This window comes from Aminipila butyrica (assembly GCF_010669305.1).
In the GTDB taxonomy this organism is placed as follows: Bacteria; Bacillota; Clostridia; order Peptostreptococcales; family Anaerovoracaceae; genus Aminipila; species Aminipila butyrica.
Genome location: NZ_CP048649.1, coordinates 2072900 through 2130570 on the forward strand (window position 1 = coordinate 2072900; position 57671 = coordinate 2130570).

At 46.6% G+C, this 57671-nt stretch carries 51 protein-coding genes, 1 tRNA gene, 2 rRNA genes and 4 riboswitches (2 of these 58 running past the window's edge); of the genes, 16 read left to right on the plus strand and 38 right to left on the minus strand.

Annotated elements, in window-relative coordinates; genetic code table 11:
- The 3 genes from Ami103574_RS09835 to Ami103574_RS09845 all read right to left on the minus strand — a co-directional run.
- Positions 1–1304, minus strand: a 23S ribosomal RNA gene (locus Ami103574_RS09835) (it extends 1591 nt beyond the left edge of the window).
- A 272-nt stretch (positions 1305–1576) separates the two neighbouring features.
- Positions 1577–1653 (minus strand) — tRNA-Ile (locus Ami103574_RS09840).
- Positions 1654–1691: 38 nt separating this feature from the next.
- A 16S ribosomal RNA gene (locus Ami103574_RS09845) occupies positions 1692–3210 on the minus strand.
- The 16S and 23S rRNA genes sit together here with 1 tRNA gene alongside, the layout of an rRNA operon.
- Positions 3211–3739: 529 nt before the next feature.
- On the opposite strand from Ami103574_RS09845, the gene Ami103574_RS09850 reads away from it, so the two are divergent.
- The 3 genes from Ami103574_RS09850 to Ami103574_RS09860 all read left to right on the plus strand — a co-directional run bounded on the left by Ami103574_RS09850 (position 3740) and on the right by Ami103574_RS09860 (position 5620).
- Positions 3740–4444, plus strand: a complete 705-nt coding sequence (locus tag Ami103574_RS09850; protein ID WP_163066854.1) for a DUF421 domain-containing protein — start codon at positions 3740–3742, stop codon at positions 4442–4444.
- Positions 4441–4824, plus strand: a complete 384-nt coding sequence (locus Ami103574_RS09855) for a DUF4363 family protein (RefSeq protein WP_163066855.1) — start codon at positions 4441–4443, stop codon at positions 4822–4824. Before Ami103574_RS09850 ends, Ami103574_RS09855 begins: the two co-directional genes overlap by 4 nt.
- A gap of 107 nt (positions 4825–4931) precedes the next feature.
- Positions 4932–5042: riboswitch (THF riboswitch) on the plus strand.
- A 74-nt stretch (positions 5043–5116) separates the two neighbouring features.
- Positions 5117–5620: a folate family ECF transporter S component gene (locus tag Ami103574_RS09860; protein WP_163066856.1), complete on the plus strand. Its 504-nt coding sequence runs from the start codon at positions 5117–5119 to the stop codon at positions 5618–5620.
- Here the strand turns inward: Ami103574_RS09860 and Ami103574_RS09865 are convergent.
- The 6 genes from Ami103574_RS09865 to Ami103574_RS09890 all read right to left on the minus strand — a co-directional run bounded on the left by Ami103574_RS09865 (position 5614) and on the right by Ami103574_RS09890 (position 11118).
- On the minus strand, positions 5614–5856 hold the full coding sequence (locus tag Ami103574_RS09865; RefSeq protein ID WP_163066857.1) for an RNA-binding S4 domain-containing protein: 243 nt from the start codon (positions 5854–5856) through the stop codon (positions 5614–5616). The two genes, Ami103574_RS09860 and Ami103574_RS09865, sit on opposite strands and share 7 nt — an antisense overlap.
- A gap of 120 nt (positions 5857–5976) precedes the next feature.
- A complete protein-coding gene (locus tag Ami103574_RS09870; RefSeq protein WP_163066858.1) occupies positions 5977–6789 on the minus strand; it encodes an alpha/beta fold hydrolase in 813 nt (270 codons plus the stop codon).
- A 229-nt stretch (positions 6790–7018) separates the two neighbouring features.
- On the minus strand, positions 7019–7297 hold the full coding sequence (locus tag Ami103574_RS09875; protein ID WP_128745175.1) for an HU family DNA-binding protein: 279 nt from the start codon (positions 7295–7297) through the stop codon (positions 7019–7021).
- A gap of 57 nt (positions 7298–7354) precedes the next feature.
- Complete coding sequence (gene mazG, locus Ami103574_RS09880) at positions 7355–8194, minus strand: nucleoside triphosphate pyrophosphohydrolase (RefSeq protein ID WP_163066859.1); 840 nt, start codon at positions 8192–8194, stop codon at positions 7355–7357.
- A gap of 18 nt (positions 8195–8212) precedes the next feature.
- Complete coding sequence (locus Ami103574_RS09885) at positions 8213–9811, minus strand: putative polysaccharide biosynthesis protein (protein ID WP_163066860.1); 1599 nt, start codon at positions 9809–9811, stop codon at positions 8213–8215.
- Between the two features lie 14 nt (positions 9812–9825).
- Positions 9826–11118 (minus strand): amidohydrolase family protein, encoded by a 1293-nt coding sequence (locus tag Ami103574_RS09890; RefSeq protein ID WP_163066861.1) that lies wholly within the window; start codon positions 11116–11118, stop codon positions 9826–9828.
- A gap of 279 nt (positions 11119–11397) precedes the next feature.
- Here Ami103574_RS09890 and Ami103574_RS09895 point away from each other — a divergent pair, with 279 nt between their 5' ends.
- Positions 11398–11889, plus strand: a complete 492-nt coding sequence (locus tag Ami103574_RS09895; RefSeq protein WP_163066862.1) for a stage V sporulation T C-terminal domain-containing protein — start codon at positions 11398–11400, stop codon at positions 11887–11889.
- A gap of 145 nt (positions 11890–12034) precedes the next feature.
- Here Ami103574_RS09895 and mfd read toward each other — a convergent pair whose 3' ends face one another.
- From mfd to murC, 5 genes are read right to left on the minus strand one after another with little or no spacing between them, the layout of a single operon-like run.
- Positions 12035–15454, minus strand: a complete 3420-nt coding sequence (mfd, locus tag Ami103574_RS09900; protein ID WP_163066863.1) for a transcription-repair coupling factor — start codon at positions 15452–15454, stop codon at positions 12035–12037.
- Complete coding sequence (gene pth / locus Ami103574_RS09905) at positions 15447–16037, minus strand: aminoacyl-tRNA hydrolase (RefSeq protein ID WP_163066864.1); 591 nt, start codon at positions 16035–16037, stop codon at positions 15447–15449. The genes mfd and pth overlap by 8 nt, the downstream gene beginning before the upstream one ends.
- Before the next feature lie 29 nt (positions 16038–16066).
- Positions 16067–17017: a ribose-phosphate diphosphokinase gene (locus Ami103574_RS09910; protein ID WP_163066865.1), complete on the minus strand. Its 951-nt coding sequence runs from the start codon at positions 17015–17017 to the stop codon at positions 16067–16069.
- A gap of 55 nt (positions 17018–17072) precedes the next feature.
- Positions 17073–17765 carry a DapH/DapD/GlmU-related protein gene (locus tag Ami103574_RS09915; RefSeq protein WP_163066866.1) on the minus strand — a complete coding sequence of 231 codons (693 nt, stop codon included), beginning with the start codon at positions 17763–17765 and terminating at the stop codon, positions 17073–17075.
- Positions 17766–17775: 10 nt separating this feature from the next.
- Positions 17776–19164 carry a UDP-N-acetylmuramate--L-alanine ligase gene (murC, locus tag Ami103574_RS09920; protein WP_163066867.1) on the minus strand — a complete coding sequence of 463 codons (1389 nt, stop codon included), beginning with the start codon at positions 19162–19164 and terminating at the stop codon, positions 17776–17778.
- A 225-nt stretch (positions 19165–19389) separates the two neighbouring features.
- Here murC and purR point away from each other — a divergent pair, with 225 nt between their 5' ends.
- The 4 genes from purR (at position 19390) to trxA (ending at position 22120) form a co-directional block, all read left to right on the plus strand.
- Positions 19390–20199 (plus strand): pur operon repressor, encoded by an 810-nt coding sequence (gene purR / locus Ami103574_RS09925; RefSeq protein WP_163066868.1) that lies wholly within the window; start codon positions 19390–19392, stop codon positions 20197–20199.
- A 126-nt stretch (positions 20200–20325) separates the two neighbouring features.
- Entirely contained in the window at positions 20326–20610 is a 285-nt protein-coding gene (gene spoVG / locus Ami103574_RS09930) for a septation regulator SpoVG (protein WP_163066869.1), read from the plus strand.
- Between the two features lie 153 nt (positions 20611–20763).
- Positions 20764–21675, plus strand: coding sequence for an NAD(P)/FAD-dependent oxidoreductase (locus Ami103574_RS09935; RefSeq protein ID WP_163066870.1), 912 nt, complete (start codon positions 20764–20766; stop codon positions 21673–21675).
- A 133-nt stretch (positions 21676–21808) separates the two neighbouring features.
- The gene (gene trxA / locus Ami103574_RS09940) at positions 21809–22120 is read left to right on the plus strand and encodes a thioredoxin (protein WP_163066871.1); all 312 of its coding nucleotides are present in this window, start codon (positions 21809–21811) and stop codon (positions 22118–22120) included.
- Positions 22121–22249: 129 nt separating this feature from the next.
- On the opposite strand, the gene Ami103574_RS09945 is transcribed toward trxA, so the two are convergent.
- From Ami103574_RS09945 to Ami103574_RS09960, 4 genes are all read right to left on the minus strand, one after another.
- A complete protein-coding gene (locus tag Ami103574_RS09945; RefSeq protein WP_246213121.1) occupies positions 22250–23122 on the minus strand; it encodes a GNAT family N-acetyltransferase in 873 nt (290 codons plus the stop codon).
- Positions 23123–23308: 186 nt separating this feature from the next.
- A complete protein-coding gene (locus Ami103574_RS09950; protein WP_163066872.1) occupies positions 23309–24499 on the minus strand; it encodes a coenzyme F420-0:L-glutamate ligase in 1191 nt (396 codons plus the stop codon).
- A gap of 66 nt (positions 24500–24565) precedes the next feature.
- Complete coding sequence (locus Ami103574_RS09955; RefSeq protein ID WP_163066873.1) at positions 24566–25378, minus strand: lytic transglycosylase domain-containing protein; 813 nt, start codon at positions 25376–25378, stop codon at positions 24566–24568.
- Positions 25379–25499: 121 nt separating this feature from the next.
- Positions 25500–26858 (minus strand): NCS2 family permease, encoded by a 1359-nt coding sequence (locus Ami103574_RS09960; protein ID WP_163066874.1) that lies wholly within the window; start codon positions 26856–26858, stop codon positions 25500–25502.
- Positions 26859–27174: 316 nt separating this feature from the next.
- Between Ami103574_RS09960 and Ami103574_RS09965 the strand changes: the two genes are divergently transcribed.
- The 4 genes from Ami103574_RS09965 to Ami103574_RS09980 are packed head-to-tail and all read left to right on the plus strand — an operon-like array spanning position 27175 to position 32535.
- Positions 27175–29187, plus strand: a complete 2013-nt coding sequence (locus Ami103574_RS09965) for an FtsW/RodA/SpoVE family cell cycle protein (protein ID WP_246213122.1) — start codon at positions 27175–27177, stop codon at positions 29185–29187.
- Positions 29184–30557, plus strand: a complete 1374-nt coding sequence (locus Ami103574_RS09970) for a penicillin-binding transpeptidase domain-containing protein (RefSeq protein WP_163066875.1) — start codon at positions 29184–29186, stop codon at positions 30555–30557. Before Ami103574_RS09965 ends, Ami103574_RS09970 begins: the two co-directional genes overlap by 4 nt.
- 18 nt (positions 30558–30575) lie before the next feature.
- Positions 30576–31079, plus strand: a complete 504-nt coding sequence (locus Ami103574_RS09975) for a PH domain-containing protein (protein WP_163066876.1) — start codon at positions 30576–30578, stop codon at positions 31077–31079.
- The gene (locus Ami103574_RS09980) at positions 31072–32535 is read left to right on the plus strand and encodes a PH domain-containing protein (RefSeq protein WP_163066877.1); all 1464 of its coding nucleotides are present in this window, start codon (positions 31072–31074) and stop codon (positions 32533–32535) included. Before Ami103574_RS09975 ends, Ami103574_RS09980 begins: the two co-directional genes overlap by 8 nt.
- Positions 32536–32660: 125 nt before the next feature.
- Here Ami103574_RS09980 and pyrE read toward each other — a convergent pair whose 3' ends face one another.
- The 4 genes from pyrE to Ami103574_RS10000 form a co-directional block, all read right to left on the minus strand.
- A complete protein-coding gene (pyrE, locus tag Ami103574_RS09985) occupies positions 32661–33347 on the minus strand; it encodes an orotate phosphoribosyltransferase (RefSeq protein WP_163066878.1) in 687 nt (228 codons plus the stop codon).
- An 83-nt stretch (positions 33348–33430) separates the two neighbouring features.
- Complete coding sequence (locus tag Ami103574_RS09990; protein ID WP_163066879.1) at positions 33431–34336, minus strand: DUF3298 and DUF4163 domain-containing protein; 906 nt, start codon at positions 34334–34336, stop codon at positions 33431–33433.
- On the minus strand, positions 34326–34841 hold the full coding sequence (locus tag Ami103574_RS09995; protein ID WP_163066880.1) for an RNA polymerase sigma factor: 516 nt from the start codon (positions 34839–34841) through the stop codon (positions 34326–34328). Before Ami103574_RS09995 ends, Ami103574_RS09990 begins: the two co-directional genes overlap by 11 nt.
- A 144-nt stretch (positions 34842–34985) precedes the next feature.
- Positions 34986–35660 (minus strand): peroxiredoxin, encoded by a 675-nt coding sequence (locus Ami103574_RS10000; protein WP_246213123.1) that lies wholly within the window; start codon positions 35658–35660, stop codon positions 34986–34988.
- A gap of 148 nt (positions 35661–35808) precedes the next feature.
- Between Ami103574_RS10000 and Ami103574_RS10005 the strand changes: the two genes are divergently transcribed.
- Positions 35809–37284, plus strand: coding sequence for a spore germination protein (locus Ami103574_RS10005; RefSeq protein WP_163066881.1), 1476 nt, complete (start codon positions 35809–35811; stop codon positions 37282–37284).
- An 83-nt stretch (positions 37285–37367) separates the two neighbouring features.
- Here the strand turns inward: Ami103574_RS10005 and Ami103574_RS10010 are convergent, their stop codons facing one another.
- Positions 37368–37880, minus strand: a complete 513-nt coding sequence (locus Ami103574_RS10010) for a cysteine hydrolase family protein (RefSeq protein WP_330587007.1) — start codon at positions 37878–37880, stop codon at positions 37368–37370.
- Positions 37881–37996: 116 nt separating this feature from the next.
- Here Ami103574_RS10010 and Ami103574_RS10015 point away from each other — a divergent pair, with 116 nt between their 5' ends.
- Positions 37997–38929: a helix-turn-helix transcriptional regulator gene (locus Ami103574_RS10015; RefSeq protein ID WP_163066882.1), complete on the plus strand. Its 933-nt coding sequence runs from the start codon at positions 37997–37999 to the stop codon at positions 38927–38929.
- A 54-nt stretch (positions 38930–38983) separates the two neighbouring features.
- Here the strand turns inward: Ami103574_RS10015 and Ami103574_RS10020 are convergent, their stop codons facing one another.
- The 15 genes from Ami103574_RS10020 to Ami103574_RS10090 form a co-directional block, all read right to left on the minus strand.
- Positions 38984–39895 carry a dihydroorotate dehydrogenase gene (locus Ami103574_RS10020; RefSeq protein WP_163066883.1) on the minus strand — a complete coding sequence of 304 codons (912 nt, stop codon included), beginning with the start codon at positions 39893–39895 and terminating at the stop codon, positions 38984–38986.
- Positions 39888–40697, minus strand: a complete 810-nt coding sequence (locus tag Ami103574_RS10025; RefSeq protein ID WP_163066884.1) for a dihydroorotate dehydrogenase electron transfer subunit — start codon at positions 40695–40697, stop codon at positions 39888–39890. The genes Ami103574_RS10020 and Ami103574_RS10025 overlap by 8 nt, the downstream gene beginning before the upstream one ends.
- Before the next feature lie 22 nt (positions 40698–40719).
- Positions 40720–41619 carry an orotidine-5'-phosphate decarboxylase gene (pyrF, locus tag Ami103574_RS10030; RefSeq protein WP_163066885.1) on the minus strand — a complete coding sequence of 300 codons (900 nt, stop codon included), beginning with the start codon at positions 41617–41619 and terminating at the stop codon, positions 40720–40722.
- 56 nt (positions 41620–41675) lie between these two features.
- Positions 41676–42977, minus strand: a complete 1302-nt coding sequence (locus tag Ami103574_RS10035; RefSeq protein ID WP_163066886.1) for a dihydroorotase — start codon at positions 42975–42977, stop codon at positions 41676–41678.
- Between the two features lie 3 nt (positions 42978–42980).
- A complete protein-coding gene (locus Ami103574_RS10040; RefSeq protein WP_330587008.1) occupies positions 42981–43412 on the minus strand; it encodes an aspartate carbamoyltransferase regulatory subunit in 432 nt (143 codons plus the stop codon).
- 11 nt (positions 43413–43423) lie between these two features.
- Complete coding sequence (gene pyrB / locus Ami103574_RS10045; RefSeq protein ID WP_163067977.1) at positions 43424–44350, minus strand: aspartate carbamoyltransferase; 927 nt, start codon at positions 44348–44350, stop codon at positions 43424–43426.
- A gap of 455 nt (positions 44351–44805) precedes the next feature.
- Entirely contained in the window at positions 44806–46140 is a 1335-nt protein-coding gene (locus tag Ami103574_RS10050; RefSeq protein WP_163066887.1) for a diaminopimelate decarboxylase family protein, read from the minus strand.
- Positions 46141–46262: 122 nt separating this feature from the next.
- A riboswitch (cobalamin riboswitch) is annotated at positions 46263–46481 on the minus strand.
- An 83-nt stretch (positions 46482–46564) separates the two neighbouring features.
- The gene (locus Ami103574_RS10055; RefSeq protein WP_163066888.1) at positions 46565–49225 is read right to left on the minus strand and encodes an ATP-binding cassette domain-containing protein; all 2661 of its coding nucleotides are present in this window, start codon (positions 49223–49225) and stop codon (positions 46565–46567) included.
- Entirely contained in the window at positions 49209–50144 is a 936-nt protein-coding gene (locus Ami103574_RS10060) for an energy-coupling factor transporter transmembrane component T (RefSeq protein ID WP_330587010.1), read from the minus strand. The genes Ami103574_RS10055 and Ami103574_RS10060 overlap by 17 nt, the downstream gene beginning before the upstream one ends.
- A 5-nt stretch (positions 50145–50149) precedes the next feature.
- Positions 50150–51037 (minus strand): DUF4430 domain-containing protein, encoded by an 888-nt coding sequence (locus tag Ami103574_RS10065; RefSeq protein WP_163066890.1) that lies wholly within the window; start codon positions 51035–51037, stop codon positions 50150–50152.
- A gap of 12 nt (positions 51038–51049) precedes the next feature.
- Complete coding sequence (locus Ami103574_RS10070) at positions 51050–52732, minus strand: S-layer homology domain-containing protein (protein WP_163066891.1); 1683 nt, start codon at positions 52730–52732, stop codon at positions 51050–51052.
- 114 nt (positions 52733–52846) lie between these two features.
- Positions 52847–53064, minus strand: a riboswitch (cobalamin riboswitch).
- Positions 53065–53193: 129 nt separating this feature from the next.
- The gene (locus Ami103574_RS10075; RefSeq protein ID WP_163066892.1) at positions 53194–54279 is read right to left on the minus strand and encodes a homing endonuclease associated repeat-containing protein; all 1086 of its coding nucleotides are present in this window, start codon (positions 54277–54279) and stop codon (positions 53194–53196) included.
- Positions 54280–54316: 37 nt separating this feature from the next.
- Positions 54317–54907, minus strand: coding sequence for a DUF2284 domain-containing protein (locus tag Ami103574_RS10080; RefSeq protein ID WP_163066893.1), 591 nt, complete (start codon positions 54905–54907; stop codon positions 54317–54319).
- A 4-nt stretch (positions 54908–54911) separates the two neighbouring features.
- A complete protein-coding gene (locus Ami103574_RS10085) occupies positions 54912–55955 on the minus strand; it encodes a sugar phosphate isomerase/epimerase family protein (protein WP_246213124.1) in 1044 nt (347 codons plus the stop codon).
- Positions 55956–56003: 48 nt separating this feature from the next.
- On the minus strand, positions 56004–56282 hold the full coding sequence (locus tag Ami103574_RS10090; RefSeq protein ID WP_163066894.1) for a hypothetical protein: 279 nt from the start codon (positions 56280–56282) through the stop codon (positions 56004–56006).
- A gap of 227 nt (positions 56283–56509) precedes the next feature.
- Positions 56510–56708, minus strand: a riboswitch (cobalamin riboswitch).
- A 159-nt stretch (positions 56709–56867) separates the two neighbouring features.
- On the opposite strand from Ami103574_RS10090, the gene Ami103574_RS10095 reads away from it, so the two are divergent.
- Together Ami103574_RS10095 and Ami103574_RS10100 are read left to right on the plus strand one after the other, a co-directional pair.
- A complete protein-coding gene (locus Ami103574_RS10095) occupies positions 56868–57251 on the plus strand; it encodes a GntR family transcriptional regulator (protein WP_163066895.1) in 384 nt (127 codons plus the stop codon).
- On the plus strand, positions 57248–57671 hold the beginning of the coding sequence (locus Ami103574_RS10100) for an ABC transporter ATP-binding protein (protein ID WP_163066896.1). It continues 473 nt past the right edge of the window; the window shows 424 of its 897 coding nt (coding positions 1–424); its start codon is at positions 57248–57250; its stop codon lies beyond the right edge, outside the window. The genes Ami103574_RS10095 and Ami103574_RS10100 overlap by 4 nt, the downstream gene beginning before the upstream one ends.

Sequence of the window (57671 nt, forward strand, 5' to 3'; positions counted from 1 at the left end):
CCTGCCTTACGCTACTCATGCCAACATTCTCTCTCGTATGCAGTCCACCAAGCCTTCCGGCTTCGCTTCTGCCCGCATACGATGCTCCTCTACCAATTATCTTACGATAATTCCAAAGCTTCGGTAGTAAGTTTTAGCCCCGTTTATCTTCGGCGCAGAGCCACTCGACTAGTGAGCTATTACGCACTCTTTAAATGAGTGGCTGCTTCTAAGCCAACATCCTAGCTGTTTATGCAGCTCCACATCCTTTTCCACTTAACTTACATTTTGGGACCTTAGCTGTTGGTCTGGGCTGTTTCCCTTTCGACTATGAAACTTATCTCACATAGTCTGACTCCCAAGTTTAATACTTCGGCATTCGGAGTTTGATAGTTTTCGGTAACCGGTGAAGGCCCCTAGAACATTCAGTGCTCTACCTCCGAGTATCATTTTCCTTGAGGCTAGCCCTAAAGCTATTTCGAGGAGAACCAGCTATATCCGGGTTCGATTGGAATTTCACCGCTATCCACACGTCATCCCAGCCTTTTTCAACAGACATGAGTTCGGTCCTCCACGAGATTTTACTCTCGCTTCAACCTGCACATGGATAGGTCACCCGGTTTCGGGTCTACAGCATGCAACTAACCGCCCTATTCAGACTCGCTTTCGCTACGGCTCCAGTGCTCCAGCACCTTAACCTTGCTACATACCATAACTCGTTGGCCCGTTCTACAAAAAGTACAAGGTCACTTGCGCTCCCTTTGCTTGTAAGCATAAGGTTTCAGGTTCTATTTCACTCCCCTCCCGGGGTTCTTTTCACCTTTCCCTCACGGTACTGTTCACTATCGGTCACTAGGTAGTATTTAGGCTTGGGGGGTGGGCCCCCCGGCTTCCCACCGGGTTTCACGTGTCCGGTGGTACTCTGGATTCACTCTGCATCTTGTGCATTTCGTCTACGGGACTTTTACCCTCTTCGGTTTGCCTTTCCAGACAACTTTGACTATACACGCCATACGTGATGAGTGTCCACAACCCCAGTGCAAGCACTGGTTTGGCCTCTTTCCCTTTCGCTCGCCGCTACTTAGGAAATCGATGTTTCTTTCTCTTCCTCCGGGTACTTAGATGTTTCAGTTCCCCGGGTTACCTTCTCTATGACTATTTTATTCATCATAGGATACCTACGCATTACCATAGGTGGGTTCCCCCATTCGGACATCTGCGGGTTGACGGATGTTTGCTCCTCACCGCAGCTTTTCGCAGCTTGCCACGTCCTTCGTCGGCTCCTAGTGCCAAGGCATTCACCTTATGCTCTTATTTGCTTGACCAGCAATTTACCTGCTTAGCGTTAAACAGGATTTAGTTTGTTAAGAAACTTCGTCATTCACACTTGTGTAAAGACTTGCATTTCTTCTGGTTTCTCGGTTGAAATCGTAGTTTCCCCTTAACAATTCTAAAAAGACTTGTCTTAGTTTAACTGTTCTTTTGTTATCTTTCGATAACCTCGATTTCGTATCTATTTTTGTGTGTTATTAACACTTCTGATATTTATTTGCATATTATTCAGTTTTCAAAGTACGTTTAGAACTTTTTAAAGTTCTGGTGGGCTTGGGAGGACTCGAACCTCCGACCTCACGCTTATCAGGCGTGCGCTCTAACCACCTGAGCTACAAGCCCATGAAAAAAACTCATAGTGTAAAAGTTAGTCTCCTTAGAAAGGAGGTGATCCAGCCGCACCTTCCGATACGGCTACCTTGTTACGACTTCACCCTAGTCATTGATTTTGCCTTAGGCAGCCTATTTACTGGCCGACTTTGGGCACCCCCAACTTCCATGGTGTGACGGGCGGTGTGTACAAGACCCGGGAACGCATTCACCGCAGCATTCTGATCTGCGATTACTAGCAACTCCAACTTCATGTAGGCGAGTTGCAGCCTACAATCCGAACTGGGACTGGTTTTGGAGATTTGCTCCACCTCACGGTCTTGCGTCTCTCTGTACCAGCCATTGTAGCACGTGTGTAGCCCAGAACATAAGGGGCATGATGATTTGACGTCATCCCCACCTTCCTCCGTGTTATCCACGGCAGTCTCAATAGAGTGCCCATCTTACTGCTGGCAACTATTGACAAGGGTTGCGCTCGTTGCGGGACTTAACCCAACATCTCACGACACGAGCTGACGACAACCATGCACCACCTGTCTCCTCTGTCCCGAAGGAAGATCCCGGTTAAGGGACTGTCAGAGGGATGTCAAGTCCTGGTAAGGTTCTTCGCGTTGCTTCGAATTAAACCACATGCTCCGCTGCTTGTGCGGGTCCCCGTCAATTCCTTTGAGTTTCACACTTGCGTGCGTACTCCCCAGGCGGAGCACTTAATGCGTTAACTGCGGCACCGAAGTCTTGCGACCCCGACACCTAGTGCTCATCGTTTACGGCGTGGACTACCAGGGTATCTAATCCTGTTTGCTCCCCACGCTTTCGTGCCTCAGTGTCAGTTACAGTCCAGAAAGCCGCCTTCGCCACTGGTGTTCCTCCTAATATCTACGCATTTCACCGCTACACTAGGAATTCCGCTTTCCTCTCCTGCACTCAAGTCTCACAGTTCGCAGGGCTTACAATGGTTAAGCCACTGCCTTTCACCCCACGCTTACAAGACCACCTACGCACTCTTTACGCCCAATAATTCCGGATAACGCTCGCCCCCTACGTATTACCGCGGCTGCTGGCACGTAGTTAGCCGGGGCTTCCTCCTTGGGTACCGTCATTTGTTTCTTCCCCAAGGACAGAGCTTTACGACCCAAAGGCCTTCTTCGCTCACGCGGCGTTGCTGCATCAGGCTTTCGCCCATTGTGCAATATTCCCCACTGCTGCCTCCCGTAGGAGTTTGGACCGTGTCTCAGTTCCAATGTGGCCGATTACCCTCTCAGGTCGGCTACTGATCGTTGCCTTGGTAGGCCGTTACCCTACCAACTAGCTAATCAGACGCAGGCCCATCTCATGCCGATAAATCTTTGACAAGAAAAACATGTGTTTCTCTTGCATCATGAGGTTTTAATCCCGGTTTCCCGAGGCTATCCCTCTGCATGAGGCAGGTTGCCTACGCGTTACTCACCCGTCCGCCGCTTTCCATTTACGCACTCTTCCGAAGATTTGTTTGTAAATTTCTCGCTCGACTTGCATGTGTTAGGCACGCCGCCAGCGTTCATCCTGAGCCAGGATCAAACTCTTTGTAAATGGTATTTAACTCAGATTGCTCTGATTCAAATCAAGTTTGTCTTTCGACTCAAGCTAAACACATTTGCGTTTGCTTGTTCTATTCTTCACGTTTCCGTAAATCCTAGAATTATTGTTTTTAAGAAATTGTACGTTGACTTCCAAAACAAGTTTGGTTATCTTACCAATCATGCTGATTGATTGTACTTAGTTTGGAGAATAACTTAATATTCTCTTGACTAATTCTTTTACACTATGAAGTTTTCAAGGTTCATGTCCCGCATTAACGGAACTTTTCAAGTATACCATCTCTTTACAAAACTGTCAACAACTTTTTTCAAGTTTTTCTCAGAAGAACTGAGGTAGCTGGCAGCCCGTTTCACGAGACAGCTTTAATAGATTACCAAAATTTGATGCCTATGTCAACTGCTTTTTTTAATTTTTTTAAGGTTGTACCGTTCACAAAGTATAATCAGTTGTTTTTTGGTCCAGAATAACCATATCTGCGAAATAAAGACCAAAAGCAATAGATATTCAGGAGGTGCTTTCATTGGCGATTATCTTAATAAGAACAATGGTTTTATACTTAATGGTGCTCTTTTCAATCCGCATCATGGGAAAATCAGAGCTTTCCAAGCTCTCTCCTTTTCAATTAGTGGTACTCTTCATGATTGCCGAACTGGCTGCGTTGCCGATTGAGGATACCAATCTTTCACTGATTAACGGAACTACAGCCATCTTTACCCTGCTTTTCCTGCAAGTGAGCATCTCACTTTTATCCCTGAAATGGGAATGGTTTAAAAACTTCATTAGCGGCAAACCCAGTATATTAATAGAAGATGGTATCATCAATGAAGGAGAATTAAAAAAGCTGCGCATTAATATAAACGACTTAACAGAGCAATTGCGCCTAAAAAATTCTCCCTCTCTAGCGGATGTAGCTTATGCCGTTATTGAATCAAATGGCGACTTGTCCGTTATTCCTAAGCCGGACAAAAAACCTTTGACGCCCAGTGATATGGGAATCGTCAAACCAAAGGAAATATTGCCCTTAGTGCTTATCTGTGACGGCTGCTTATATAAAAGTAACTTACTCAAAATAGGCTGGGATGAGGAATATTTAAAATCTGCTCTGCTTGCGATGAAAATTTTATCCTATAAAGAGGTGCTGATGGCTTTTTGTGATGAAAAGAAAGAGCTCCATGTGTATCAGTCATCAAAAGATGGAAAGATTTCTGTGGAGGTGGTTGGATGAGGTCTTTTCTTATTTCCTTAGGCTGCCTTTTAGTCCTGGCTGGTTCTTGGCTGGTTTATACGAATTATTCCGACGAGAAGATCCACGAATTCAATGATAGAATTGAGACCGTTATTATAGAAGAAGTGAAAAGTGACCGCTGGCAGCAAGCAGAAGAACATCTTGACAAGTTAGAGGATGATTGGCATCAGTACAAAAAAGTTGCTTGCTTGTTTTTTAGTACTAACGAACTCAACGACATTGACTATTCTTTTGCGAAGAGCAAATATTATATCAAAGCAGAAGATCTTTCTAATTCCTCTGGGGAGCTGTCCTACTTAAAAGAACAGATGAGGTTTCTCCATGCCAATCAAGAAATCACCATAGCCAATCTTTTTTGACCTATACTTGGGATTCCATTCACAAAATAGAGACCAATTCTACCGTCTGTATCTCTGATAAAATATGCGTTGCATAATGTCTGCAACTATGTTATATTGTCTTAAAAAGTAGAGTAAATATTGTGCGTCAAGTGTCATAAGATGGGATGTTGCTTATGAACGAAAAAACAACGGGCCAATGGTCCGTTGATTTGCGGTACAGTATTGCGTCCGCTACTACATAAAGAGACTCTTACTCTTTTCTCTTGATGTAGTTCACTACTTAAATTTCATAGAGAAAGGAGTTTTTTATATGCGAAAGGACTCAAGGATCAGACAAATCGTCCTCATGGGCCTGTTTATTGCGCTGGAAGTGATTTTAACTCGCTTCTGCTCCATAAACACCCCAATCGTGCGAATCGGTTTCGGATTTCTTCCTGTAGCCATGCTCGGGATTCTTTTCGGCCCTCTCTGGGCGGGAATATGCTATGCCTTAGGTGATTTCATTGGCATGATGCTCTTCCCCTCCGGCACGTACTTTCCGGGCTTCACCCTGACAGCGTTTCTCACAGGTCTCACCTACGGCCTGTTGCTGCACAAAAAGAATATTACATATCCACGAGCTTTTCTGGCAGCAGTTGCCGTGTGTTGTCTCTGGAACTTATGCCTAGATACCTACTGGCTGTACTTAATGACCGGAAAAGGTATCATGGTCCTGCTTCCAGCCAGATTGATTAAAGTGGCTATTGCCATACCGATTCAAACGCTTTTAGTTCCGTTAATATGGAACAAATATTTAAAAAATATCATCTATTGAATAATCTCATACATGGTGGCAGCATCTTCTTTTTTACAGGATTCTGATAACACCAACACCCTAGCTTTTATAGAACTGTTGCCAAATTGGATATGAATAATGTCACCAGGCTTGACTTCACTGCCGGCCTTTGCGACTTTATCATTGATTGTGATCCGTTCCTGGTCACAAGCTTCTTTGGCAATGGTTCTTCTTTTTATCAATCGGGAATTTTTCAAAAACTTATCAATTCTCATGTATTTTTCTAACCTCCATTTTATCTCTTATCTATGTTTATAGTATATCATACAACTTCTGCAAACAAGAAAAACTTATTTTTATTAGCTAGCAGTCGCCCTGTTCCGTGCCCAAACACGTTATTCATTCACAAAGCGGATTAACTCTTCATTGAATTTATCCTTCTGGTCGTAGAAGGCTCCGTGCCCGCTATAATAAAATGGTATAAAGGTGGAATCTTTAATCATCTTATTTTGTATTTGGCCAAGCTGAACGGGAACGACCTTATCGTGCACGCCGTGAATAATTAAGGTCGGTACTTTTATTGCCTCTAAATCCGCAAAGAGGACTTCATTAATCCAAGTGTTAGCAATAGCTGCCGTGGCCCATCCAGCAGCTTTTAGACCCAGCTGAAAAAACCAGTCGGCAAACGGCTGTGTAATATGTTGGAAGAAAAAAATGTTGCCAAAATCATTGAGCATATTAGGCCGATCATTATAGGTTCCTTGAATGATTTGATCAATCGTTGATTTATCTACTCCGTAAGGGAAATCAGGGCGCTTAATCAGGCTAGGAGCTGCTGCTGCAAAAAGAGCAAGCTTGGATACTCCGTGCCCTTTATGCCGGGCCATATAACGTATAGCAATTGCTCCGCCGGTAGAATGACCCGCTAATGTAATCTGCTCCAATCCTAGGGCATCAATCACCGCTCGGATATCATCAGCTAACGTATCATAATCATATCCCGTCCAAGGTTTATCTGAATTGCCAAATCCCCTTGTATCCACCCCTATACATCTAAATCCACTCTTTGGCAGCTGATCAAACTGATATTCAAACAAATTATGATCTCCAGGCCAGCCATGTATAAACAAAATAACCTGTTCTCCTGTTGGGTTAAGATCCTCTACATAAATCTTCACATTTTTTCCGGCATCAACATAATATCCCACTGAAAACCTCCTTTAGGCAAGCTGTATAGGCTTTTAATTATTCACTTAAAATACTATGTTGGAATACCTCTTTTTAATACTAAATCCCTTGTCAAAATAAAAGCATATTCTCTTTTTTATTTACAGAATCCAGGAATTATATCACAAGCATCTATCTAATAGTCGTATATGCTATTTATTGCATAAAAAAAGGTAACCGTACGGCTACCTTTTCTTGGTATATATAAGCTTATTTGTTTACAGCGTCTTTCAGTGCCTTGCCAGCTTTAAATACAGGAGCTTTTGCTGCAGCGATTTCAATAGTTTCTCCAGGCTTTCTAGGATTTCTTCCCTGTCTAGCCTTTCTCTGACGAGTCTCAAAAGTACCGAATCCAATCAACTGTACTTTTTCATCCTTTACTAATGCTTCTTCAACACTTGCAACAAATGCGTTTACTGCTGTTTCAGCATCCTTCTTTGTAAAACCTGTTTTTTCTGCTACGCTAGCAACTAACTCAGCTTTGTTCATGAATAAAAACCTCCTTAAATATAAAACGTGACTAAAGCAACTTGAAATTAATCAGCATTAAGCTTTCTTTTCCAACATCTTTGCCATATCCCACAGCTTGTCCATCTCTGCTAAAGACATGTCCTCCAGTGAAACGTTACGAGCCTTGGCCGTATCTTCAATAAAGCTAAATCTCTTAATAAACTTATTGGAAGTTCGATTTAACGCATCTTCCGGGTCCACTTTGAGAAATCGAGCAACATTGACAACGGAAAATAGTAAATCACCTAGCTCCTCTGTCATGCTGTCTTTATCGTTCCTGATATAACCCTCCATAAGTTCTTCAGTCTCTTCTTTGACCTTATGAAAAGCACTTTCTACTTCGTCCCAGTCAAATCCGACTTCCGCAGCTTTGGCCTGAACTTTATAACTTCGCATCAAAGCAGGTAATGCTCTAGGAACATTTTGAAGCCTTGATTTGCAGTCTGTAGAGCCCTTCTCATTTCTTTTCACATTTTCCCATTTTTCAAGGACTTTGTCAATACTTTTAATGCTTTCTTTTAAAAAAACATGCGGATGCCGGCGAAGCATTTTCTCACATTCCCGATTAATGACTCCTGTTAAGTCAAAATGGCTGTTTTCTTCAGCCAAACTGCTGTGAAATACCACCTGGAGAAGCACATCGCCCAGCTCCTCCTCCAAATTGTCCACATCGCCGTTATTGATGGCTTCTACCGCTTCGTAGGCCTCCTCAATCATGCAGGTCCGCAGGCTTTCATGAGTTTGCTCCCGATCCCACGGACACTCCTTTCTGAGAATTTTGATGATTTCCATCAAACGAGCTATAGAATCCTCCGCAGTGGCCGCCGTGCCGTATAAATGCTTGTATTCTTCCAATATTACTTGATTCTGCTCCATCTTCGTCTCCAATTACATCTATTTTCTAAACTTATCCATCAGTTTTAACAAAGCTCGGCCCTTAGGCAGGTTAACGATTTCTTCCCGCCGAATAGACCTGGTAACGAAGAGCAGGATGCAGTACACGGCTCCTGCTATGCTCACAGCCAATAAAGTGGCCAAAGCATTACCTAACACGCCCAAACAGACCCGGTGCACCAGCACCGCCGCCCCTGCCATCACCAAGGTAGACACGATTGGCTTCACATAAGTCAGCATAAGGTCAAATCGAGCCCCTGTATACTTTTTCACCGCAGCGACGTTCAAAGTGGCTGCAATCATGTAGGCCGCCACAGTACCGATGGCTGCGCCCTTTACATTGATAGACTCCACACCAGTCAAGGTGTAGGTGATGACTACTTTAGCCAGCGCACCAATAAAGAGGTTGCGTACCGGAATCATCTGCTTCCCCACTCCTTGCAGCACGCCGGTCAGCGTCTGCACCGTGGACAGGAAGATAACGCCAAAAGCCATGATAAACAGACAAGGTGCCGCGCTTAAAGCACTTTCCCGCTGCATGGGATACAACAGCAACATTATGGGTTCAGATAAGGCCATTAAGCCAAGGGCGCAGGGCAAACCGATGATAATAGCCATTCGCAGGCCCGTTTGCACATTCTCCCGTAGAAAGTGCATATCTTTCTGTTTGTAGGCCGCGGCCACTGCTGGCACCAAACTCATGGCTACTGCCTGAGTGAGCACTTGTGGGAAATTAATCAGCGGACCTGCCATGCCTGTCAGCTGACCATACATGCCATTGGCCTGAGCATAAGTCCAGCCCGTCTCCTGCAAGCGGCGCATAACGATACTTACATCAATGGCATTCATAATAGGCATGATAGCTGCACCGATGGTCACCGGGATGGCGATGATAAAAATCTTCGCTAAGATGCTGCTGCTCTTTTCTGTACTGCGTCTTTTAGTCCGCTGGATATTGTGTTCTAAGGACCCTCTCATGTACAAATAAATGAACACCACGGTTACTACTCCGCCGATGGCTCCCGCCGTAGCCCCAAAAGAGGCTCCTGCTGCCGCATGCTGCTTGCCATAGCTAATTAGGTAATACGCCAGAAATAACCCCACACCTACTCGACAAAACTGCTCGGTCACCTGAGAAACGGCCGTAGGCTTCATGTTCTGCATGCCTTGAAAGTACCCTCTGTATGCTGCCTGCATCGGCACAAACAACAGGGCCGGTGCGATGGCCATCATGGCCATTCTTGCTCCTGGATTGCCCATGAAGCCCACCAGCTGTTCTGCGCCAAAAAAGCAGATCGCTGCCGAAAAGATACCAATGCAGAACAGTAGGATAAAGGAGACGCGAAAGACCTTGTGGGCCTCGTAATAATCGTCTACAGCGATGCGTTCCGACACCATTCTGGATATGGCGATAGGAATGCCCGCCGTGGCCAAAGTCAAGAAGAGCACATATATAGGATAAGCTGTCTGATAATAGCCCATGCCCTCTTCTCCAATTAAGTTTGCCAAAGGAATTCTAAAGAATGCTCCCAAGACTTTTATTATTATGCCCGCAATTCCCAGAATTACGGCACCTTGAACAAAGGATTTTTTTGCCATCTTCTAAACTCCTTTTACAGCTGGCTCAAAATCTTTGCCGCCGCTTTATTTGTTTCAAATATTGTTTTCTCTATATCAATTGTCTTGTACTGTCCATCTTGATAGAGGACTTTGCCGTCTACCATGGTCATGACAATATCTCCGCCACAAGCAGAATAGACCAGATTGTTGGCCATATCATGGATTGGTGCAAAGTTTGGCCGCATGATGTCCAGCATAATTAAATCAGCCTTACAGCCTACTGCCAGCAAGCCGCAGTCTTCCCGTCCCTGAGACAAAGCTCCTGCTCTGGTCGCCGCATGGAGAGTCTGCACCGGTGTTACCGCCGTTGGGTCCTGATACTTTTCCTTAGCAGAAATCGCAAACACTTTCATCTCTTCTAAGAAGTTTAAGCTGTTATTACTAGCCACGCTGTCCGTTCCAATGGATACGTTGATGCCCCTTCTTAAAAGTTCCGGAACATTGCAAACACCACTGGCCAGCTTTAAATTGCTGATCGGATTGCTAGCTACCGTAACCCCCTTCTCCTTAATGATATCCATATCTTCTGGTTCAATCCAAACACAGTGAGCCGCTGTCGTTTTATTGTCCAGCAGTCCCAAACTATTTAAATACTGAATCGGAGTCAGCCCCCCGTGTCTAGCCTTACACTCTTCGTGTTCCAGCTTCGTCTCGGATACGTGGACATGCATGTTTGCACCGATGGACTTGGTATAGGCCGCCATCTGTTGAACCGTCTTCGGATTAGAAGTGTATTCAGCATGGAGGCTCATATCCACTTTAATCTTACCGCCTGCCGCGTTGTGATAATTGCCATACAGGGCTTTCATTTCTGCAAAGCTTTCCAGATCGTACAGATCCCCATCACTAAAATTAGTCACCCCTCTGCCTATATTGTTCTTGGCACCGGACTGTTCAATAGCTCTGGCCATATCCTCACAGAAGTAATACATGTCGGTAGTAGAGACAATACCAAAGCGCAGAGACTCGGCCATGGCCAGCAAAGTGCCCCAATATACGGCATTGCCGTCCAGCTTGGCTTCAAAAGGAAAGATCCGCTGATTCAGCCAATCTTGCAATGCTAGATTTTCTCCGTAACCTCGGAGCAAAGTCATCGGCGAATGCGCATGGGTATTGTAAAAGCCGCTCATCAGCAGCTTACCCTTTCCGTTGCGGTACACTTCACCGTAATCGCTGATTGGCATCTCCTTACCAATATAATCGACTTTATCATTTTTTATTCCTACGTACATGTTTTCCTGTATCTGCATATTTTCATCTAAAATTGAAATATTTGTAAATATCATTGAGAACCTCCTCTTTTCCTGTAGCTGTATCCAAACAGCAGTAAATCCGAAATTTACGTCAACACCGTACAAATCATAGGATTTATTATAACACACTAGCTTTTAAAGTTCACTCTTTTTCTCTTGATTGCCATGAATCTTTCCAGCTTTTGTCAAACTGATTTTTTCTTAAACTTGAGTATAAATTTTCCTCTGTTACAAACAATATGAATGAAAATTTAGCAAGAATTAAAAGTAACTTGCAAGTTAAACCAAAAGAGTATGTAGGAGGAATCATTTATGAAGGCAACAGGCATAGTTAGAAGGATAGACGACCTCGGCAGAGTTGTTATACCAAAGGAAATAAGAAGAGTCCTCAGAATTCGGGAGGGAGACCCCCTGGAGATCTACACCAGCAAAGAGGGCGAAGTTATCTTGAAGAAGTATTCTCCAATTAACGAACTGAGCCAATTTGCAGGTGAGTACGCCGAAACGGCCTCCAGTGTTCTGGGAAGCACCGTGGTCGTATCAGACACTGACCAGATTATCGCCGTTTCCGGTGGCATGAAAAAGGATTTATTAGATAAAAAAATCGATCATGAACTGGATCGGCTGATTCAAGGCAAAAACCGCCTGATGGAACAAAATCGCATTGTCGTACCGATTATTTCTCAAGGAGATTCCATCGGTTCCATCTCCATCCTGCCAAAGGACGACAAAGTCTTAGGAGATGCAGAATTGAAGGCCGCTGAAATTGGGGCCACATTCCTGGCCCGCCAGATGGAAAGTTGAAAAGGCTTCCTTGGAGGCTTGGCCAGCCCATCGGCCAAATATTCCACGAAAAATCGCACCCTGTTTGCAAGGTGCGATTTTTCGTGGTGCAATAAATAAAGCCAAAAGACATATGGACGAAGGATCCATCCTGATACCCCTTCATCTATTCTTCTTTCATGGTCTCCAGAACTCGAAGGGTTTCTGCCAGCTTATTAGTCTTTTCCATGGTGTAACGCACCATAGGCTTGACCCCACCATGAATGAATATCCGCATGCCAAATCGGTCGGACAAACGTCCATACGCCTGAGCTTTCAATGGATTTTCCGGCGCAAAATCAAAAATAATCCGATTTTGATCCTCATGGATTCGGGTGATACACAACTTTTCCGCCATGGAGCGGATTCTGGATACTTGAATTAGGTTCAGAGTCTCCTTTGGAATCTCACCGAACCGATCAATCAGTTCATCTATAATCTCTTCTTCGCCATCTCCGCTGTCAATGACCGCAATCTTCTTATACATTTGCAGCTTCAACACTTCGTCTGCAATGTAACGATCCGGAATATAAGCCGTAACCTGAAGCTCAATGGAGGTCTCTTCCCGGTCTGGATTGACGATTTCGCCGCCTAAAGCCCGCACGGCATCATCCACCAGCTTACAGTAAAGCTCATAGCCAATCATCATCATGTGGCCGTGCTGTTCCGTACCAAGCAGATTGCCGGCCCCTCGAATCTCCAGATCCCGCATAGCCACCTTGAATCCAGCTCCGAACTCCGTAAACTCCTTAATGGCCCGCAACCGCTTTTCCGATACCTCCGACAACACTTTGTCCCGCTGATACATGAGATACGCATAGGAAAGCCGGGTGCTCCGGCCTACCCGCCCCCGCAGCTGGTATAGCTGAGCCAGGCCCAGCCGGTCCGCATCCAGCATAATGATGGTATTAGCATTTGGAATGTCAATGCCGGATTCCACGATGGTAGTCGCCACCAGCACATTGCTCTCGTTGTTGATAAAGCGGATCATGATATCTTCCAGCTGATGCTCATTCATCTGCCCATGAGCTACTTCTACCCGGGCCTCTGGCACCAGCCGCCGAATCTGAGCCGCAATTTTGTTAATGCCAAGTACCCGGTTAAAAATGATGTAAACCTGGCCATCCCGAGCCAATTCCCGCTCGACCGCCGTGCGAATCAACTCATCTTCTTGCTCCAATACATAGGTCTGCACCGGATACCGTTCTTCCGGCGGCTCTTCAATTAAGCTCATGTTTTTGATGCCCACTAAAGACATATGCAGCGTTCGTGGAATAGGCGTAGCCGACATGGTCAGTACATCTACATTTTTACGCAGCTGCTTGATGGCCTCTTTGTGCTGAACCCCAAAGCGCTGCTCCTCATCTACCACCAGCAGCCCCAGGTTCTTAAAATGCACATCCTTAGACAACATGCGGTGGGTACCAATAACCAGATCCACGGTGCCCTTTTCCAACTGAGAGACAATTTCGTCCTGCTGTCTGTCACTTCGAAACCGACAGAGCATTTCTACCTTAAAAGGAAATTTCTCAAAGCGCTCTTTCAACGTCAGATAATGCTGATTAGCCAATATAGTGGTCGGCACTAAAACAGCTGCCTGTTTGCCTTCAGCTACGCACTTGAACAAGGCTCTGGCTGCTACTTCTGTCTTGCCGTAACCTACGTCACCGCAAAGAAGCCGATCCATAGCCACTGGCTGCTCCATATCGGCCTTAATCTCCCGAATGGCCCGCAGCTGATCGGTCGTCTCCTGGTAAGGGAAACTGTCCTCAAAATCTTTTTGCCAGACCGTATCCTCCGAAAAAGAGTAGCCCTTTTCCATCTGCCTGGCGGCTGTCAGCTCCAACAACTCCTTGGCCATATTGGCGATAGCCGCTTTAGCCTTGGCTTTAGTCTTTTTCCACTCGCTGCCGGAGAGCTTGTTAATCTTAGGGGATACTCCATCGGAACTGGCGTACTTTTGAATCAGATCCATCTGCTCTACCGGTACATACAACATGTCCTCACCGGCATATTTAATCTTTAAATAGTCTTTTTTAATCTTCTGAACCACCAACTGCTCGATGCCCAGAAACTTACCGATACCGTGGTTTTCATGGACCACGAAATCGCCTTTATGCATGTCGGAAAAACTCTGGATAGCCTTTCCTTTAGGCTTATTCTTCTTCGTTCTGCCCTGCTTCTGGTTGGTGAAAATATCTCCATCCCAGATGTAACATATCTTTTCCTCCGGAAACTCCATGCCCCCAGTGATGCTGCCCAGCTTAAAGGACAACTTCCCCGCCAATCCATTCCGATCCGCAAACTCTCTCAAGTTTTCCACCCGTTCCGGGGTGGAACATACCAACGTAATTTGGTAATTTTCTTGAATGTACCGCTTTAAAGCCTCTGCCAGCATATCCATGCGGCCGTTGAATACCGGCCCCTGCTTGCTGACAACATGATGGATTTCCGCTAAAGCTACATCTCCCTTGATGCGCTTTTGAAAAGGCGTAAACAGATAAACCTGTGGCTGCTGATATAGCTTAAAGTATTCCTTCTGATCAAAAAAGGCCTTATAGTCCTTGGGAATTACATAGCCAGCTTCAAGGAGCACTTCAAAGTCTCTCTTAAACTCCTCCACCCGAGCTTCCAGTGCCTCGATGACTCGGTCTGGATCATCTACCATGACTAGAGAATCTTCTGGCAGGTAATCCCACAGATAAACGGTTTCCTCATAAAAATAATGGATGTAATTCTCCAGCAGCTGAATATTAGTACGATTTTCTATATACTCCAGCAATTCATTTTTTCGCTTTTCCAGCTGATCCAGCCGATGATCCGGTTCTCTGCCTTCCTCTTGTTTGCCCAGCAAGCGCTTTCTATAGGCGGAGTATTCCTTATTAATCTTCTTTGCGGCTTCTTCGAAGACCTCTTTTTTAATCTGAAGCAGCTCCGCTGGAAAGACCTCTATACCCTCCAAGTTCTGAGACGCCCGCTGGGTATCTGGATCGAAGCTGCGGATGGAATCTACCTCCACGTCAAAGAGCTCCACCCGGTAAGGCTGCTCCCCATCCGGCGTGAAGACATCGATGATGCTCCCGCGAACACTGAACTGGCCCTTGGCCGCCACCATCGGCACACGCTCATAGCCCATAGCCACCAGCTGTTCTTTTGTCGCCTCCAAGTTCAGTTCATCACCTAGTTGTAGCTTGATGATATTTTTCTGAAAATGCTCCGAACCTGCCAGCTTCTTCAGTACCGCTGCCACCGGTGCCACCACGATGCAATCTTCCCCAGTAACCAGGGCCTTTAAAATTTTCAAGCGATCCAGCAACTCATGGTGGGTCTTTGCCTCATAACGGAGGAATATCTCACCCACGTCTGGCATAACATATACCTTTTTATGGGCAAAAAAAGACAGGTCTTCCCCCAGTCGTTTTGCCTTGATAGCAGATGAGGTGACCATGAGAACAGGTCCCCCGTGTTTTTCTGCAATATAGGCGCCGACAGGAGCTACCCGTCCTTCAGATATGCCGGATATGTTGATGATTTTATTATCACTCATTACCCTTTTCTTCTCCTGCAATTCCTCTTGTATTGTATTCATTCATCGCCTTATCTATGCCAAATTGTAAGAAGCATTCAATGGCATCCGCTGTGTGGACCACGGCCCCTTCAAAAATCTTCCTTTCCTCTTTGGTAAAGCTGCCAATTACAAAATTCACTAAATCAGCCTTTTTGTTGTTACCCATGCCGATTCGAATCCGTGGAAATTGATCAGACTGCAAGTCGTAGACAATAGACCGCATACCATTATGCGTACCGGCACTGCCTTTCTTGCGGATTCGCACACTCCCTGTCGGTATATCAATATCATCGTAAACCACCAGCAAATTCTCCGGCTCCAGCTTATAGTATTCCATCACTTCTCGGACGGAATTGCCGCTGAGATTCATATAAGTCTGGGGTTTGACCAATAAAACTTTTTGGCCGGAGATGTTTCCTTCTCCGACCAAAGCCTTATGTTTTATCTTCGTGATTTTAATTCCATGCCTGTCAGCCAGGTAATCCAGGGCGATGAACCCGATATTATGCCTGGTATTTTCATATTTTTTGCCTGGATTTCCAAGTCCAACAATTACATACATATTCTTATAGCATCCTTTTATTATGTCGACTAATCAAACAGCTTGCTGATGGAGTCGTTGGTGAAAATACGCATCATGGCCTCAGCAAACAATGGCGCTACGGAAAGCACCTTGATTTTGTCGATGACTTTTTCTTCTGGAATAGGTGTAGTATTCAGCAAAACCAGCTCCTTGATGGCTGAATCGGCAATCCGTTCAATCGCCGGGCCGGACAGGATTGGGTGAGTCGCACAAGCATACACTTCCTTTGCCCCCAGGCCTTTTAGAGCGTTAGCTGCATTGGTAATGGTACCGGCGGTATCTACCATGTCGTCCACCAGAATAGCCGTCTTGCCCTCAATGTCGCCGATAATATTCATAATCTCCGACTTGTTCGGCTCTGGACGTCTCTTGTCCACGATAGCAATCGGTGAGTTCAACGGCTGCGCCATGTTTCTGGCCCGAGTCACACTGCCGTGGTCCGGTGATACGATAACCAGGTCTTCTAAGTTCTTCTCCTGAAAATATTTAACTAAAATTGGCATACCCAGCAAATGATCTACCGGAATGTTAAAGTAGCCCTGAATCTGAGCTGCATGCAAATCCATGGTTACTACCCGGTCTGCTCCAGCAGCTACCAGCAAGTCTGCCACCAGCTTGGCTGTAATTGGGTCTCTGGCTTTAGCTTTTCTATCCTGACGGGCATACCCATAATATGGGATTACCGCGTTGATTCGTCCAGCCGACGCCCTTTTCATTGCATCGATCATAATTAAGACTTCCATCAGGCTGTTGTTCACCGGGTTACAGGTAGGCTGAACGATATACGTATCAACTCCCCGCACGGTCTCCCACAGGTTCGCTGAAATCTCTCCGTCGCTGAACGTGCTCACTGTAGCCTTACCCAAAGGCTTGCCCATAATCTTGGCAACTTCCTCTGCCAGCGCCGGGTGTGAATTCCCCGTAAAAATCTTAAAATCTGAAAATGCTCCGCTCTTCATTTGTTTTCTACACCTCTTTCTCTCTTCTCACTGCTTCTTTATGTATTGATGGACCTTATTTCTTTAAAAGCCCTCTGCGCGCTACCCAGCCTTCGATAATCTTCTCTTTGGCTCGGGCCACGTACAGGGCTCCCTTTGGCACATTCTTGGTTACCGTGCTGCCAGCTGCCACATAAGCGCCGTCCTCCACCGTCACCGGGGAGACAATGTTGGTATTACAGCCGATAAATGCTCCGTCACCGATGACGGAACGATGCTTGTTCTTCCCATCATAATTGACGAACACCACACCACAGCCCAAATTCACATCTTGCCCTACGTCGGAATCTCCAATATAGGTCAGATGCGAAGCTTTAGCTCCGTCTCCCATGGTGGAATTTTTTACTTCCACAAAATCACCCACCTTACAGTGGTTCCCAATCGTACTGTTTGGCCGCAGGTAAGCAAAAGGCCCCACCTTGGTATCGCTGCCAATCGTACTCTCCGTGACTACAGAACTCTGAATCTCTGTCCGGTCTCCCACGACAGAATCCAGGATGCGGCTGTTTTGGCCGATGACACAGTCAACTCCGATTATAACGCTTCCCTCCAAGGTAACACAAGGACAAATTACCGTCCCCGATCCGATTTCTACCTGCGGACCAATGTAGGCGGTCCTGATATCTATAAATTTCACCCCATTTTCCAGGTGCTTTTTATTTATTTCCAGCCGTTCCTCTTCTAACTCCAGACATTCTTCCATCGTCATACTGCTTCGTTTATCTCCTTCTATCCTTTTCCAAAATAATTTCCGCTACTTTGTAGATGTCTCCTGCGCCCATGGTGATAACCAGGTCGCCGCTCTGAGAATTGTTGACAACAAAGTTAGCAATCTCTTCAAAGTCACTGAAATAATACACATCTTTAGACGGATTGGCCCGCTTAATCTCATTGACCAGCTCCTTGGAACTGATTTTATAGACGTTCTTTTCTCTAGCCGCATAAATTTCTGCAAGAATAATTTTGTCTGCCTGCTGAAAAGACTCGGCAAATTCATCAAAGAGAGCCAAGGTTCTGGTAAACGTGTGCGGTTGGAACAGGCACCACAAATCTTTGTGAGGAATGTTCTGCGCTGCTGCCAGAGTTGCCTTAATCTCCGTCGGATGATGGGCGTAGTCGTCTACAATCTGAACGTTGTCAGAGGTTACGCCGATGACGTCAAACCGTCGCTGCGTACCCGTATAACTTTCCAGCGTGGACACCATGCTCTCAATTTCTACTCCCAAGGAATGACAGCAGGCAAAGGCTGCCAGGGCGTTTAAGATGTTATGTTCCCCAGGTATGGACAACTGAATAGTGCACAAGCGTTTTCCATCGTGATTCACGTAGAACTGAGGCATGCCAAAGGAGTTGAAAATGATATCCGTCACATAATAGGTACAGTTCTCATTGTAACCAAACGTGATGGCATCTGGCAGTTCCTTGACAATGCCATTGACAAAAGGATTCGCTTCATAGGCGATAATCTTGCCGCCATCTCCCACTAAATCCGCAAATTTTTTAAAGGAGCTGACAATGTGGTCTATATCCTTGAAGTAATCTAAATGATCGGAGTCGATATTCAGAATAATCTCAATCCGAGGTCGTAACCGGAGAAAGCTGTCCATGTATTCACAGGCTTCGGTAACAAAGTATTCGCTCTGGCCCACCTTCACATTACCGCCAATTTCCGATAAGTTGCCGCCTACTAAAATCGTCGGATCTTTCTGCGCCTTCTCCAGAATCAGCGAAATCATCGAGGTAGTCGTGGTCTTCCCATGGGTCCCAGATACCGCAATGCTGTTCTCATATTCCGACATGAGCACACCCAACATGTCTGCCCGAGTTATCGCTGGAACATTCAGCTCAGCTGCCCGAATCATCTCCGGATTATCCTGGGTTACCGCTGCGGAATAAACCACTAAGTCGGCCCCTTCCACGTTCTTTTCTCTTTGACCCAAAAAAATATGGGCACCCTTTTTCATCAGCCTGTCTGTTATCTCGCTTTCCTTCATATCAGACCCTGAAACAGTATACCCTCTATCCAGTAAAATCTCAGCGATAGCACTCAGGCCAATACCGCCGATTCCAATGCAATGTATATGATTATAATCGGATAAATTTATCACAGTTTATGCCTCCAAAAAATATATTTCATGAAACATGAAGTCGCACAAGAAACCACGCAAGCTCCTTGAGCCCGTGGTCCGTACGTTTTCTTTCCTTGTAACGAAGTTATTTCAATATAGAATTCATTATACCATATTTTACTCAAAAAAATCCTGTATTTTATTAAAATATTATTTATGGTAGAATAAAAGTTGAAAACACTTTGATTACGCAGGAGGAATTTTATGAAACGAGCGGAACGCGTAGCGGCCATCATTAAGATTTTGTCCGATACCCCCAACAAATTATACAGTCTAAACTATTTTTGTTCTCTCTTTGACGCAGCCAAATCCAGCATCAGTGAAGACCTACAAACAGCCAGACAGACTCTTCAGTCCGTGGACCTGGGCATTATCCAGACCATCGCCGGAGCTGGCGGCGGCGTCAAATATATTCCCCACATCTCTGACGAAAGCTGCCGGCAGCTCCAGGATGAGTTGTGTGAAAAACTTCGAGACAGCAGCCGCATTTTAGGCGGTGGGTTCCTCTACACTTCCGACATCATGTTTGATTCGGATATCGCCCGCCGGGCGGCCACCGTCTTTGCCCGAAAATTTCAAAATTACCAGGCCGAATACGTGGCCACCATTGAAACCAAGGGTATTCCCATCGCTACGATGACTGCCCACATGCTCAACGTACCGATGATTGTCATTCGACGGGAAAGTAAAATCTCAGAAGGCTCCACCTTAAGCATTAATTATTTTTCCGGGTCCTCTGACCGGGTACAGAAAATGTCTGTATCCAAGCGGGCGGTAGCCCCCGGTTCCAAGGTTTTGATTATTGACGATTTCATGCGGGCAGGCGGCAGTGTGAAAGGCATCAAGGATATTTTAGGGGAATTTGACGCGGAAATCGTCGGTACTGGTATTGTCATCGCCTCTACCGAACCAGACACGAAAAAAATCCAAGATTACTGCACTTTGCTGTACCTTGGTAAGGTGGATGAAAACACAAAAGAAATCCAAGTCTATAGCAATTGTCAGATTTTTTAAAAAACACTTATTTTTTAGTCAAAACTTCTTGTAATTTTTTTGGTGTCATTGTATAATACTGGCAAATGTCTAATTTATTAAAGTGTGCAGCATATTTTTTGTGGCATGAAAGGATGGTGACCAGATTTGAATATTACTGATGTAAGAGTTCGCAAGGTTAACGACGATGGAAAAATGAAGGCTGTTGTCTCTGTTACTTTTGATGATGAGTTCGTTGTACATGACATTAAAATCATCGAAGGGCAAAACGGGCTGTTTATTGCGATGCCTAGCAGAAAGATGGGCGAAGGGGACTTTAGAGATATTGCTCATCCACTGATTTCAGAGACCAGAAACAAAATCAAAGATGCAATCTTTGCCGAATACGAAAAGGTTCTGGAGGAGAAAGTTGACGCTGCTCCCGCAGAGTAGACCCTCCGATCAGGTTACATAGGTATTATAATATTTTAAATCTAAAGAGGAGCCATCTGACAACTGCCTCCTCTTTTTTCATCCAGTGATAAATATAATTTTTTGGGGTAAATATAGAATATATATAATAGATAAAGAAAGGATGGGCAATTTATGAAACGTGTTATCGTTATAGGAAACGGCCCGGCCGGCATTTCCGCAGCCCTGTACACCGTGCGCGCCGGCCTCCAGACCACCATCATCGGCAATGGCCTGGGTGCCTTAGGCAAGGCAGACAAAATTGAAAATTATTATGGGTTCGAATATCCCGTGTCCGGTACCCGCCTAGTAGAAACAGGTATCGCTCAAGCCAAACGGCTGGGAACGAAAGTGATGAAGGAAGAAGTTGTCAGCATCAGCAGTCAGACCGACGAATCGGACCAGTCCTCTGACAAACCAGCTTTTTTGGTAAAGACTGAAAAGGCTGCCTATGAGGCAGATGCAGTCATCCTGGCTACCGGCAGCTCCCGCACGGCACCGCCTATTCCCGGCCTTCGAGAGCTGGAAGGCAAGGGCGTCAGCTACTGTGCCATCTGCGACGCTTTTTTCTATCGAGGGAAGGATGTCGCCGTGCTGGGCAGCGGAGAATACGCCCTGAACGAAGTCCAGGAACTGCTGCCAATCGCCGGTTCCGTTACCCTGCTGACCAATGGAACCACCCCTTCGGTACCTTTTCCTAAAGAAGTTGCCGTAAAAACTCAAGCGATTTCCAGTTTAGATCCAGGCCCAGCCAATCCGCTCCTAGGCGGACCGGGAGCCCTGAGCTCCGCTACCCTAAGCGATGCCAGCAAGGTAGCTTTAAACGGACTCTTTGTGGCTTACGGAACAGCAGGAAGCACTGCTCTGGCCAGGAAAATTGGTGCCTTTACCGAGGGGAATAAAATTACAGTGGATGCTGGCATGGCCACCAATGTCCCTGGCCTCTACGCGGCAGGAGACTGCACTGGCGGCCTGCTGCAAATCGCCAAAGCCGTCAGCGATGGTGCTGTCGCCGGCACCTCCGTGGTCCGCTATCTGCGACGCTGATATATTCTTGTAAATTTGGTGATAAAGTCACAGAATCTGGGTATACAATATAGTATAATTACATCATAAGCTAACACAACAGGCAGAGGAGCTTTTAACGGCCCTCTAGAAATAGAAAATAAGGAGAAAAGCTATGGCAGCATTAACAGTAACAAAAGATAATTTTCAGACAGAAGTAATGGAATCCGACAAGCCGGTCCTCATCGACTTTTGGGCCTCTTGGTGCGGACCTTGCAAGATGGTCTCCCCTATTGTCGATGAAATCGCATCGGAAGTCTCTACCGCTAAAATCTGTAAGGTCAACATCGACGAGCAGCCGGAGCTGGCCAGTGCCTTCAATGTAATGAGTATTCCTACACTGGCGCTCATTAAAGAAGGCAAAGTGGTAGACGTGGCTGTAGGCGCCCGTCCGAAGAAGGATATCGTATCCATGCTGGAAAAATAAACTTCCTTGCCATGAAGAGACATAACCTAGCTGACTTTACCTATAAAAACTATAATAAAAAACAGAAGCTTTTCTCAATTGCGCTTCTGTTTTTTTGTGGCATTAAAAAAGCCTAGCAGGAACAATCCTCTACGAAAGGGTTAGGACCATTTCATATTGTCCCCCAACATTTTCGCTGCCCATACGTTCTAAAAAAGCTCTTGTGCTTTGAGAAGTATCATCAACATTGATAAAACTTAAAATATTGGACTTCGTATTCTGCATTAATGCTGCAAGAATCTGCGTGGCAATGCCCTGCCGTCTATACTCCTGGCAAACAGCCAATTGGGGAACATCCCCTGTTGCCTTACCAACGATACCATAACCGATGAGCTTTGTATTGCGTCGTAAGACTGCACAGGTAAATTCCTCGGCTACAGCATGGATGGAGCGGACGGAATTCTGCCATGATGGTTTAAAATCCCAGAACGCCTCTAATGCTTTCCAGTCCTCAGAAGCTATTTGAGGGATAAGTTCAAGGTCATTAGCCGTCAGATTTAAGGGATTTGTAATTTTGTTCAACTGATAAACGGAAAAGGTACGGGTGACCCTGAAACCCTGGTTATAATATAATTTAAAGGCTGCGGTATTATCTTGTAGAACCTCTAGCAGATATTGCTCCACATTTTGCCGGGCTAACACCTTAAGGACCTGTTCAAAAAGGCCGCTTGTGATCCCTTGTTTCCTGTATACAGGTATCACCCCGGTTCCGGTATCATAAGCCGTCAGTTTGCCATCCCACGGACGCAAGCCATTTAAGATAAAGCCTATTGGTTCATGAGCCGAGTTAGAGAATGCACCCAAGGATATCTCGGGTGCAAAGCCTCTTCTTTTCATCATAATTTGAAAATCTGAGAGCGATAAATCTACTTGCACCTGGTAATCAGAGAATGCTTTTAAAAAGGCCTGATGTATTATTGGAAGCTTGGTACTTCCCAGTACTTTAAAGTCCATATTTAACATAGATACTCTTCCCCCTCTGCTTTTACTTTACTATCATTGACTTCAGAACAGAACTCTTTTCTTTCAGCGTAATAGCACGACGGATAAATTGACGGCGAACAATCTTTTAAAGAAAAAAAGCCGTAAGACAATACATCTTACGACTTTTCACAAAAACTAAAATCACTTTATTTCTACAATATCTTATTAAACAGTATAATTATCAAAATAGCCCTGAATATACACAATCGGCGTACCCTTATCCCCACTGCCAGAAGTCAGGTCACAGAGAGAACCAATCAGGTCTGTCAATCTTCTCGGCGTAGTTCCCTGAGCCGCCATGGAATCTCCCAGATCGCAGTTCTTGTTCTTGATGTATTCCGAAATGGCCGCCTTCAGTTCATCACCGCTCAGATGGGCAAAATCGTTATCCGCCAGATACTTAATCTTTACTTCATTAGGGGTTCCCTCCAGCCCTTCGGTATATCCCGGAGACACCACCGGATCAGCCAGTTCCCAAATCTTTCCTACCGGATCCTTGAAAGCGCCATCTCCATAAACCATCACCTCAATCGTCTTTCCGGTCTTTTCCTTAATCTCTGCCTGCACACTCTTGACAAACTCTGTGCAATCGTTAGGGAACAGCTTGACCGTATCCTCTGTAGCTTTGTTGGAGCCTAAAATGCCGTATCTGCTGTTGAATCCGCTTCCGGACACGCTTTCGTTCAGCAGGTCGTCCAGCCCTAATACAATCTCAGCTCCTGCGTCCCGCAGAATCCGTTTGCTGCGTTCTCTAGTGTGGATATCACAGGTCAACACCTTTTTAGTGTACTGGAGAATAGTCCGGGGATTGTTGGCAAAAATAATCTCTACTTCTGCGCCTGCCTCTTCTATTAACTTTTTGTAATAGTTCACATAGTCCATGCCCGTAAAGGTATGTCTTGATTTGCCGAAGAGCGTTTCAAACTGTTCCTGAGTCAATACATCCGTATACGGATTGATATTCTTTGCATCCAGTAAGTCAACATCTACCAGATGGTTTCCCACCTCATCGCTGGGATAACTCAACATGAGTACAATTTTCTTGGCTCCCTGAGCGATGCCTTTCAAACAGATAGCAAATCGGTTCCGGCTCAAAATGGGGAAAATCACCCCGATGGTCTCCCCGCCCAGCTTCTTTCTCACATCCTCTGCCAACTGGGATATGGTGGCATAGTTGCCCTCAGCCCGAGCGACTACAGCTTCTGTAACCGCCAGCACATCCCTGTCTTGAATTTGAAAATCATGGTTTTTTGCGGCTTCCAGCAATACATTCACTACAATGCTCTTTAAATCATCGCCCTGTCTGATAATAGGCGCTCTTAAACCTCTGGAAATGGTACCTACTCTTCTTTCCATCAAAAACTCCTTCTCCTTTGATAGCTTTCTTTTCTGGTGCTATTCTGATTCTACAATCTTTTTATTCTATAAATTTTTTAAAGAATTCAATAATAAGTTCAGCTGTAAATCGTCGGACTGCTCTTGGTCCTCCTCCTTAGCTGATGCAAAAATCTCCTGCATATCCCACTGGTGGCGCAGCATCTGCAATCTGGCTGCCAGATAAGCCTGCTCTGTGCTCATCTCTGAAAAATCCTGATTCCCCAAGAGCTTGTCCACTCCTGAAGCAGAAGATTTGGCTGACTGCAACGGCTGATTCGGCAGCTGCAAGTCCTCTCCCATATAGCCATATATTTTTTTTATGTAGTTCTGTGTTTCTTTAAAGGGCGGCACCCCTCCATACTTAGCCACGTTGCCCGAACCTGCGTTGTAGGCGGCCAGAGCCAACGTGATATCGCCGTCATAGGCTTTCAACTTCTGAGAAATGTAGTTGGCTCCCCCCATGATGTTCTGCTCCGGATCATAGGCATCCACTACTCCCAAGGCCTTGGCCGTAGCTGGCATCAGCTGCATGATACCCATAGCCCCACATTTAGACACGGCGTTGGCGTTAAAGCCTGATTCCGCCTTGGCCATAGCCTTTAACAGCTCTACCGGCACATCATACGTATCTGCCGCTTTGTTAAAGATGTCTTCCAGACTGCCAGAATCGGTATTTCTCCTTGCGCTTACGTCACCAGAAGTACTTGACAGCCATTGCTGCCGCTGGTTTTCCGGTAAGATTTTATTTAAGGTCTGCTGAAAATCCGGTTCATTTTCTTTGAGCAAAGCCCCAGTGGTCAGACTCAGGCCGCTTCCTTTTCCATATTGACTATTCAGATTGACTCGATCTATGCTCATGTCAAGCTCCTATCCTTGCTACTATAAATGGCCTTTTCTCCTATTGTACCATACTTCATCCGGTTCTCCAAACATTTGTTTTAAGAGGCCATAAAGTATGGTGCAGGCCCATCTCCTGCTTTTACCCCACCATGGTGGCAATACGCAAGGCGAATAACAAGCCGCTAATCCACATGACAGGGGGGATGTCCTTAGCCTTGCCAGAACACAGTTTCAAAAATAACCAGCTGAGGATGCCAAACATGATGCCGTTAGCAATAGAATAGGTGAAAGGCATCATAATCATCCCCATAAATCCGCCGATAGCATCCGCCATGTCTCCTTCAAAGGACATCTTCTTGATGGAGCCCATCATCAGCCAACCCACAAAGATTAAGGCTGGAGCCGTAGCGAAGCCTGGGATAGCCGTGAAGACCGGAGAAAAGAACAGAGCTACAAGAAAGAGTACCGCCGTGGTTACGCCAGTGAGCCCGGTGCGCCCGCCCTGGCCTACCCCAGCACAGCTTTCCATGTAAGCGGTAACCGTAGAGGTACCTAGACAGGCACCTGCCACCGTACCCATAGCATCCGCCATTAAAGCCCGACTGGCTTTGGGCAGCCGCCCCTCTTCATCCAGCAAGTCTGCCTTATCAGCGATGCCAATTAGCCCACCGATGGTGTCGAACAATTCTACAAATAGAAAGGAAAACACAATAACGGTAAACTGAACAGCGTTACTCATGATAAAACTGAAGTCAAAGGCGAAGAGTGCAGGCTTTTCCGGCATAAAACTCATACCGGAAAACTGTGGAATCAACGAGTAATGTCCTGCTTCTGGTTTGATTACATACCAGCCCAGCTGCTGCGCAGCCATGCCGAGCCCCCAGGTGGCCAGTATTCCCCAAAGGATAGGGCATACCACCTTGTAATGCTGGAGGATACAGATAATCAAAAATCCTAAAAAGGCCAAGGCAAAGGGCGCCGAAACCACACTGCCCAAATCCACCAAAGTCGAACTGCTAGCCACCGTTATGCCCGCATTGCTGAGCCCGATTAAGGTGATAAAAAGGCCAATCCCCACCGTTATTCCGTATTTTAAGTTCTTCGGTACGTCGTTGATGAGCTTTTCCCGGAATCGGCACAGAGTTAACAAAATAAATACCAATCCTTCTACAAAGACCGCGGCTAACGCAATCCGCCAGGGATCTTGTATTCCCTGCTGAGCTAAGGGGATACACACAGAATAGGTAAAATACGCATTCAAGCCCATGCCAGAAGCCAGGGCGATAGGATAATTCGTAAAAAGGGCCATAATTAATGTGCCTACCGCTGCCGATATGGCCGTCGCGGTGAAAACGCCTCCGCTGTCCATGCCTGCCTGAGCCAGCATACTGGGATTAACGGCCAAGATGTAGGCCATGGACAAGAAAGTGGTTACACCTGCGGTGATTTCCGTCTTTACATCTGTATTGTGTTCTTTTAGTTTAAAAAATCGTTCCATATCTATTCCTTTCAATCTACTGATGAAAAAACAATCCTTACCGATTTTGCTCTAATTGAAGAATTTTGTCAATATAATTAATTGTCCTCATGCCGTAAGGAATAGTAATTATATCTTCTCAGACAAATCTGAACAGATTATGAAGTTTCCTGGTCAGTGGTGGCGGCAGGTTCAAAACTATGGTATAATTTTTTATCCAAACGAAAGCGGCAGACATTGCCGCACACCAAAGACCGAACAAGTTTCCAGCAGCTTGCGCTGCTGCGGATTAAAAAATTTTACGTCGCGCTTGCAAGCGCCCTTCGGAGGTAATATCGTGTCAGACTTTATGAGTAATATAGGCGAAATCCTAGGGGATTTCTTCTCTCGCACCGGAGAAGTCCTCCGCTATGTCTTCGGGTGGCTGTCGGACAACCCTACTACGGTGGGGGATTGGTACGGCGGCCTTGTCCGCTGGATCTTCCCTGTACTGGCCCTAGGCATCCTCTTATCTGTACTTCGCGACATGCTTCGGGTGAAGAACCCTGCGGAGACCTGGGGCTATCTGGTATCATCGGAATTGGGTAAATTTCCAATACGTCATTGGGAGTGTACGGTGGGCCGGGCTCGTCACTGCGACTTGATTATCGACTTTCCCACCATCTCCAGAACCCAGTGCTCCTTAATTCGAGATGATAATGGCAATTGGCAGGTTTACAACCTATCCGAAAAAAACCCAATTCTCTGCAATGGCAAACCAGTGATAGATTCCGCCCCCTTGGGTCCGGGAGAGACCATCATGCTGGGTGGTGTCATTCTGACCTTGGAGCCGATTTCCGAGGCGGAGCACGAAGTCCAGCAGCAGAACCGGCTGGCTCAGAGCCGTCCTGCCCCCCCTTGGAGTTCTTTCGCCATGCTGACAGTCTTTCAAATTCTGACGGTAGGCCAACTGCTCATCACCAGGCCAGAGCACGCAAATACCATCCTTCTTTGCTACAGTGTTCTGCTAGGGGTCATGTGGACTTATGTACTGCTCTCCAAAATCGCCAAACGAACGGGCTTTGAACCGGAAATTCTGGCATTTTTCGCCTGTACCTTAAACTTAGCTGTAACGGCCTCCTCTGCCCCCGGCTCTCTGATTAAACAAACCATCACCATCCTCATGGGCATCGGACTCTTTCTGGGATTAGGCTGGTTTCTGCGAGATCTCAACCGAACGGTAAAGGCTCGTTATCTCATGGCCGGAGCCACCGCGGGACTGCTGCTCCTTAATTTAATTTTTGGCTCCGTGATTCACGGAGCTCAAAACTGGATATCTATTGCCGGCATCTCCGTACAGCCTTCGGAGCTGGCCAAGGTGACCTTTATTTTTGCCGGGTGCGCTACGTTAGACCGGCTGTTTGTCAAGCGAAACTTATGGGGCTTTATGCTCCTTTCCGGGTTTTGTCTGCTGGCCTTGGCTATTATGAGCGACTTCGGCACGGCGGCCATCTTCTTTGTGGTATTTCTCGTCATCGCATTTCTTCGATCGGGGGATTTTGCCACCTTATCGCTGATCTGCGGCGGAGCGGTAGCCGGAGGCGGTCTGATCCTGCGATTTAAGCCCTATATCGCTTCCCGATTTTCCGTCTGGGGCCATGCCTGGCAAAATGCGACCGGCTCTGGCTACCAGCAGGTTCGCACCATGTCAGCAGCTGCCAGCGGGGGGCTCATTGGTGTAGGTGCAGGAAACGGTTGGCTGCACAACATTGCTGCTGCCAACACCGATCTGGTCTTCGGCATGCTCTGTGAAGAATGGGGCCTGATTATCGCCTTATTGGCGGTAGCCAGCATCGTGACCTTGTCCATCTTCGCCTTTCGGGTAACTAAAACAGGGCGTTCAGCCTTCTACACTACGGCAGCCTGTGCGGCCACTTCCCTGCTGGTATTTCAGACAATCTTAAACGTCTTCGGTTCTGTAGACCTGCTGCCTCTCACCGGGGTGACCTTTCCCTTCATCTCCTGCGGCGGTTCCAGCATGATTAGTTCTTGGGGGCTTCTGGCCTTTTTAAAAGCTGCCGATACCCGGCAGAATGCCAGTTTCGCTGTCCGCAGCCTGCCCAATTTAGGTGAAGAACTGGAGTCAGCTAACAGCATGGAGACTGGATTCAACCCATTGTTTGATATGGCCGGCGGAATGCAACCCGAGGCTCAGCCTTTATCCAGTGCGCCAGACCCAATTGATTCCTTCCTACAGCAGTTTGACCGCTTGGAGGAAGGTACTGATCGTTCAGCGCCTCACACCCAGGAAATCGATGATTTTCTCCGTCAATTTGGTCAGCCTGATAGGGGAGAGGAGGAAAACAAATGAAAAAAATAACATCTCGCACCATTGTGTGTTTCCTGCTGGCCCTGGTGCTGGTGGCCGGAACAGTACTGTTTACCTTTAAATTTTTTGCAGAGGGCAACACCTGGTCTGCCTTTTCTGCCAACCGCCATCTATACACCCGTGATGTCTTGAATACTGGTCGAATCCTGGACCGAGACGGAAACGTTTTGGCCGATTACGACGAAAGCTCCCAAGGATGGACCTATGGAGCCAGCTCCTCCCTCCACAAAGCTACCCTTCACGCAGTAGGGGATTCCAGCGGGATGATCGGCACCGGTGCGATGACTCGGTTTGCCGATAAACTGACTGGTTACAATGTTATTACCGGGGCGAAACCGATTTTTCCAGGAGGACGGGATTTGTACCTGACTTTAGATGCCGACGTCTGCCAAACGGCTTACAAGGCTCTGAACGGCCGAAAAGGCACCGTAGGCGTATATAATTACAAGACGGGACAAATCATCTGTATGGTCAGTGCCCCCACTTACGATCCCGCTGACAAGCCTACGATCAAAGACGATGATCATCGATATGAGGGCGTCTACATCAATCGGCTGTTGTCTGCCACCTTCATTCCCGGCTCCACCTTCAAGCTGGTTACCGCAGCGGCAGCGCTGGAACAGATTGACGGTATTCAGGAACGGACTTTCCACTGCACCGGGCAGGTCACCATCGGCGATCAGGTTATCACCTGTCCTACTGCTCACGGAGATCTGACGCTGGGGCAAGCGCTGGCTGCCTCTTGCAATTGCACCTTCGGTCAGTTGGCCGCCGAACTTGGCAGTGAGCAAATGGAGTCTTATGTAAAAAAAGTTGGCTTGACCGGCAGCCTTTCAGTAAATGGCATACAAACAGCCAAATCCACCTTTGATTTCGTCTCAGGTGGGCAAGGAGAATTGGCTTGGTCCGGTATCGGCCAGGGGAAAGATTTGGTAAATCCCTGCGCTATGATGGTCTACTCTGGTGCTATCGCTGGAGGCGGCACGGCCGCTAAGCCGCAGATTATCTCCCATACAGCCTTTACAAAAGGCGTTCGTACCAGTCTCTACCTGAAACATTCCACCAAAGAATTCATCAGTCCAGACACGGCTGCCACCTTAGCCGATATGATGCGGAACAACGTTATCACCAATTACGGTCAAAGTAATTTCCCGGGGCTCAGCATCGGTGCGAAGTCTGGTACAGCTCAAAGCGACCATTCTGATGAAGACAATGCTTGGTTTACTGGATTTCTCCAGGATGAAAAACATCCCTACGCCTTTGTGGTATTGGTAGAGGGCGGCGGCAGCGGCAGTAAGGTGGCCGGCAGCGTGGCCAATGCAGTGCTTCAAGCTGCGGTAAAAGCCGACTAATTATAAAGGAGACATGGCATGGAACTAAAATTTCAACATCTGCATAAAAAAGCCATCGGCTGTATGCGGCTTGCATCTGCAATTGGCACGATTATTTTTCTGCTATTGTGCAGTATACCCAAAATAATTTTCTACTTCTTAGATACAGAACTCCCTGCCTGGGCAAACGTTGCATATGCTGCCATTATTGCCATCAGCATAGGATGGATTATCATTACACCTATTATTAGATATAAACGGTATCAATATTATATTGATGACAAGCAGCTTATAGTGATAGAGGGACTTTGGTTTATCACAAAAGACCTTGCTCCTATTGAGCGGGTTCATCAGATTTCCATTCAGCGTGGGCCCATTGACCGAATGTATGGGCTTAGCAAAGTTATTGCAACAACCGCAGGAGGAAATATTGTCATTCGATTTTTAGAAAATCCGATTGCTGAAGAAATCGCAGAAAGCTTAGGCGTTCGTATCGGTACCATCGTAAAGGAACAAAAACAGCGGGGTGATCAACATGCCTGAAGTTCGATGCCATTTTATCTCCGTTATCATGGGCACCTTTAAATCGATTTGGTATATCATCGCTGTGTTTTTTGTTTCTGCTCTAAATATGATAAAAGATTTGAAACTCCAGAACTTCCCGTCAACGATGGCTTTAGTCGGGCTTGGAATTTTCTTCATTGTTATGTTAGTCTGCTTTTTATACCATTTTCTTCGTTGGCGAAGAACCAAAATATATATTGAAGATGAGACCCTGATTATCGCTCGCAAACAATTATCCCAAAGCAAGACGACGGTAAAATTATCTAGTATTTCCACAGTGAATTTGCAGCAAAATCTCTTCGAACGAATATTTGATGTGTATTCCCTGCAATTGGACATTAACTCATCTGCCACCGCAGAAAAAGTAGATTTCCATTTAGTTTTTAGTAAACCGCTTGCCTTTGCTTTTAAGGACCATATCCTCGCTTATATCGATACGGAATCAGACGCCCCTGATGCGGCGTCTGAGCAACAAGCGGAAAACGTGAAAAACAACCAAATTACAGAAGAAACCATCATATCCTTTCGTTTTAAAGAAGTAATCCTTCACTGCATATTGAACTTTTCAATTATCGGATTATTGTCGTCGATTGCTTTGATTGCTGCCTTGCTTTGGACCTTTAATACTGAAACACCGGGGCTTAGCCGAGTAATTATTCCGACGATTTTATCTGCTACCCTTGCAGTTATTCCTTTTATTTATAAAAGTATTACGGCATTTTTGTTATACTACGGATTTACACTTAAAAAGAATGGCGATAAAGTCTTGATATCCTATGGGCTATTTACCAAAAGGCAGTTTACCCTGCCGTTGGATAAGACAAATGCATTGGTTATAAAGCAATCGTTTCAAGCTCGATTTTTCAATTTGGCCTATGGGGAAATCATCAATGTGGGTATGGGAGATTCTACCAATAATCAAGCACCGCTATTTTGCCTGCTTGTGAAACCAGAAACCCTTCAACAAGTAATACGGCAGATTGCACCAGAATTTGTTTTAGATCAAATTCCAGAACGCTCTCCTAAGTCAGCGCTCCTCCCAACTTCTATCCCCTGGTTATTTTTTGGCATCCTGGCAGTCATCGGCTTTACCCTGTTCTTCAAAGGTTGGATTGGATGGCTTATTCTCGCCTTTTTCGCGCTTTGTGCCTACTTATCCAGTATCACCAAAGCCTTGCAGCTATACGAGAATAAGATTAGCATCTCAACTGGAATCTTTCAAAAAAGAACAATCACTGTCTTTTACGGAAAGATTCAAAATATGTCGGTAAAATATGGGCCGATCAGTAATCGGTTAGGCCTTTATAAAGGGGAGGTATCGATTTTATCCTCTATGGAAAACAGGAGTAACAATATCGGCTATTTCCCCAAGGAACGGTTTACAGCAATAGAAAACCAAATTATGTCACATGAAAGCCTTCCCTTGCAAAAGTGATGCGGTGCAGCTAAAAAAGAACCCAACAAGATTAAAGGCCTCCTTGGAAGCCTAGAATTCTTGAGGGTTCTCTTCATTTGTCGGTTACGGGATTTTCCCAGACCGGTTTTTCTATTTACGTTCGCCTACTTAACGCAGTACTGCTCCAGGTATGCCTCCATCCGTTCTTTCATCTGATCATCGATGACAACCTTGCCGTCTACCTCTGCGTTATGCAGCGTATCGATAATCTCCCGGACCGTGACCAGCGGATACGTCTTGATGCCGAATTCTTCTTCAATTTCCTGAATGGCTGTCTTATCTCCCTGTCCCCGTTCCATGCGGTCCACAGAGATAATCAGCCCTTCTACCTTCACATCAGCTGCTGCCATTAGCTGTGGCAGCGTCTCCCGGACAGCAGTTCCCGCAGTGATAACATCTTCTACCATCAGCACAGAATCCCCGTCCTGAAGCTTGTAGCCTACCATTTTCCCACCTTCTCCATGATCTTTTTCCTCTTTGCGGTTAAAACAGTAGTTGATATCCCGGTCAAAATCTCTGGATAGAGCAATGGCTGTAGCGACGGAAATGGGAATTCCCTTGTATGCCGGTCCAAACAAGGCGGCGATATCGTTTTTGATGCGTTCTGCTTTCATATTTTCCACGATACAGCTGGCATAAAATCCACCCAGCTTATCTGCCTGAGCACCGGTTTTGTAATTGCCGGTGTTGACAAAATAAGGAGTCTTTCTGCCACTCTTCGTCGTAAAATCTCCGAAAGTCAATACCCCTGCCCGCACCATAAATTCAATAAATTCCTTCTTGTAACTCATATTCGCCTCCTCGTTGTTTTCTATACATTTTTCTTGGTACAAGTATACCACATATGAGGCGGCTCTGGGCAATTTGCTCTCATTTATTTTTGAATTTCAAACTCCTGAATCCCCATATATCCCGGTGCAATCTCATATTTATTAAAGACGATGACCGGCTTACCTGCCTGATTAATATAGAATTGCTGATCATCGGCAATTGTCTTAAATGCGTCTGCCTCCATGTCTTCCATGGTATCCCAATACATGGCTCCCGGTTCCTTTGCCCGTTCTGCAATCTGTTCCTTAATTTGCTTGTTGGCAATGTCCTTGTAGTCGTCACCCAACAAGTCTTTTAAAGTCAGTTCTTTGCCCGTTTCTAAATCATAATTGTAATAAAACATATCGAAGTAGGCGCTGGCCAGGGTTTCCGTCTTGTATACAGAGAAGGAGAGCACCTTGTCGTTCAGGCATTGCACATTGTAATCTACACTGATTTCTCGCTTCATGTAGTCTTCTTCTGTACCGCCGGTCTCCAAATAGGCTTTTTTGTTTTCTTCCATCATCGCCTTTGTCTCTTCCACCGCAGCGGTTACCTGCTGACGAACCAGATTGTTGATTCGCTGCTGCAAAGCCTTGTCTTTTAATCCCTCAATGCCGGGAATATTCAAATCTGCCACATAGGTATCGTTTTCCTCGTGAATTCTCTCCACCGTAAACACCTTTGCTAAGCTACTTAAAACAGGTATATCCGACACCGTATCAGCAAAGGCCTTGCTGGTGTTCACGCCTAAACCAAATCCTCCTACGACTACCACCATCGCGGCGGCGGCACTTATTACTCGTCTCTTCATCTTTTTCCCCCTCAGTATCCTCTCTCTTTCCTCTTCTTGCAATAGCTCCCTTTCCGCTTTGTAGACAGCTTCCGCCACCCGCTGAGACAACTCCTTGGGAATTGGCTCCTCTTCATAGGCCTTTTGCAGGTCTAATAAATTTTGATCATTCAACATGGCTGACCTCCCCCTCTCCCATCTGACATTTAAGCAGACGAAGCCCCCGATACAACCGACTCTTCACGGAGTTGATATTAGTTTCCAGCAAATCGGCAATTTCGGTCAGCTTCATGTCTTCAAAATAGCGTAGGACGATGACGGTCTTGGTGTCGGCATCCAGCTCTTTCAAAGCCTCCTGCAAGACTAGATGGTCCGCCTTGCAGTCTAAGCTGTCCTCCCCTTCTTCCGGCATTTGTTCCGGGGCGGTGGCTACCAGACGACGGCTTCTCCGCAGTTCATCCAGGCAAGTATTGACCAATATCTTGTAAAACCAGGCCTTTACCTGCTCCGGGTCCTCTAGCCGCTGGTGAGCCTTGATGGCCTTGTAGACGGCTTCTTGAACCATGTCCAAGGCAGTAGCCTGATTTTTTACGTAACTGTAAGCCAGCCTGTACATGCGTTCCTGATTGTCTTCTATAAAGCCCACCAGGGCTTGATACCTTTCATCTTTACATATGGCCATTTTCTTTCTCTGCCTCCCTACACTATTATAACGGAACAGCCTTGCAAAAAGTTTCAGAAATATAACCCAAATACGCAAAAAAAGAGTCTTTTCCTAAGACTCTCTTCTCGATATTTCTCTAAAAATTTCAGTTGTTCTCTCCTTCTACTCCTGTTCCTCCTCGGACCCTTGAATTTTATAGCACCAATACCAGTCATTACAGATGAGACCCATGGCCTCTGCATTGGTCTGTCTTTCCAATAGTTCTTGATAGGTATTAGGTGCTGGCACCATCACTGGGTTGCCCGGCCGCCAGTTAGCTGGTGTAAGCACGTGCTCTGCATCGGTGGTCTGCATGGCCGTGACCAGTCGGAAAATCTCTGGTATGTTTCGACCGTTGGTAAGCGGATACGTAAGGATAGCCCGAATCTTCTGATCCGGATCAATGATAAATACACTGCGAACAGTAGTCTGGGTGCTAACATCCGGTGCAATCATACCATACTCCCGAGCGATGTCCCCAACCCGATCTACGACGATGGGAAAAGGGATTTGGACGCCCGATACTTCATATATGGAATTCACCCAGGCTAGATGAGAGGGATTGCTGTCGATGCTCAACCCCAGCAGCTTGGTATTTATCTGCTCAAACTGGTCGTTAAGCTGGGCAAAAGCAATAAATTCTGAGGTGCAGACCGGCGTAAAATCGCCGGGATGGCTGAAAAAGACCAGCCAGGACCCCTTATAATCCGATAAGGATAAGGGACCAAAGGTGGAATTTGCAGTAAAGGCAGGGGCCGTCATGCCTAGAGTCAGATTGTTTTCCATGATAAAATTCATAACCTCCTTCATGCGTCATGTTAAATATCCATAATACTGTAATATGCGTTCTCTCCATCAGCTATTACAGAAAACTCTGTCCAGAGCAGCTTGATGAATTTTTTTTATGAAAACAGACACACTATTTATAAATGTAGGAGGGAACGTTATGCAGAATAATAATTATTGGGCCGAGACCTTGAAAAGTGCTTTACCCATAGGAGAAAGCTTCGATATTATAGTTCGAGACCTTCAAATTGGCGGCAAGAAAGCGGTCATGTTCTTTGTAAACGGGCTGGTGACTGGAGATACCATGCCCATGGTTATGAGCTACTTACTGAAAATAAAGCCAGAAGAGATGAAAGACCCTACCGATGCCAGCCTCTTCCTCAAGGAAAATCTGCCCTTTTTAGATGCTCAAACAGATTCTCAAGTAGAGTCCATTCTAAAATTTATTTTTTCCGGCCTCATCGCCTTGGCCGTGGAAGGCTTTAGCGAAGTCATCATTATCGATTCTCGGCATTACCCAAATCGAGGCATTGAAGAGCCCTCCAAAGAAAAAAGCCTTCGCGGAGCCAAGGATGGCTTTACGGAAGCGTTTATGACCAATATCGCCTTAATTCGGCGTAGAATACGAGATCCTAAACTAATCTTCACCTCACACACGGTAGGCACTGCCACCAGAACCGACGTGAGCTTGGTCTACATGAAGGGAAAAGCCGATGAAGCCCTAGTAAAAAAGATTGCCGATAAGCTGAACAGCATTACCATAGATGCCGTATCCGTAGGGGATCAGACCATCACCGAGCACATCATCCAAGAAATAGGCCAGAAAAGCTTTTTAGGCTGGCTGAATCCCTATCCAAAAGTTCGCTACACCCAGCGACCCGATGTAGCCGCCGCTCATCTGACCGAGGGCAAGATTGCCATCGTTGTAGACACCAGCCCCACAGTAATTCTGCTGCCTACAGGAATATTTGACTTTCTTCAGGATGTGGATGATTACTATTTCCCCGCCATTACAGGCAACTACTTCCGGCTGCTGCGGGCCTTCAATTTTATCGGTATTATCTTTATCACACCACTATACCTTATGTTTGCTCAGGCCTATGTACCCGTATACGATGCCCTAAAGTTCTTTATCCCCCAAGGAGACTTTGCGATTTCCCTCTTCTGGCAGTTCATTCTATTGGAGTTGGCCATAGACGGCCTCAAACTGGCCTCTCTAAACACGCCGGACTCCCTAGGTATGTCCCTGTCAGTAATCGGAGCACTCATCCTTGGCGAACTGGCTATTACCTCTGGGTGGTTCATTCCGCAGACCATCCTCTGTATGGCGGTAGTTGCGCTGGCTAGCTTTACGCAGCCCAGCATTGAGCTGGGATACGGCATTAAGTTTATGCGCATCTTCATTCTCATAGGCGTTCAGCTGGGCGCTCACCTCGGAGCCACCTCCTTTGCCGCAGGTTTGCTGGGAGATTCCTCCATTTCCATTTGTGCCATCGGCGGTGCCGTGGTAGCCACTATCATCGACTTCATCTCCGTAGCTACTACCAAAACCCTGGCTGGAACCTCCTATCTTTATCCGCTGATGCCCTTTGACGGCAACGCTGTAAAACATCTGTTCTTCCGAACCAAAGCCTGACTCAAAAACGAAGTATGGCGTAGCCTAAAAGCTACGCCATTTTTTTCAGGTATCGGCTGATTCAACTGCATTCATTAATATCTCTATACTTCAACGATGTGATTAAGTAAGAGGTCCTTTAAACCAATGATTTTACTTCCTTTGCTTTCGTAATAGGCCAGCATTTCGTCAATTTTCCTTTTATCATAACTGGTAATACAATCTGATAGGACATTAACGCCATAATTTGCTTTGCATAAGTTATAGCAGGTTGATTTAACACAAGCAGCAGCGTCCGCACCTGCTATATAAAAATCACCTATTTCATTTTTATTAATAAAATCTGTAAAGCCTTCACTGCTTAATGCATTTCCTTTATATTTTGTAAAAACATTTTTTGAGACGATTTTTAGGTCTGAAGCAAATTCAGCCCCCTGTGTATTGGGTTTGAAAGTCCTTGTGCCAGCTGACAAATTTTCATGCCTGATATAAATCACATGAATATTATTATTAACTGCCCAATCAATCGCTTTATTGATATTATCAATGATATCCTTGTAATTCTTTGTTATGTCATTTTGAATATCAATTATTACTAAAGCTTTTTTCTGCATCATGTTGCCTCCTGATAGGTAGATTGATTCGTTTTCTTTTTTATTGTATCATGTAATTGTTGACAACAGTATGGCAATAATCCGTAATAATAAAAAGAAATTTTGAAAGGTGGTTACCGATGAAAGTAGACAGGCTTGTTAGCATTATTATGATTCTCCTCGATAAAGAGCGTATAGGCGCACAGGAGTTAGCAGCTATGTTTGAAGTTTCACCCCGCACAATCTACCGTGACATGGACGCGATCAACATGGCAGGTATTCCTGTTCACTCAACATCGGGGGTGGGCGGAGGCTTTGAAATCATGGAGAAATACAAGATTGATAGAAAAGTTTTTTCCACTACCGACCTTTCCGCTATCTTGATGGGGCTTTCCAATCTTTCCAATATGATGCGAGGGGATGAACTGGTAAACGCCCTGGCGAAAGTCAAGAGTTTTATCCCCGCTGATAAAGCGCAGGACATTGAATTAAAAGCAAATCAAATTTATATAGATTTAAGTCCGTGGATGGGCAACAGGAACCTACAATCAGATTTAGAAGTCCTTAAGACGGCTTTGCAGGAAAGCAAGCTGCTGACCTTTGAATATGCAGACCGCTATGGAAATAAAACTGCCCGAACAGTTGAGCCGTATCAGCTTGTATTGAAAAATAGTCATTGGTACTGGCAAGGGTATTGCCATAAAAGAAATGATTTTCGCTTATTCAAATTATCCCGCACATCAAACCTACAAATACAAAAGGAAATTTTTACACCACGAGATTATCAAAAACCGCAGTTAGATTTTACTGATATGTTAGCAACGATGCAAACAAAAATAAAAATTCGTATTCATCAATCTATCATGGACCGAGTACTTGATTTTTGCACCTATGAACACTTTTCGCCAGACGGTGAAGAGCATTACCTTGTTCGTTTTCCTTTCATAGAGAACGAATACTATTACAATATTCTTTTCAGTTTTGGCGATAAATGCGAGTGTGTAGAGCCGTTACATATCCGCACAGAGATGAAGCGCAGACTACGTGACATGGCTGTCTTATACGAAAACTAGAACAAGCGTATCGTTCACCTGAAACGATACGCTTGTTTTAGATATGCTGGTTGTCTATCCCTGAAAAGCCTGACGAATGTCCGCAATGGTCTTAAAGCCCTGCTCCTCCATATAGGCTTCCAGTTCCTCCAGAATATCCACTGGCGCCGTCGGATTCACCAATGCCGCCGTACCGACAGAAATCACGTCAGCCCCAGCCATAATAAATTCTGCTGCATCCTCACCAGTCATAATGCCCCCCAAACCCATGATGGGAATCTGCACCGCCCGCCGTACTTGATAGACCATCCGCACGGCCACCGGCTTGATAGCTGGGCCGGAAAAGCCTCCCATGATGTTAGCTAACACCGGTTTTTTCCGCTGTACATCAATCTTCATCCCTAGCAAGGTGTTAATGAGAGAGATGCCATCGGCACCTTCGGCCTCTACCGCCTTGGCAATCTCTGTAATATCTGTTACATTTGGGGTCAGCTTAACCAAGATGGGTTTTTTGCTCACGCTCTTGACTGCTCGGGTAATCTCTGCCGCCATCCGGGGATCTGTGCCAAAGCCAATGCCGCCTTCTTTTACATTCGGGCAGGAAATGTTAATTTCCAACATGGCCACATCGGTTTCACTGAGCTTTTCCACTGCCAGGCAGTATTCCTCCGCCGTCCGTCCCGCTACATTGGCGATGACCGGCGTAGAAAACTGCTTTAAATAAGCCAGCTCATCCGCTATGAAGGCGTCTGCACCGGGATTTTGCAACCCCACTGCGTTTAACATGCCTCCGTAAGTCTCCCCAATTCGTGGGGTGGGATTGCCCGCCCACGGTTCACTGGCCACCCCTTTTGTGACCACCGCACCCAGCCGTCCAATATCATAAAACTGGCCGCTATCCCTTGCTGAAAAGGTCCCCGAAGCCGTCGTCACCGGATTTTTCATCTCAATACCGGCAAACTGCACGCTCAAATCAAGTTTACGCATCCCAGGCCACCTCCTCTCCAAAAAACACTGGCCCGTGTTTACATACGCCCTTCTGCTGAATTTCCACACCAGCCTCGGTGACGACCTTAATCTTGCAGGTGCAGCCTACACAAGCCCCATAGCCACAACCCATGCGCTCCTCCAGGGATACCTGACAGGAAAGCTGTTGCTGCTGACACCACTGACTGAGGGCCCGCAGCATAACCTTAGGCCCACAGGCGAAATATTCCTGAGCCAAAATCTCTTTTTCCTGAATGAGCTCCAGCACATTGCCATGAAAGCCAATCGTCCCGCGGTCAGTAGCAATATGAACCGACTGACAAAAGCCCTTCAGCTCCTGAATTAAAAAAGCCTCCTCGGGGAAGCCTACCACAGCAGTAACCTCCGCGCCTTGCTCCTGAAGCCGTTTGGCCAGCAACACCATAGGCGGAACGCCAATCCCGCCTCCTACCAAGGCGACTTTCTTTCCCCTATAGTCGCAAGTATGGTGTTCCAGCTCTTCTCCTTCTATAAAATAGCCATTCCCTAAAGGGGTACTGACACGAATATCATCTTGCTCCTTATAAGCCGATAGGGCCTTGGTTCCCTTGCCCACTACCTTGTATACCAGAGTCATACAGCCTTCTTCTATATCACAGATACTGATGGGCCGGGGCAACAACATACTTTTATCTGCCAGATACAGATTGACAAACTGGCCCGGCTTGGCTTGTCCAAGTTCCGGGGATTGAATCTGCATTTTATATATATCCCTTGCGATGGCCTCATTGCAGGCCACCTTTCCACATATAATCTTCTTCATAACTACTCCACCTTGTATTATACTATCTCAGGTCGTTCTTCATGGCCAAAGCAGCGTCTCTGGCCGCCTCGCCTACCTTGTCTCCGTACCTGCTGTCCTTTTTATAGGCCGCCGTAATGCCTCTGGAGGAATTGACAATACAGCCTCTGCCCTCTTTATCAAAGAATCCCCGCAAATCGGCTCCAGTGCCTCCCTGAGCCCCATAGCCCGGCACTAAGAAGAAGGTCTGTGGCATCAGCTTTCTCAGCTTCTCTCCCTGTTCTTTGTGGGTGGCCCCTACCACAGCACCGATACGACTGTATCCTAACGTTCCCATAGACTGCCGGCCCCATTCCTCCACCAGTTCCGCTACCCGCTCATAGATGGTATGTCCGTCAACCACGATATCCTGGAGCTGACTGCTGGATGGATTGCTGGTTTTCACCAGCACAAATATGCCCCGGTCCTTTTTGTTGCAGGCATCTATAAAAGGTTGAATGCCGTCCACTCCCAGGTATGGGTTAACCGTAATCCAATCTTCCTGCCAAAGGTCAAATTCTTCCCCTTCGATATCGGTGCCGCCGATGTGGGCCGCATACGCCGCCGCCGTGGAAGAAATATCTCCTCTCTTGATATCACCGATGACAATCAAGCCCTTTTCTGCTGCATAACGAATGGTGTCGGCATAGGCCTTAAGCCCTTCCAGGCCGTACTTTTCGTACATGGCTATCTGCGGCTTAACGGCAGGCACAATATCTGCCACACTGTCGATAATTTCCTTATTAAAGGCGGTGAATATACGGCCCACTGCTTCTGGTGTCTTTCCATACTGTTCAAACAAGTTCGCCTTCAAGGAGCCTGGCATCATCTCCAGAGTAGGGTCCAGACCTACCACGGTAGGGTTATTTAGTTCATCAATCTTTTTAAGTAGTGAATCGATCATCGCGTACCTCCTTCTTTCTGCATACAGCAGCTGCTGTTCGCCTAAAATTTATGCGGCTACTCAGCCGCATAAATGATTGTTCCGTTTACTATTGTGTGGGTAACCTTGCCGTAGACTTTCATCCCAGCAAAGGGTGTATTTCTTCCCTTGGAGGCAAACTCTTCCTCCCGAATCTCCCATTGCTGATTCACGTCGATAATGGCCAGGTCTGCTATCTTGCCCACGCCCAGGCTGCCTCTGTCCAATCCCAGGATTTCAGCCGGCTTACAGCTCATTCTATCAACTAAATCCAATGGCGTCAAGACACCGCCCTGAACCAGAACAGTATAGCTTACCGCAAAGGAAGTCTCCAGTCCCACTACGCCGTTCATGGCCTGCTCATACCCACAGTCTTTTTCTTCCCGGCTGTGGGGAGCGTGATCCGTCGCTATAACATCCAGAGTTCCATCCTGCAACGCTCGTTTGACCGCCTCTACGTCTTCCTTTCGCCGGAGAGGGGGATTCATCTTTCGATTTCCGTCCCTGCCGATGCTGCTTTTATCCAGCAGAAAGTAGTGGGGAGCTGTTTCCGCCGTAACCGGAATCCCATCTGCCTTGGCCCGGCGGATAATCTCTAAACTGCCTTCCGTACTGATGTGGCATAAGTGAATGGGGCTGTCCGCTTCTTTGGCCAACATAATGTCTCTGGCCACAATCAGCTCCTCCCCGATGGAAGTCCCTGCCAAGCTGTCATCCTCTGTGTGGGAAAAAACCAGAAGGCCCAGCGCCTTTCCAGCCCGAATGCCTTGGAGCATGGTGGCTGCATCCATGACAGAGCGGCCATCTTCGCTGATGGCACAAATGCCCTTGCCGATCAGATTCTTGCAGCGGGTCTGCGCAGCAACCATCCCCTGGAGGTCTGCCAGTTCCTGCCCCTTCTGGCCCCTGGTAATGCTGCCTACAGACAGCACATTAACCCCACAAGCTGTCTTGGCTTTATCGTCAATGTAGGTCACCACCTCTGGGCTGTCGATGATAGGCTTGGTGTTGGGCATGCAGCACACGGTGGTAACACCACCTTTGGCTGCGGCCTGACAGCCTGTAAAAATATCTTCTTTATATTCCTGCCCAGGCTCTCTCAAATGGACATGGAGGTCGATGAGACCAGGAACCACCCACTTGCCTGTAGCATCGATTTCCTTCACCGTCTCTTCCCCATTCTGGGCTGGTATCTGCTCGGCCCAGGCCGGCAGCCTGCCTCGTGTTTCTCCACCCGTCTTTATACAAACAATCTGCTGTCCTTCTACGTAAAGATCTCCTGCTGCTTCTAAACCAGAATCCGGGTCCAGGATTAGCCCGTTCTTTACCAGAATTCTCATAGCTTAATAATCTCCTTTCATGCAGACAATCTCATCGCAGTATTCACACCGATATTCTCGATTCTCGGCATCGATTAGGTGGAAGATGTGCGGGGCGTTGATCTCCACCGAAGTAACACAGCGCGGGTTTTTGCACTTAATTACGTTGGTTACCCGCTCTGGCACCTGCAACTCAATCTTCTTGATAATCTGTCCGTTTTCAATGATATTTACTGTGGCGTTGGGCTCAATAAGACCCAGCACATCTAAATTTACGTCAATTACATTTTGAATCTTGACAATATCTTTTTTCCCATGTTTCTTGCTGCTGGCGTTCATAATAAAGGCTACGGTGTTGTTAGCCAAATCGATATCCAGATATTCCAGAATTTTGGCGCCCAGACCGGCAGTGATGTGGTCGATAACGATTCCTTTTTCGATACTGTTTACTAACATAATTCTCCTCCTTAACCTTCTATTCCAAGCAAGCTCATAATCAGAGCCATGCGGACAAACATGCCGTTTTTGGCCTGCACAAAGTACATGGCCCGCGGGTCCTCGTCCACCTCTACAGCAATTTCATTTACTCGCGGCAGCGGATGGAGGACAATCATCTTTTCCTTGGCCAGCTTCATCTTGCTCTTGTCCAGGATATATGTATCCTTTAAGCGGATGTAATCTTCCTCATTGAAGAACCGTTCCTTCTGCACTCTGGTCATGTAAAGCACATCCAGCTTCGGCAGGGCTTCCTGAAAGCTGCGGACTTCTTCAAACTCAATGCCGTTTTTCATCAAGATTTCTTTTCTCACGTAATCTGGTATCCGCAGTTCTTCTGGGGAGATGAGAACGAATTTTACGTTTTTATATCTGGAAAGCGCCTTGATTAGGGAATGGACCGTTCGGCCAAACTTTAAGTCCCCGCAGCAGCCTACAGTAATGTTATCAAATCCGTTTAAGGTCCGCCGGATAGTTAGCAGATCTGTCAAGGTCTGTGTAGGATGCTGATGGCCTCCGTCTCCAGCGTTGATTACTGGCATTTCTGTACTGTGAGCAGCTACTTTAGGGGCACCCTCCTTCGGGTGTCTCATAACCGCCAAATCAGCGTAACAGGCTACCGTCTTGATGGTGTCGGCAATGCTCTCTCCTTTGGCTACAGAGCTGGAGTTTGGCTCAGAAAAGCCAATAACCTGACCGCCCAGCCGAAGCATAGCCGCCTCAAAGCTGAAACGCGTCCTGGTGCTGGGTTCGTAAAACAACGTGGCCAACAGCTTGCCGTCACAGGCATGAACATACTTGGCAGGGTCCTCTATAATCCGATCAGCTAAATCAAACATATCTTCCAGCTCTTTTATAGAGAAGTCCATGGGTTCCAACAAATCTCTACCTTTTAACATCATTCAAGTCTCCTTTCCACATGCACTTATTCTTTCTTCAAAAGAGTATAAATGCGCAAAAAAAAATCTTCCAATATTGGAAGATTAAATAATACAATCATCAGAGGATGATGGTGTCTCTAATTGAACAGATTTTCCAGACAATGGCAACAAACAAATCAATTCAAAAACCGAAGGATACTCCGCCTCATTTTCTGCCGGGAGGGCAAAAACCTCGTTTTCTTTCACGTACCTCTCATAAGACATCAGCATATGTATCGCTCCTTCCTAAACACCATTTTTCACCACCAAACGAGTTTTGTCTCGTTCTGTCGCGCCTAAATCTTTAGTATAATACCATGCATACCGGCAGGTGTCAATAGAAAAACCCATGGCAAAATGATGTATTTTATATTCATTTATTTCAGAGGTTTCAGAAAATTTTATCCCAGCCCCCAAAGAGGCTGGGATTCATCTCATATGACACAGAGATTCAGTGGTTCCCGAAAGGGCTCTTCCCCCTCTAGCAAATCCTCATACCTCTGAGGCCGTTTAATCTCTTTCACCGTATCGTTCTTTTTGATCATGACCACTCCTGGCCGCGGCCTGCCATTGAAGGAAGGCAGACAGGAGTTATTATAGGCGCCCGCATCCATAAAAGCTACCAAATCTCCCGCTGTCATACTGTTAGGCAGCCAGGCACCCCCGGAGGTTTCAGCCGCCAAGCCGCTGATTCGGTACGGCATGCCATGCTTTTCAGTGATTTTATTAGCACACAGCAGCTGACCGTGTTCCAGCCTCTTCTTCTGCGGTCGTCCGCTCCCCATGCCTTCAAAGCCTTCATCCAGAACCAGCCAGTTTTCGTTGAGATTTTTCCGATACTTCTCATTGACCACACTGGTGAGTAAAATACCCGCAGAAGCGGCAATCTTTTTACCTGGCTCAATAATCAACTCCACTCCCTGAAAGAAATCTTGCAGAGGGTCTCCCGCCCACGTCTTTACTTTTTCCATGCTCAGTTCCTCTGCCACCTTACAGGCAATTTCTTCTAAATCTTCTGGTGACATGCCGCCTCCCAAGTTCAGCGTACGAGGAATGAAGCCGGTGAGCTGATACATCTTCACCGCCGTTTCCAGCATAGCAGCAAAGGCTCCACGAGCATCCTCTGGCTTATCCAGTCCCTTTTGCAGCTGTAAGTGGTAGCCCCGCAGCCGGATATGCTGCTTGTTCTTCTGAGACATGCGGATAGCAGTCCTCAACTGTTCAAAAGTAATGCCAAATTCACTTTCTGGGATGTTCTCCCCTCGTGAATCCTGACCATAATAAGAAGAATCCGGCGCTACCATCAGGGCGATATTAACCGGCATATCCAACTCTTGCGCAATCTCGGCAATCCTAGTCAGCTCATAGATAGAATCCACATTAATAGCCTTCACACAGCTGCGGATGGCCAGCTCCAGCTCTGTTGCCGTCTTGCAGGCACCCGTAAAAATAATTTGCCGTCCTTCAAAACCAGCCTGTAGGCCTTTAAACAACTCTCCGCCCGAATTAACCTGCAAATTACAACCCGCATCTCGAATGACCTGTAGATTCGCCAAGGTAGATTCGCATTGGGCTGCATAGTGAATGCTTGTTTTAGCATATGCGGTGCGAAAAGCTACGATGACTTCATTTACGTTCTTGCGCAACTCTCGTTCAGAAAAGATGTACAGGGGCGACCCATAGACTTCAGATAGCTTTGTCAGATCCCTGCCGTCAAAATACAAGTGCTCGTCTTCTACTTTAAAGATCTTGTTTTCAAAAATGTTCATGTGCGACCTCCCGATCCGTTGTATAAATAGCCCCGCCTTATAAACAAAAAAACTGCGACAAAAAATCGCAGTCCGTTTTACTGTTTTTCCTTATTGTCTGCCGACAGTCCATGTTACCCGTGGATCGGCGTGCTTCTCATGCAGGTCTCCTGACTCGTGTATCCTCATTTCTTCTCGCCTTCCCAAGCTAACGCTCAGTGGCTATCACCCTCTTTTCAAGGGTAAATCTTAGAAGAAACTCCTCACTCACAGTGGCGGGTCCATTCTGGAATTTCACCAGATTCCCTCTTAGTCAGATATTGCCTTTGGGCAATACTGAAACATGGAAGTGATATAAATTTACTTCATTCATCATATCACACACGCCAGTTCCTTTCAAGGTATATTTTCAAATAAATCCTGCTCATACGACTTATAACAAGATTCACTGGTCCATCAAACCGTATTTTACTTTAATGCGGTCCAGCTTTTCCAGCATAGACTGGGACATGAACCACAGGAAGATGACCGTAGCCGCTGCGTGGACTAAATCAAAGGGAAGTCCCAGAACATAGGCTGCGACGAACATTGGCCAGGTGGGATTGGCGTTGTAGGTCAGCACCGTGGCAGGATTCATCAGGCCGCCATAAATCACTAACACGGCTAGGCCGCCAAATACGCACAGCGGTAAGCGGCCTCTGAGCAGCAGGCCTTTGCGGAACAATATCCCCGCTAAAAATCCGATCACCCCCATAGCAAACATCTGCCATGGCGTCCAAGGCCCTTGTCCATACAACATATTGGAGGTTAACATGGTGATAGCACCTACCAAAAACCCAGCCTCCCCGCCGAAAGCTACGCCGGCGATGATTACCATGGCTGCCACTGGTTTAAACTGAGGCAACATGAAAAAAGCAGCTCTTCCGGCCACCCCCAAGGCACACAGCACTGCCAGAATGATTAACTCTCGGGCCTGAGGCTTGCGCCCCTCAAAAGCCAAGACAAAAGGCAGCATAGTTTCAAGGATGATCAATAAGGAAATAAAGTAATATTTCCGATCACCAAAGTAGAATACCCCCACGTAAAGGGTCAGGGGAATGGCCAGCAGAATCATCACTGCTGCGGCTACTGTCCGCTTGGACAACCTGCGCTTCTCTTTCTGAATCTGGATGACCTCTATCGGTTGTTGGCTCCGCTGGGAAATGGCCAGCGCTAATACCACCAGAGAGGCGATAAAATAGATACTCTGTTCCAAGGGCTCCAGCTGGATTATCTGGGATCCTTGCAGCGCTACATAGGCCAGAGTCAAAGCGCAAATTCCCGCTGCTCCCGCTAAAATCCGCCGCCATAGAGGCAGCTTGTGACTTTTTGGGGCTTGGTTTGCCTTCTCTACCACCTTATCCGGCCTATACAAATCCTCTGCTGGCAATTGTGGTCCAGGGGGCACCTTTCCACCGCAGGCAAGGATGACATCCTCAGCGGCCACCGCCTCCGGCAGCAATTGACGGGCCATACGGTTTGCTGCGGTGGTGTAAAAACTATTTCCAGAAAAGAAAGCCCGCGGCGTATCCTCGGTAACAATATTTCCATCAAAAAACATCGCGCAGCGATGGGCATATTTAGCACAGAATTCGATGTCGTGGCTAACCATGACCAGGGAAACACCCTGGCGAAGCAGCCGCTGCAAAATCTCGGCGAAAAGTTCCTTAAACTCGGCATCCAGCCCCTTAGTCGGTTCATCCAGCAGCAGAATCTGCGGTTCTAAAAGCAGAACCTTGGCTAAAGCTGCTCGCTGTTGTTCTCCCCCTGACAAGTCATAAGGATGTCGGGTGCGAAGCTGTTCCAGCCGACAGAGCTTCAACACCCGTTCCAGCTTTTCCCCCTGCTGTTCCTTGGACAGCTTCCGTTCCTTGAGCACTTCCAGCAAATCTGCTTCCACCGTTTTCTTGACAAAAAGAGCCTGTGGATTTTGTGGCAGGGAGCCAATCTGAGCCAGAACCCCTCTCAAATTCCCTGTCACATCTTTCCCTTGAACTAAAATCTTTCCCCGGTATGGTCGATTAATCCCCGCAATCAGAGACAAGGTCGTCGTCTTTCCGGTACCATTCCCTCCTAGTACTGCCAGAAATTCTCCCGGCCTCACCTGCAAAGACAGCCCTTTAATCACATCGGGCAGATCCTTTTCATATTTAAACCATAGGTCCTTTAGCTCCAGCACTGGCATCTCTTTCAACTCTGGTTTAAGCTCTGCTGGTATTGCAGCCAGTTCCCGCTCCTTTGCTATTTCCTCCAGCCACAATCGGCCCTCTCTTACTGTTACTGGACACTGCAGTTTATTGGGCACGGCGGCAAATATCCGCAGGGGAGTAGGCATGGCCATAAACATGCTGTGGCCGTGCTCCTGAAGAGCCGTCCCCACCTGATGTGGCTCCCCTTGATAAATCAGCTTGCCTCGATCCATGACCAAAACTCGATTGCTGAGCGGGAATACTTCCTCCAGCCGATGCTCCGTTATGATAACGGTAGTCCCCAACTCTCGGTTAATCTTCCCCACAGTAGCCAAAAAGTCTGCCGCCGCAATGGGGTCCAGCTGGCTGGTCGGTTCATCGAGAATCAACACTAAAGGCTGCATGGCCATGATAGAGGCGAGGTTTAAAAGTTGTTTCTGTCCGCCGGAAAGTTCCTTTACCGACTTATAAAACCAGGTCTGAATGCCAAAGAAACTGGACATCTCCGCCACCCGCCCTCGAATGGTGGCCGTATCATAGCCCAGGCTCTCCAGTCCAAAGGCCAGCTCATGCCATACCTTGTCTGTTACCAGTTGATTATCGGGGTTCTGCTGCACAAAACCGATACGGGCACTCTGATCCCGCAGCGATACTTCTTGCAGTGGCTTACCCTCAAAAAAAATATCCCCCAGCCTAGCCCCATGAGGAGCGATTACCGTTTTTAACTGACGCAAAAGCGTAGATTTCCCGCAGCCGGAGGGTCCGCACAAGGCAATAAATTCTCCCGGCTCTACGGAAAAACTTACATCCGTCAAGGTCTTTTCTGTCTGCTCTGGATAAGCAAAGTTTAGATTTCTAATGTCAAAGCACCGATTCAATCTGCGATTCCTCCTTTCTCATGCTGTTGCCTGTCTCTAGTGCCCTCCACCGGGCATCTGCAGCCACGTTCAGGATCACAGGCATCAGGCAGAGTGCGGCATAACAGATAAAAAGACTAAAGGGGTAGAGACCTGGGCTCACCCCTTTTATTGTGGGAAAATATCGAAAGTAGAGACCGCCGGCAAAGGCACCTGCGATAATATACAGTCCACAGACTGTGAGAAATAACAGCGCTATGCCATCCCGCCTGTCCATAGAATAAATGGAAAAAGCGGTTCGCCCCTCCAAACCATACCCCCTGCTCTTCATAGAATCTGCCGTCTCAATGGCATTTTCCAAAGACCAGGTTACCATAACAGAAAGGATGGTCAGCCCTTTTCTGGCCCGCTGAAGGACTCCTCCGCTGGAAATGTCTCGGCCAATGCACCGCTGCGCGTTGGACACCACCTGAAGCTGTGTCTTAAACCGAGGCACAAAGCGCAGCACCATGGATAAAATAAGGGATAAGGCCGGGATTACCCGGCCGAACAGATAGACAAATTTATCGGAGGTCATAACTGCGTTGTAGCAGGAAAACCAGGAAATCACCCCAATGAGCATGGTGGCTGCCACCATGCCATAGACCATGGATTCCAGGGTCAAGGGATTTCCGCTCGGCAAATATGTAAGAATCGTTCCTCCCTCGTGGTTAAAGGCCGGATTCATCAGAACCGTGATTACAAAGACCGGCAGCATGAACAGCAAGCTAAAGCGCACCGCCTTTTTCCCGTTTAAATAGATAGCATACGTCAAGGCACAAATTAACGATATACCCAGACACACGGGATGGACAAATATCATGGAGAAGGCTAGCACTAAACCGAAATAGACAAAATTAACCAGAGGATGATAACTTGAAAAGGTGTCTCTGTTTATCATCTGCATCAGCCTCCCGTGGAATAATAGCCGCCCACATCCCGACCTAAGTCACAGGTGTAAACCCATTCGATTACATCTCCCTGTTTCAGCTGATAACGGCTGCATCCATAATTGGGAAACCAGTCGTTGACTTTGTACATCCAGCCAGACAGTTCCCCGCAATCGAACTCATAGAGATTGTTTATGCCTTCAATATAGGCACTGTTATAGAGCGGCGTATTAACAAATTCCATATGAATTTTATTTTTTTTCATTTCTCGCTGGAGCACGTTGAAAACACTTTCCCCTTCGTAAAAGGTTACTGTAGCCGTAGCCAGAATAGCCCCGCTGGTAGGGACCAGCTCTACCTTCTCCGGATCCAGCGCCGATATATTGTCTAAGATGGTATCACAGCGAACAGAAAGGGTACAGGTGAGTTTCTTATCTGAAATCACCGTATTTTGTGGCTCCACAGGCACCGGTTTTCCCTCTGGCACTGGTTCAGTGAGATATTTGTCCTTTCCTGTTTCCGGATCTAAGCTCATCCCTTTAGACTGAGAGTAGTCCGAAGATCCTTTTTTGACTCCTGCGGAAGAGGCATCACTGCCCATGCTCTGGGCCAGAGCCACCTTCTGTGCAGCAGTCATCGTTCCCTTTTCTTGGCCGTCTGCACTGCTCTTGCCACTACCGTCTTTTGCCTCAGAATCTTTAGGGTTTTCGACCACAGCTCCCCCAGTGGCTGTCAGGAAATCTTCCTGAGAAGAGACCGCTGCCACCGCTGAGTCGGTCACCGAATTTGTTGCTGACAGGGGGGTACTATCCTTTACTGCATAGCCGCCCCCTGCCACATAGGTGATCACCAATGCCCCGCAGATAACACCTGCGGCGATCAGCTTACCCTTTGTGAGTTTCATGACTGACCTCCTTTACATCAACTTTGCAGCGGTGAGCATCTGAAACAACATCTCAGCAACCTCACAGCGCTTAATCGCGTTCTTTGGCAGAATATCCATCTTCTCCTGAGAGAGAATGCCCGCATCATAACAGAAAGCCATGCTGGATTTAGCCCATTCTGCTACGGTAACGTAGTCTGTAAACTGCGCCAGCGTATCTTGCACAGTCGCTGCATCCATGTTCTTACTTATGCCTGCCAGCTTGGCTGCCCGCTCTACCATGACAGCCGCTTCCTGCTTGGTAATAGTTCCGCTTGGTGAGAATGTGTCCTCAGAGGTACCCTTGACGATGCCATACTGGTAAGCAGTTCCCACATAAGGAGCATACCATGAGGTGGAATCTACGTCAGAGAAATTATTGCCGCTCTTTGGCTCTAAACCCAGTGCTTTAACAACAATAGTAGAAAATTCAGCTCTGGTCATGGTGTCGTTAGGCATGAACTTATCATCTGTTTTGCCATTGATAATAGCTCTGGCACTGAGTGCTTCCATCGCCGACTGGTTCTTGTGGCCAGCTATATCCGAAAAGGTCTTGCCTGGCAGTGTTACGTTTTGCTTCTTCACGTCAGCCTGTTTATTCGCCAGGCCCTGTCCGGTGGTTTCTGCATTAGTCTCTCCGGTGGTAGAAGCCGGGGATGAAGCATCGCTCATGCGATAAAGGCTATTCTTCCCTTGCTGAGCTCGGCCTACAGCAACTAGACCGTAAAATCCCTGTTCTGCTGCCATTTGGTTGCTGCCGCTGCCATCTGCTGTGTGCAGAAAACCCTTGCCCTTCTGATAGAACGTTAATAGATTATCTACAGCCGTGTGTCCATTTTTCACAAATCGGCTGTCATCTTGGGCAATTCCTAATTCGCACAAAGCGACAACAACCTGTACACAGCTTTCGGAGTTCGCCGTGCCCCAGCTGGAAAACCCGCCATCACTTCGCTGCATGGCAGACAGGCATTTCAGGGCCTCTTGGGTTACCTCCTTGACCTTAGGCTGATCCTGATACTTGGCTAAAGCCTGGAGCGCCATGCCCGTAATGTCTGGATCAGATCCTTCACTTTCGGCTGTAGCACCATCTGCGCCGCCGAAGAGTGAAAAGCCGCCGTCAGACAGCTGACGGGATAAAATCTCATCAATATACATCTGTCTGGTGGCCTGAGTAGCCGCCGCCTTGTTTTCCGGCATTGGATAATTTCCACTGTCCAAAGCGATTAAGGCCCAAATAGGGCCATTGATGCCTTGCCAAATAGTCTTGTCGAAATCCCCCAGGGGAGTCAACAGATTGTAACCTCCTACGTTAGTGGGATCTGCCCCAATGGCAGAAAGAGCCACGGTCACTCGGGAATATTCGGTATACTTCTTGTCGTGGAGTACGCCCTTACAGGCTTTCACGTAGTCCACCACCCTGTTGTAATAGTCCTTGTAATATGTATCCGGCACATCATAGCCGCTTCTGGCCAATCCCAGCACAGCCCACTCTCCACCGATAGAACTCACCTGAGGCTCTTTCACTGTCTTATACATGTAGGCTGCCGTGTCATTCATTGCCGCCTGTACCGTCTGGGCATCTGCCGCAAAAACCGGTAGGCTGCCAAAAATCATGGCCACCGCCAAGATTAGGGTAATCAGCAGACTTGTTCTTCTCATCTGTTGCTCTCTTTTCATTCTTTTTTCTCCTTCCTTTTCTCATGCACACAAAAAAAGCTGTGACAATTTAACCTTGTCACAGCCGTATTTCTGTACTGATCATAACTCCTTTGTTCCCATAATCCGTGGGACAAAAAAACAAACATTTGCGAAGATATTCTGACTTACACTTCCAGGACCTTTCAATCCATCACTCCTGTTTGCCTTCCCGATTTTCATCAGTGGCTGACTTGGTCCAAACACGAGTTCCATGTTTACAGCGGCGGTACCGTTTGAGACTTGCACTCAATTCCCTATTACATCCTTCTGCTTTAGCCAGCAGAAAGAAAACACAAAAGCATTCCTATTCAATTGGATGAGATTAAAAAAACCTCATTTCTTATCAAATATTGTATCATCAAAGCTGCTTTTTGTAAATAGGGCCGCTCCTGCAAAATTTTGCGTCCGAGCCTGTAATTTCTTGCTCTAGGCCGATGAATCTAAAGACCTTGATACTGAGCACTATGCTTCTGCTGAAACTTCCGGGTCCGCCGATTAGCTTTCTCAATCTCTTTTTCCTGCACCTTGTCCACTGGTTCCATGCCAATCTGATAGAGAATATTTCTATAGTTGGCACAGCGAGCCATCAGGTTTTTCCATACCTCCTTTGGGATTTCCGATTTAATAGGGGGTCTGCGAAGGCTGACTGCCTGCCTGCGAAGCAGGTTCAACTGACGGACAGTCTCTTTATCTGGGTTGACCAGCTTAAACAAGCTGTCCTCCAGCATTTCACTATGTTTAATCTGTCGGCTCCTTCGTCCATCCAGAAAGGTGGACTGAAAAGGGCACAGCTTTTGGATGGGTTCCATATGTATCTGATAAAGGATATTTCTCCAGGTACCACAGCGCTTTTTCAACCTGCTGCGGACCTCTGGAGAAATTTCCATGCGCATAGGCGGTCTGCCTAATCGATTGGCGGTGTCATAAATAGACTCCAGCAGCTCCCACTCCTCTGGTAATAAATCACAAACCTTATAAACCGGTTCCTGGCTTTTCCAGTTATTATCAATGCCCGCCGCTTCCAGAAGCTGAGCCCAGGTGTCGTATTTAAATCGAAACAATTCTGCGGCCTCCGACATTTCATGCATGTGAGGAGGTCTGCCCAAATCGTTGGCCAGTTGCCGAAGGTGCTCCAGCATTTCCTCTTCTTGCTGGCGTTTCATGGTCACCTTCTCATAGGAGTCCCCATCTTTGCCCGCCTTTTTGGAAAGGCCTGCGGCAATCAAGGCTTTGGGCCAGTTGCCAAAACGCTTTTTTATGTAGATTCGATAAATCCAATACAGTTCTTTTTGTGCCGGGACATGGCCCAACTCCTTGGTTTTTTGGATTAAGACTTGGCATAGCGCTTCGTCAGAAAAACTGGAATAAACAATTCGGCCCCTTCCTGCGCTGATCTGCGAATATTCAAAAATTCGCTCAGCCTTTGGCCCTTCCTTATCGTGCTCCAGCTTTCCCGAAGCGATAGCCTGGGAAACAATCTTCTGAAACTCCTCTATGTATTGTGCTGCTATGCTCTCCTTCTGCATGTCTGTGTTCCCTTCTTTCTTTTGTGTCTTATTCCCCTTATTTTTTCAGCAAGCCGCAAACCAGCACAAAATAAGAGGGCAGCTTGTCCGGCTCCAGCCATTCCAAGTCCACGCCCAGCAGCTTGCTGCACGTGCGTCCCACATCGCCCCCCAGAGCCTCAATGCTGTACCGCAGCTTATGATAATAGCGGCAGCTTTCTTTGGCACTGCCTTCGGGACAGACACTGCGAGTGCAGCTGTGGGTCTCCATCAGGCGATCTCCGCAGAGAGAACAGCTTCCCGCCGACAGGCTGACACTGTCAACAAGCTTTTCTTCCATCTCATAGAGTTCTTCCGACAGGATCTTTTTCTCTGCCGCAAGGATATCATACATCTCCTCTTTAGCCGCCTCCTTGGACAACTGCTGCTGATCCTGCTGGTCAAAAACGATCTTTCTTCCCAAGAGTACTATCCGCTGAAACTGATTCCAATACCCCATCGGGTCAAAATCGAAGGGCGGGCAGGTCCACTTTTGGCCATAGCTGCTGCATTGCTTACAGTATTCCAAGAATTCCTCCACGTTGACGTACTCTTTCACATATTTTGAGACTTCCATCTCGGTGCTGATGTGCTCCGTCTTATAGTTCATGTTTTTATCCTTTCCACCCCAAAGCCTCCGTTTGAATCTTCAGGACTCTTTCCTTGTCAGCTCTGCCGGAAGACGCCAGCTCATGAACCAGATATTCTGGAGCAATTCGCTCTATGAGACTCTGGATGCCCGGATGTGTAACGGGTTGATGGGTGTCAATATTTAAAATATGCTGATAAGACACCGCAAACTTTTCCAAGTAATCCTCCGGCAGCTTTGGTACAATACAGAGGTGCTCCTTCGTATATTCTCCGCTTACCGACTGATGCAGATGCACCCCTTTTATATATCGGCAGAGGATGCCGTGTTCATCAAGCATTTTATGTATATAATCAATCGCCTCTTCCTGGCTCTGCAGCTCCAAGTTCGTACACATGAGGTGTCCCAAATCCAACATAATACCCTTGTTCTGATAATGGATATTTTTTAGCATGCGCTTCGTAATATCAGGTTTGGTAAAAGTGAAGCCCGCCCAATGGAGATTTTCCAGAAGCAGCTTGAACGTATATTTTTTCCCGTCCATCAGCAGATTAATCAACTCTGCCGTTCGATCCACCACCTCTTCATCGCTGTGCAGCCATTGATAGGTATAAACTTCTTCTACAGAGACATCCGACACGTGAAAGACTACGTATTCGGCTCCCGACTGCTGTGCTCGGTCCAAATCCTCGCTGAGAAGCTTAATCAAGGCCTCCCTGTTCGGTCCGCCGTAAAACATCTCCCAGCTTTTTTTTGATTTAAACTTGTGCATGAGCTGAATCTCATTGTTGTTCCAAAGATCCACCCAGTCACAGAAAAAAGCCAGGTGCCAGCCCCGAATCAATTTTCTGTCTAGCGAAAATTCGCAGTCTTCTCCGCCCCAAATGGCCTCGATTCCCTGGCAGCCGTACCGGCGGCAGACTTCCTCCAGCTGGTTGCTGTCTTGGTACTCCTTTAAAACCTCGTCTACCAGAGGCATATTTATCAGTTGAAGCATATGCAGGCCTAATCCTTTCGCCAATACAACAAAGTCTCTAGATGAGTGCCGAAAGCGCATTTCTTTACTCAACTAAGAGACTTCTAAAAGACTTCTGTATGTTATTTATTACAGTTTTAGTTAATATAAACAGTAGCTTTCATAGTTTTCACCCATGTAAATCCAAACATTTTCTCCCATTTCAATCTCTTCTCGAAATGTTAAATTGGGAACTAAAAGCTTGATGCTAGTTCTCTTCTTTCCAGTAACCGTAACCCCTTCCGGTGTAGGGTCCTTCTTAAAGGCGGCAATCTTTGCTCCCAAATCGGAAATGCCTGTCTCCTTGGCAAAGTTGTCAATAAACTCCTGTGTATTAGCATAAACCACATTATCTTGATTCTTAAACCAGTTAATATTCATTGCACTCACCTCCTAATTATTGAAAGGATGAGGGCCCCACACATCTGCCCATGCAGACAGGTCTGTGAAGACCCTCAGGAATGAAAAGACGTTTTTCTTGGCGGATGAAGATTGCTTAGCAGATAGGCAAACAAAAAAACTGTAGCTAACCGCTACAGTCCGTATTTACTGTATATCCTCATCCTCATAAGGCTTTGAAGCAACGCCGATCACCCGTCGGCCGCTCAAACAATTTATGCAGGTCTTCTGGCTCGCAGATCATGGTTTTTTTCGCCTTCCCGGACAAGATAAGAAAAATCCAGTGGCACCTTGAAAAAAACTCCCTGCATACAGCGGCGGGACCGCGCAGGACTTAAACCTGCTTCCCTCTTAGCTGCGAAGCTACAAACTTTTAAAAAAGCTCTAACTTGCAGAACATAAACGTTTTATTCACTTATTACATTTATGGTATCACACCCTCTTTAACTTTGTCAACCCCATAAAAATTTATATTTTCCATCCTCTCCAGGTTTTAGGGATTTTCTCATTGACAGTGTATTACTTGGCATAGTACACTAAATCTATGATAAAAAGGAGGTGATTTATATGTTCCAGCTAGATTTTAAAAGCAGAAAAACCATATACGAACAAGTAGTGGATAACCTCAAAGAACTAATTATCGCAGAAGTTTTGCTGCCGGAGGAAAAATTGCCCTCAGTACGGGAATTATCTAAAATGCTTACCGTCAATCCCAACACGGTGCAAAAAGCTTATCGAGAACTGGAATATCAGGGATACGTGTACACCGTCACCGGACTAGGCACTTTTGTAGCCATTCCCAAGAAGACAGCTATTAATCCCGCCCAGCTAGAAGAGATTGCCGGACGGATAAAAAACGACATCAAGGAATTGTATTTTCTCGGTTTAAGCGTGGAAGAGATTGAAAAGCTGCTGCTTCAACTGATCGAAAGAAGAGGTGAAAATATATGATCAAAGTGACGGACGTAAATAAGAGCTTCGACCAGTTTAAGGCGCTTACCGACCTGAACCTCCACGTAAACAAAGGATCGATCTACGGCCTGGTGGGTACCAACGGAGCCGGAAAAACCACTATTATAAAGCATATCACAGGTATTGTCTGCCCCGATTCTGGCCAGATAACCATTGATGGAGAAGCCGTCTTTGACAATCGGCAGATCAAGCAGCGCATGGGCTTTATACCCGACGACCTGTTTTTCTTTTCTACTTATAATTTAAAAGAAATGTCTAAGTTTTATAAGAACCTCTATCCCAATTGGAATGCCCAACGATACGCCCACATGGTCACGCAATTTGGCCTGAGTGAAAATAGAAAACTAGCCCGATTTTCTAAGGGTATGCAGAAACAGGCAGCTTTCGTCTTGATTATGT

Excerpts from the sequence above, each read along its gene's own strand:
- Ami103574_RS09990 (WP_163066879.1), bottom strand. The coding sequence starts at position 34,336 with ATGTTGAATGATCAAAATTTATTAGACCTGCAAAAGGCCTATGAAGAG.
- Ami103574_RS09975 (WP_163066876.1), top strand. The coding sequence starts at position 30,576 with ATGGAACTAAAATTTCAACATCTGCATAAAAAAGCCATCGGCTGTATG.
- Ami103574_RS09865 (WP_163066857.1), bottom strand. The coding sequence starts at position 5,856 with ATGAGAATTGATAAGTTTTTGAAAAATTCCCGATTGATAAAAAGAAGA.
- Ami103574_RS10070 (WP_163066891.1), bottom strand. The coding sequence starts at position 52,732 with ATGAAAAGAGAGCAACAGATGAGAAGAACAAGTCTGCTGATTACCCTA.
- Ami103574_RS10075 (WP_163066892.1), bottom strand. The coding sequence starts at position 54,279 with ATGCAGAAGGAGAGCATAGCAGCACAATACATAGAGGAGTTTCAGAAG.
- Ami103574_RS10080 (WP_163066893.1), bottom strand. The coding sequence starts at position 54,907 with ATGAACTATAAGACGGAGCACATCAGCACCGAGATGGAAGTCTCAAAA.
- Ami103574_RS10035 (WP_163066886.1), bottom strand. The coding sequence starts at position 42,977 with ATGAGAATTCTGGTAAAGAACGGGCTAATCCTGGACCCGGATTCTGGT.
- Ami103574_RS09915 (WP_163066866.1), bottom strand. The coding sequence starts at position 17,765 with ATGACGATGGAAGAATGTCTGGAGTTAGAAGAGGAACGGCTGGAAATA.
- purR (WP_163066868.1), top strand. The coding sequence starts at position 19,390 with ATGAAACGAGCGGAACGCGTAGCGGCCATCATTAAGATTTTGTCCGAT.
- pth (WP_163066864.1), bottom strand. The coding sequence starts at position 16,037 with ATGTATGTAATTGTTGGACTTGGAAATCCAGGCAAAAAATATGAAAAT.
- Ami103574_RS10050 (WP_163066887.1), bottom strand. The coding sequence starts at position 46,140 with ATGAACATTTTTGAAAACAAGATCTTTAAAGTAGAAGACGAGCACTTG.
- Ami103574_RS10065 (WP_163066890.1), bottom strand. The coding sequence starts at position 51,037 with ATGAAACTCACAAAGGGTAAGCTGATCGCCGCAGGTGTTATCTGCGGG.
- Ami103574_RS10095 (WP_163066895.1), top strand. The coding sequence starts at position 56,868 with ATGTTCCAGCTAGATTTTAAAAGCAGAAAAACCATATACGAACAAGTA.
- mfd (WP_163066863.1), bottom strand. The coding sequence starts at position 15,454 with ATGAGTGATAATAAAATCATCAACATATCCGGCATATCTGAAGGACGG.
- Ami103574_RS10015 (WP_163066882.1), top strand. The coding sequence starts at position 37,997 with ATGAAAGTAGACAGGCTTGTTAGCATTATTATGATTCTCCTCGATAAA.
- Ami103574_RS09890 (WP_163066861.1), bottom strand. The coding sequence starts at position 11,118 with ATGATATTTACAAATATTTCAATTTTAGATGAAAATATGCAGATACAG.
- mazG (WP_163066859.1), bottom strand. The coding sequence starts at position 8,194 with ATGGAGCAGAATCAAGTAATATTGGAAGAATACAAGCATTTATACGGC.
- Ami103574_RS09875 (WP_128745175.1), bottom strand. The coding sequence starts at position 7,297 with ATGAACAAAGCTGAGTTAGTTGCTAGCGTAGCAGAAAAAACAGGTTTT.
- Ami103574_RS09980 (WP_163066877.1), top strand. The coding sequence starts at position 31,072 with ATGCCTGAAGTTCGATGCCATTTTATCTCCGTTATCATGGGCACCTTT.
- Ami103574_RS09955 (WP_163066873.1), bottom strand. The coding sequence starts at position 25,378 with ATGAGCATAGATCGAGTCAATCTGAATAGTCAATATGGAAAAGGAAGC.
- Ami103574_RS10040 (WP_330587008.1), bottom strand. The coding sequence starts at position 43,412 with ATGTTAGTAAACAGTATCGAAAAAGGAATCGTTATCGACCACATCACT.
- trxA (WP_163066871.1), top strand. The coding sequence starts at position 21,809 with ATGGCAGCATTAACAGTAACAAAAGATAATTTTCAGACAGAAGTAATG.
- Ami103574_RS09855 (WP_163066855.1), top strand. The coding sequence starts at position 4,441 with ATGAGGTCTTTTCTTATTTCCTTAGGCTGCCTTTTAGTCCTGGCTGGT.
- Ami103574_RS10010 (WP_330587007.1), bottom strand. The coding sequence starts at position 37,880 with ATGATGCAGAAAAAAGCTTTAGTAATAATTGATATTCAAAATGACATA.
- pyrF (WP_163066885.1), bottom strand. The coding sequence starts at position 41,619 with ATGATCGATTCACTACTTAAAAAGATTGATGAACTAAATAACCCTACC.
- Ami103574_RS09960 (WP_163066874.1), bottom strand. The coding sequence starts at position 26,858 with ATGGAACGATTTTTTAAACTAAAAGAACACAATACAGATGTAAAGACG.
- Ami103574_RS09950 (WP_163066872.1), bottom strand. The coding sequence starts at position 24,499 with ATGGAAAGAAGAGTAGGTACCATTTCCAGAGGTTTAAGAGCGCCTATT.
- Ami103574_RS10005 (WP_163066881.1), top strand. The coding sequence starts at position 35,809 with ATGCAGAATAATAATTATTGGGCCGAGACCTTGAAAAGTGCTTTACCC.
- Ami103574_RS09860 (WP_163066856.1), top strand. The coding sequence starts at position 5,117 with ATGCGAAAGGACTCAAGGATCAGACAAATCGTCCTCATGGGCCTGTTT.
- pyrE (WP_163066878.1), bottom strand. The coding sequence starts at position 33,347 with ATGAGTTACAAGAAGGAATTTATTGAATTTATGGTGCGGGCAGGGGTA.
- Ami103574_RS09995 (WP_163066880.1), bottom strand. The coding sequence starts at position 34,841 with ATGGCCATATGTAAAGATGAAAGGTATCAAGCCCTGGTGGGCTTTATA.
- Ami103574_RS09935 (WP_163066870.1), top strand. The coding sequence starts at position 20,764 with ATGAAACGTGTTATCGTTATAGGAAACGGCCCGGCCGGCATTTCCGCA.
- Ami103574_RS10000 (WP_246213123.1), bottom strand. The coding sequence starts at position 35,660 with ATGAATTTTATCATGGAAAACAATCTGACTCTAGGCATGACGGCCCCT.
- Ami103574_RS10090 (WP_163066894.1), bottom strand. The coding sequence starts at position 56,282 with ATGAATATTAACTGGTTTAAGAATCAAGATAATGTGGTTTATGCTAAT.
- Ami103574_RS10020 (WP_163066883.1), bottom strand. The coding sequence starts at position 39,895 with ATGCGTAAACTTGATTTGAGCGTGCAGTTTGCCGGTATTGAGATGAAA.
- Ami103574_RS10025 (WP_163066884.1), bottom strand. The coding sequence starts at position 40,697 with ATGAAGAAGATTATATGTGGAAAGGTGGCCTGCAATGAGGCCATCGCA.
- Ami103574_RS09885 (WP_163066860.1), bottom strand. The coding sequence starts at position 9,811 with ATGGCAAAAAAATCCTTTGTTCAAGGTGCCGTAATTCTGGGAATTGCG.
- Ami103574_RS09910 (WP_163066865.1), bottom strand. The coding sequence starts at position 17,017 with ATGAAGAGCGGAGCATTTTCAGATTTTAAGATTTTTACGGGGAATTCA.
- Ami103574_RS09895 (WP_163066862.1), top strand. The coding sequence starts at position 11,398 with ATGAAGGCAACAGGCATAGTTAGAAGGATAGACGACCTCGGCAGAGTT.
- pyrB (WP_163067977.1), bottom strand. The coding sequence starts at position 44,350 with ATGTTAAAAGGTAGAGATTTGTTGGAACCCATGGACTTCTCTATAAAA.
- Ami103574_RS09970 (WP_163066875.1), top strand. The coding sequence starts at position 29,184 with ATGAAAAAAATAACATCTCGCACCATTGTGTGTTTCCTGCTGGCCCTG.
- Ami103574_RS09945 (WP_246213121.1), bottom strand. The coding sequence starts at position 23,122 with ATGTTAAATATGGACTTTAAAGTACTGGGAAGTACCAAGCTTCCAATA.
- Ami103574_RS10060 (WP_330587010.1), bottom strand. The coding sequence starts at position 50,144 with ATGATAAACAGAGACACCTTTTCAAGTTATCATCCTCTGGTTAATTTT.